The sequence below is a fragment of the Actinosynnema sp. NPDC037264 genome, from assembly GCF_055603705.1.
The window spans coordinates 56,551-114,221 of the sequence record NZ_JBVJVK010000016.1; the positions used below are offsets into that span (position 1 = coordinate 56,551).

The following is a 57,671-nucleotide window of genomic DNA, read 5'->3' on the forward strand; positions in this document are numbered from 1 at the left end:
GAGCAGCTGGCCGCGGGTGAACACCCGGTGCGGCTGGGCGGCCAGGGTCGACAGCAACCGGAACTCGGTCGGGGTCAGCACGACCGGCTCGCCGGCCAGCGTCACCTCGTGCCGGATCGGGTCGACCACGATGTCGCCGACCTTGAGCACGGCGGCGTTCGTGACGCGGGCGCGGCCGGCGCGGCGCAGGATCGTGCGGACCCGGGCGACGAGCTGGCGCGGCCGGAACGGCTTGGTCACGTAGTCGTCCGCGCCGAGGTCGAACCCCAGCAGCACCTCGTCCTCCGCCGACCGGGCGGTGAGCAGCACGATCGGCACGTCGGAGTCGGCGCGCAGCACGCGCACCACGTCCAGCCCGTCCACCGCCGGCATCATCACGTCGAGCACCAGCAGGTCCGGGTCGCGCCGGCGCGCCTCGTCGATCGCGGACCGCCCGTCGTGCACGACCACCACCGAGTGCCCGTCGTGCTCCAGGTAGCGGCGGACGAGCTCGGCCTGGTGGGGGTTGTCCTCGGCGACGAGGATGTGGGCGCACACGACCGCAGTATGCCGACCTTCACGGCCATCGAGCAGGACGACAACAGGTTCTTCACAGTTCGTCCCGATCTTGGGGAGCATGAACGTCCGCGTGGTCCTGTTCGCCTGTGGTGTCACCGCCCTGCTGTTGACGTTCGTCCAGTTCGTGGGCGAGCGCACCGCCGCCCGGTCCGCCGCGACGACCACTCAGCAGACCACGAGCGGTGTTGCGGTTCGGGCTGCTCCGAGTGTTCCGGCGGCGAGTACCACCACCGCCGAGCGGGTGTACGCGTCCAGCTCGGACCTGCCCGATGGCGGCCCGATCCCGGTCGAGGGCCACGGGACGTTCCACGCTGTGCCGGGGTCGTCGCCGGTCGTCGGTGCGGGGGTCGAGCGCACGTACGCGGTCGAGGTCGAGGACGGGGTCGTGTACGACGAGCAGGGGTTCGCCGCGTTCGTGCAGGAGACGCTGTCCGACCCCCGTGGCTGGACGGCGCGCGGTGACGTCGCGTTCCGGCGGGTGACCGGTCCCGCGGCCATCCGGATCCGGCTGACCTCGCAGAGCACCGCTCGCGCGGTGTGCGGGTACGAGATCCCGGTGGACGTGTCGTGCCGCAACGGCGGCTTGGTGCACCTGAGCGCGGCGCGGTGGGTGCGCGGGGCGGTCGCGTTCGACGGCGACCTGACCGGGTACCGGCGCTATGTGGTCAACCACGAGGTGGGGCACGCGTTGGGCGAAGGCCACCGGCCGTGCGCGGCGCACGGCGGGCTCGCGCCCGTGATGATGCAGCAGACGTTCAGCACGTCGAACGACGAGGTGGCCGCCATCATCGCGGGCGCGCCGCAGGGGGTGACGATTCCGACGGACGGCAAGGTCTGCCGCCCGAACGGCTGGCCGTTCCCCTGACGGCCGGTTGTCTTCGGTCGTACGCCGGGCGGGCGGTCCTCTTCCTGTGGCGCCGGTCTAGCGGCGGGTCGTTCCGGTGCCCTTGGGCGTGGCGCGCAGGCTGAAGTGCAGGTAAGGCGAGCCGTCCGGCAGCGTGTAGAACACCACCGGCACCCACGGCTCGTGCTCGTTGCGCCGTGCGGCGAACAACCCTTCCTCCACCGGCACGAGCACCGCGTTGGTCACCGCGTTGATGGCGGCGAGTTCGCCGATGCTCTCGCCGCGCAGGTGCAGCACGCCGTCCTGCTCGGTCACCTCGACGTCGTAGCCCTCGCGCACGTACGAACCGACGTACCGGGAGATGTCCACCTCGGGCGGCTCGGCGGGCGGCTCGAAGTCCGGCACCACGATGCCGGCGTGCTCGGCCAGCACCTCGGTGAACAACCGCTGGTAGACCTCGGCCGGCACGCCGCCGTTGGTGAGCAGCGCGATCGCCACGTTCGACTCGGGCACGACCCGCAGGAACGCCTTCTGCCCGACCGTCGCGCCGTCGTGCCCGATCACCGGACCGCCCGGCCAGTCGTAGACGATCCACCCGAGGCCCCAGCACATGCGCTGCGCCGGGCTGGCGGGCAGCTGCACGAACGGCCGGTGCATCGCGGCCACCTGCTCGGCGGGCAGGACCACCGTGCCGTCCGGCGCCCGGCCGCCGTCCAGGTGCAGCCGGGCGAAGCGGACGACGTCGGCGGCGGTGGCGTTGATCGTCCCGGCCGGGCCCGCGGACCTGGCCAGCCCCCACACGGGTGCGGGCACGGGCTCTTCGCCGGGTTCGCCGAGGTGGCCCAGGGCCGCGCGGAACCGCAGCACGTCCTCGGCCAGGGTCACCGTGCTGTGCGCGCCGATCGGGTCGAGCAGGCGTTCGCGCAGGACGTCGTCCCAGACCTGGCCGGTGAGCACCTCGATGATCCGGCCGAGCACGGTGAACCCGCTGTTGCAGTAGGACATCGTGGCGCCCGGCGGGTGGTTCTGGCCGAGATCCGCGCACGCCGCGACGTAGGCGGCCACGCAGTCGTCGCCGCGACCGGTGTCGTGGAAGAAGTCGCCGTCGATGCCGCTGGTGTGCGACAGCAGTTGGCGGGTCGTCACGGTCTTGGTCGCCACGGGGTCGGCCACGGCGAACTCCGGCAGCACGGTGACCACCGGCGCGTCCAGGTCGAGCGCGCCTTCGGCCACCAGCTGCATGATCAAGGTGGCGGTGTAGAGCTTGGTGATCGAGCCGATCTGGAACAGCGAGTCCGTGGTGGCCTCGACTCCGGTGCCGCGGTGCAGCACGCCGGTCGCGCACTCGTGGATCTCGCCGTCGACGAGGATCGCCAGTGAAGCGCCAGGCACCTTGTGCGCCTCGCACAGCTCCGCCAACCGTCGCCCCCAGTGGTTGATGTCCATCGCCCGCTCCCCCCGGATGGCGCGAAACTTTGCGAAAACCCTTCGTGTTGCCATACACCGTACCGATTTCCCCGTGCCGTGGGAGGGGTTTTACGGCTATGTCAGGGGGTTGTCGTCGGTCCAGGTGTAGTCCGGGGTCCGGTAGTCGCCACACCGGGTGAGGAGCTGGTCGAGATCGTGGTCCACCAGCAGCATGTCCCGGTAGGGCGGCTTGAGGAACCCCTCCTCCACCATGTGGTCGATCATCTTGATCAGGTGCGTGAAGTAGCCGTCGACGTCGAGCAGCGCGACCGGCTTGGTGTGGAGGCCGAGCTGGGCCCACGTCCACACCTCGAACAGCTCTTCCAACGTGCCCGCGCCGCCCGGCAGGGTCACGAAGGCGTCGGCCAGCTCGGCCATCAACGCCTTGCGCTCGTGCATGGAGTCGACCACGTGGAGTTCCGTGAGATTCTCGTGGGCCACTTCCCAGTCGACGAGGCTGCGCGGGATCACCCCGATGACCGAACCGCCGGCCGCCAGCGCGCCGTCGGCCAGGGCGCCCATCGTCCCGACCCGGCCGCCGCCGTAGACGACTTCGATGCCTCGTTCGGCCAAGGTGCGGCCGACCTCCCGTGCCACCTCGACGTGCCTCACCCGTCCGCTGGAGGAGCCGCAGAACACGCACATCCGCATGGGCACACCGTAGGTCAAGTTACGGGTGTGCTGCGTTGGGAGCGCGTGTGTTGAGTGTTCGGGTGGGTCGAGTTGAGCGTTTGGGTGCGGTGAGTTGGGTGTTCGGGTGCGGTGAGTTGGGCGGAGCGGTGGTGCTGTTCGGCTCGATTTGACATGGGGCCCTTACGGGCACCCCAGGCAGGCCAAAGCCGGGCAGGCCTGGCGGGAAAAGCGTCCGCCAAGCCTGCCCGGCTTCGACCAGCTTATGGCACCCGAACCCATGTCAAATCGGGCCTGGGTGCGGGTGCTGCGGTCCGTTGTGGGCGGGTGGGGTTTGGGGGTGGATCACTCGACTGGGCGGAGAATGCAACCTGGGACAACCCGAATCGCATGTCTTCCGTTAGCCGGATAAAACGGCCGGCCCGGCGGCGGGTACGGGTGGGTGGGGCGGTCGTTGAGCGGTTGTGCGGGCGGTTGTGCGGTTGTGCGGGCGGGCGGTTGGGGCGGGCGGTTCGGGCGGGCGGGGATTGTGGTGTGGTGGGGTTAGCGGCCGAGGCTGGCGCCGCCGTTGACGCCGATGACTTGACCGGTCAGGTGGCCTGCTTCCGGGGAGGTCAGGAAGGTCACCGCGGCGGCTACGTCGGTGGGTGTGCCGGTGCGGCCGTTGGCTGGGTTGCCGACCAGTTTCTTGCGCCGCTCCTCGGACAGCGTGCCGCCGAAGAACTCGGTCTCCTCGGTGACCCCGGGCGACACGACGTTGACCGTGATCCCTCGCCCGCCCAGCGCGAAAGCCAGGTCCGCGGTCCACGCCTCGATCGCCGCCTTCGCCGCGCCGTAGCTGCCCGAACCCCGCCGGGCGGCGATGGAGCCGATCGTGACCACCCTGGCGTCGTCGGCCAGGCGTGGTTCCAGGGCGGTGGTCACCAGGACGGCGCTGAGGACGTTCGACTCGAAGTTCGCCAACCACAGCTCGCGCACGTCCGCCAACCCCTCGGGCGCGGGACGGCGGCGGGCCATGTTGCCGCCCGCGTTGTTCACCAGGACGTCCACCCGGTCGGGCAGGTCGGCCAACGCCTCGCGCACCTGCTCGGGGTCGGCGGCGTCGAAGACGACCGCCCGTGCGCCGATCTCCGCGGCGGTGGCGGTCAGGACGTCCTGCCGCCTGCCGGTGATCACGACGTCCAACCCCCGCTTGACCAAGTCGGCCGCCACCGCCTTGCCGATACCCGTCCCGCCACCGGTCACGACCGCTGTTCTCGTCATGCCCTGGTTCCTATCAGCGGGATTCACCGGGGTCGATCCGCTTCTCGGCCCAATGATGGTTCACATTCATGACCGGTTTCACAGGTGTGATCAGTACACGGTCCGGTGAAGGGAAGTCACACGTTCGGTGCCCAATTTTCAGTCGAACGTGGAGTTGACCCACTGTGATCCAGGTTTCCGAATTATCTTCCGACGACGAAGACGGTTCAGCACCCTACCCGGAGGTGTCGTCGTGCAGGTCAACCGGTGGCTGGTCCTGGCACTCGTGGGCGGTCTCGTCGGCGCGGACCAGGTTCGCGCCGAGGAAACAGCAAAAGAGGCGACCGTGGAGGTGGTGGCGAAACGAGGGCTCATGTCGGCGCCCGCGGCGCCCACCGTCGGCCTCGGGTTCGTCAGCGGCGGCGAGCTGTTCGCGGCCGACGGCGCCACCAAAGTGGGCGACGGCAATTCGCACTGCGGCGTGCTGGCGGTTTCGGCGGCCGTGCCGCCGGAGGTCACCACCCACTGCACGTCCACCTTCCGGCTGCAGGACGGGCAGCTCCACCTCTCCAGCGTGCGGACGTACGAGACCATCGCGTCGGGCTTCAACGACACGACCATGTCGATCATCGGCGGCACGGGGGCGTTCGCCAACGCTCGCGGCGAGGGCAAGGTGGCGCGGACGGCCTCAGACCAGGGAGTCGCCTACAAGTTCGTCTTCACCGTGATCACGGACTAGTCGACCAGCAAGTCGCCCGACACCGGCACGAGCGGTGCCCGGCGGTTGTCCACCACCGCCGGCGTCGGTCGCGGGCCGCCGCGCCACTGCCCGCCCGCCAACGGGACCGCGGCCACGCCGGGAGCGGGGCCGGCGGTCCAGTCGAGCACGCCGGCGATCGTCGCCAACCGCGTCCGCGCCAGCACGTCGGCGACCGCCGCCGGTGAGTCCGCCTCGCTCACCGCGTGCACGGCCACCTCGAACAACGCGTGCGCGAGCCCGAGCGGTTGCAACCACGGTGATCCGGTGGCCTCCTCGTAGGCGCGCACCAAATCGCGCGGCGTCCGCCCGCCCCGCCCGACATGCTCGTGCTCCGGCGTCCACGACACGATCGTGGCGACCCGGTCCAGGCCGTACCGGGCCACGCCGAACGGATAGGTGAGCCACCGCGAGCACGTCACCAGCCGGGGCCGCCGCGCGCGCACCACGGCGGCCAGGTCGGCGGCGGTCGCGGCGCTGGTCACCACCTCCACGTCGCCGACGGCGGGCACGACACCGCTCGACTCGCGGTACGGCAGGTCGACCAGGTGGTGCCCGCGCGCGGCGGCGACCGGCGCGAACCACCTCCGCAGCGCCGCGCCCTGCGGGCCGTCGTTCCACACGCAGCCGACCGTCCGCGCCGGGCCGAGGCGCTCCCACAGGTCGGCGAACACGGCCGCGATGTCGTCCAGGCCCCAGCAGAAGTGGAACGCCGGGCCCGGCCGCCGACCGGCGTCGAACACCTGCCAGGGCAACGTCGTGGACACGCACGGCACGTCGTGCCCGGCGCAGGCGTCCACCACCGCGGGCAACGTCGTCGTGCCGCCCAACGTGACCACGACGCGAACACCCGACTCCGCCAGCGACCGGGTCGCCGCACGGGCCCCTTCGGGCGTCGAGCCGCTGTCGCGCAACACCACCTCGGCGGGCCACGGCAGGCCGGTGGCGACGTACTCCAGCGGCGCGCCGAGCGACGACAGGCGTCCGGTCGTGGCGAGGACGACGCCGATCTTGGGACGGGTCACGGCGGCAACCTAGCGACCGCGCCGGTTCCACCATCGGGTGATCCCCCACGTGATCAGGCCGGGTCGATGTCCCACAGTTGGTCGGGCGATGGGGCGACGGGGCGTTGCACGACCGGTGCGCCCGCGTTGCCCGTGACGGACAGCGCGAGCCCGGAGTGGGCGAACGCCAGCCGGTAGCCCGTGGTCGGGTTGCCGCGTACGCGCAGGGTCTGGTTGACGCCGCTCAGCCGTTGGAACTGGATCGCCTGGACACCGGGCTCCAGGCTCGACTCGGGCAGGTCGATCGCCTTGCCGCTGTGGCTCGCGACCAGTTCCCACCCCTGCGGGTTGGCTTCGAAGCGCCACCGCTGGTTCGGGGTGCCGGTGTGGGGCCAGCCGATGATCGGCGCCAGGTCCGCCGTCGACGCGTCCGCCACGGCCAGTTCCAGCCCGGTGGCACGGTTCCGCACGGTGTGGTGGGTGCCCATCACGAGCTGGTGCTCCGCGGCCGGCAGCGGCACGACGAGGTCGCCCGACCACGCCGGGTCGGCCACGTAACCGCGGCTCAGCAGGTCGTCGTAGAACCCGCCCGCGGGCGGGCAGTCCACTCCCCCGTTCGGGCAGATGTCGACGTCGTGCACGGCGTAGGTGCGGAACACGGCCCGCTTGAACGCCGCGTCCGCCGCGGTCAGGTTGGCGGGCTCGTCGCGGATCGTGTAGTCGCGGTAGTAGACGGCCTCGGGGTTCGACGGCACGTCCTGCAACGCGGTCCGCACGAGCCGCGCGGTGGCGACGTGGTCGCGGTGGAAGTAGAAGTCCTCCAGCGGTCGACCGGGCGTGTGCAGGCCGTGCAGGTCGGCGGTCGGGTCGGTGGTGCGGACGACGTCCGGCGCGAAGTCCGCGATCACCGCGCGCAGGTAGGCGATCAGCCGGGCACGTCCGGTGGTCTGGGCGGGCGCGTGGTCGAGCGGGCGGCCGGTCAGCGGCTGGTCGCGCGCGTAGAGCTGCCACAGCCGGTTCGGTGGCGCGGTGGCGTTGTCGGGCAACCGGTTCTCCAGGATCGAGACGCGCGTGCCCGCCGTCCAGAGCGTCGCCGAGAGGTTCGCGCACGAGTACGCGTACGACCTCCACGGCGTGCCGGTCAGACCCGCGGCGTGCGCGTACGCCTCCCGGACGCCGAGTTCCCGTTGCTGCATGTAAGTCGGGTACGTGTGGTAGTCCGACGCCACGAGGAATACCGTGCGCACCACCGCCCCGTCGCGGAGGTCGTTCAGCAGATCGGGGCTCAAGAACAGCAAGTCGTCGTCGTGGTGCGCCACCACGTTCAGCACCCTGACCATTGCCCACTCCCCTTCGCTCGTCCCACCGCAGGATGTCGTTCGAATGGCGGTCGGTGTTAGGAATCCCTTGCTCTACCTTGGTTCCAGGGGCGCATCGGCGGCAGCGGTCCGCCGACGCGGTTCGCATCGGCGCGAGGGGGCGTCATGCGGTGGAGGGAACGCCGGACCGGAGTTCACGTCACGGCAGCGCTGGTCCTGGTCATGGCGACCACCGCGAGCACCGCCGCGGAGCGGCAGCCCGCCTGGCGTGACGCGGCCGTTCCGCTGGAGCAGCGGGTGACGATCCTGCTCTCGCAACTGACGTTGGACGAGCAGGCGCGGCTGCTGCTCGGGGTGACGACGCCGGCCGGTGAGCACGCGGTCGGGTACGTGCCGGGCGTGGCGCGCCTCGGCATCCCGCCGCTGCGGCTCACCGACGGCCCGGCGGGCGTCCGCGACGGCCTGCCCGCCACCGCGATGCCCGCGCCCGTGTCGCTGGCCGCCACGTTCGACCGCGCGGTGGCCGCGGAGGCGGGCGGGTTGGTCGGCCGCGAGGTCAAGGCGCGCGGCTACCAGGTGCTGTACTCGCCGATGGTCAACATCGTCCGGGTGCCCCGGGGCGGGCGGAACTTCGAGACCTACGGCGAGGACCCGCACCTGGCGGGGCAGCTGGCCGCGAGCTACGTCGCGGGCGTGCAGGGGCAGCGGGTCGCCGCGCAGGTCAAGCACGTCGCGGCGAACAACCAGGAGGAGGGCAGGCTCTGGCTGTCGTCCGGTGTGGACGACCGGACGCTGCGGGAGGTCTACCTGCCGGCGTTCGAGACGGCCGTGCGGCAGGGCGGCGTGTGGTCGGCGATGTGCGCTTACAACCGGGTCGACGGCTCGTGGGCGTGCGAGAGCTTCCCGCTGCTCAACGACGTGATGCGGGACCGGTGGGGCTTCGACGGCGCGGTCGGTTCGGACTACCCGGCCACGCACTCCGGGGTGACGTCCGCGTTGGCGGGTCTGGACCAGGAGTTCGGCGGCTCGACGCACTACGCGGGCCTCGCGGACGCCGTGCGCTCCGGCGCCCTGGCGCGTCCGGCGTTCGAGGACAACGTGCGGCGGGTGCTGCGGCTGATGATGCGCACCGGTCTGCTCGACGGCGACCCGCGCCCGGCGGTGGACCCGGCCGCGCACGCGGCAGTCGCGCGTCGGCAGGCCGCGGCGGGCATGGTGCTGCTGCGCAACGACCGCTCACTGCTGCCGTTGACCGCCAGGAGCGTCGCCGTGTCCGGGTGGTACGCCGGCTTCGCGCACACCGGGGGCAAGGGCAGCTCGTACGTGACGCCGTACCCCGAGCACACCGTGACTCCGCTGGACGGTCTGCGCGCACGGGTCGGCGCGGGCCTGACGTACATACCGGGGGCGCGCCCGTCGCCGTTCGCCGTGCCGCCGGAGTCGTTGTCGGACCTGCGCGCCGACTACTACGCCAACCGCGACCTCGCCGGCCCGCCGGTGGCGTCCACCGCGCCCGCCTCGATCGACTTCGACTGGGCGGGCGGGTCGCCCGCGCCGAACGTGCCCGCGGACCACTGGTCGGCCCGCTTCACGGCGACCCTGTCGGTGCCCGCGACCGGCGCCTACGACCTCGCGGTCACCAGCGACGACGGCAGCAGGCTCTACCTCGACGGCACCCTCGTCGTGGACAACTGGGGCGATCACCCCACGCGGACCAGGTCGACGCGGATCCCGCTGCGGGCAGGCGACCGGCACCAGGTCCGGGTCGAGTACTACGAGGCGGCGGGTGACGCCGGGCTGCGCTTCGGCTGGTACCCGCCCGCCGAAGCCGATCCGGAGCTGCGCCGGGCGGTCGAGGCCGCACGGGCCGCCGACGTCGCCGTGGTGGTGGTCGGCGACGACAGCACCGAGGGCGCCGACCGGCCGTCGATCGACCTGCCCGGCAACCAGGACGCGCTGGTCTCGGCGATCACGGCGGCCAACCCGGACACCGTGGTGGTGCTGGAGACCGGCGGGCCGGTGACCATGCCGTGGCTGCCGGCCGCGCACACCGTGCTGCAGGCCTGGTACCCGGGCGAGCAGGGCGGGCACGCGGTGGCGGACGTGCTGTTCGGCGCGGCGGAGCCCGGCGGGCGGCTGCCGGTGACGTTCCCGACCGGTCTGGACGCGACGCCGATCGCCTCGCCCGCGCAGTACCCCGGTGAGGGCGGTGTCGTGCACTACGCGGAACGGCTCCGGGTCGGCTACCGGTGGTACGACGCCACCGGGACGACGCCGCTGTTCCCGTTCGGGCACGGCCTGTCCTACACGACGTTCCGCTACGCGAACCTGGCCGTGACGCCGACCGCCGGGCAGGCGGTCACGGTGTCGTTCGACGTGACCAACACGGGCGGACGGGCGGGCTCGGCCGTGCCGCAGGTGTACGTGGGCTACCCGGACGCGGCCGGTGAGCCGCCGCGGCAGTTGCGCGGGTTCACCAAGGTCGCCCTGGCCGCCGGCGCCACCACCAGGGTGTCGGTCGACCTCGACCGGCGGTCGTTCGCGGTCTGGGACGAGGCCGAGCGGTCGTTCCGGGTGCCGTCGGGGACGTTCGCGGTCACGGTGGGCGCGTCGTCCCGGGACGCCCGGCTCACCGGGACCGTGACCCGGCAGGCCGAGCGGATCCCCGAGGGCGCCACCGGCCAGGTGGTGCACGCGGGCTCGTGCCTGGACGTGGCCGATGCGAACGACGCCCCCGGCACGCCCGTCCAGCTGTGGGCGTGCAACGGCACGGCCGCGCAGCGGTGGACGGTGACGCCGGAGGGCGCGATGCGGGCGATGGGCCGGTGCCTGGCGCCCGCCGGTGACGCCGTCGTGCTGGCCGACTGCGCCGGTCAGCGCTGGGCGGTGGCGGACGGCGGGCCGCTCAGGTCCGGTGACCGGTGCCTCGACTCGTCCACCGGCGCGCTGCGGCTCGCGCCGTGCACGGGTGGCGTCGCGCAGACCTGGCAGCCGCCGCGACCGGCCGACCGGGTGACCGGGATCGCCGGCCAGTGCGTCGACGTGGACGGCGGCAGCACGGTGAGCGGGACGGCCGTCTGGCTGTTCCGGTGCAACGGCACGGGGGCGCAGGACTGGAAGCTCGACGCGGACGGGTCGGTGCGCGCGCTGGGCAAGTGCCTCGACGTGGCCGACGGGGTGCCCCACGCCGGCACGCCGGTGCAGCTGTGGGACTGCAACGGCACCGGCGCGCAGCACTGGCGCGCGGATCCGGGCGGCGCGCTGGTGAACGCGCTGTCCGGCCGTTGCCTGGACGCGCGCGACGGGATGTCGGCCGACTTCACCCGGTTGCAGATCTGGGACTGCAACGGCACCGCCGCGCAAACGTGGGTGCTGCCCCGTCGCTGAGGTCGTGCCGCGCGGGCCCGATGTCGAATTCATTCGACGGATTCGTCGAACGGCGGACGATGCCCGCGTCGAATGATTTCGACTTCCGGTGACGATTCCGAATTGGTCGGGGATGTCGCCTGAGTCGATTCCTGTCGAAACCCTTGCGTCACCCATCCGTTACCGCCAACATCATGGCGAGGCAGCGCCGGAACACGCCGCCGCGCCCGGTCACACGGTCGTGGCGGTGCGGGTGCGCCGGGCGGCGACCGGCGCACCCGCATTCCCCACCGCGGCCGGCTCCACCGCCCGCGCGCGTTTCGGTTCCCACCCCTCCCGCTGCCGCACGCGATTACGAGGAGCGTCATGGCCGATATGCGAGACAAGCTGAGAAAAATCCGTTGGCGGGTTGGCCTGCTGGCCACCGGAATGGCCTCGGTGCTCGCGAGCGTGGGTGTTGTCGCGGTGACCGACGCCCAGGCGGCGGCGGGCTGCCGGGTCGCGTACTCGGTGCCGAGCCAGTGGCAGGGCGGCTTCAACGGCAACGTCGACATCACCAACCTGGGCGACCCGATCACCGGCGGGTGGCGGCTCACGTGGGCGTTCCCGTCCGGCCAGACGGTCACCCAGGCGTGGAACGCCACCGTGACGGCGTCCGGCGGCCAGGTCACCGCGACCAACGTCGGCTACAACGCCAACATCGCGACCGGCGCCTCGGTGTCGTTCGGCTTCAACGGCACGTGGACGGGCAGCAACACGGCGCCGTCGTCGTTCGCGCTCAACGGCGTGACCTGCACCGGTAGCACGACCACCACCAGCACCACGACGAGCACGACCACCACCACGACCACGACGAACCCGCCGGCGGGCGACGCCATGGCGCGGGTCGCGGAGATGCAGCCCGGCTGGAACCTGGGCAACTCGCTCGACGCCACCGGCGCCGACGAGACGTCGTGGGGCAACCCGCGCATCACCGAGGCGCTGCTGGACAACGTCCGGGCGCAGGGCTTCAAGAGCATCCGCATCCCGGTCACCTGGAGCGCCCACCAGGGCGGCGCGCCGGGCTACACGATCGAGGCGGCCTACCTGGCGCGCGTGAAGGAGGTCGTGAACTGGGCGTTGGCGGACGGCTTCTACGTCATGATCAACATTCACCACGACTCGTGGCAGTGGATCAACGCCATGCCGACGGACCGCACGAACGTGCTGGCCCGCTACAACGCGGCGTGGACGCAGATCGCGGCCGCGTTCCGGGACGCCTCGCCGAAGCTGATGCTGGAGAGCGTCAACGAGCCGCAGTTCGCCAACAGCTCGGGTGACGCGCAGAACGCGCAGCTGCTCAACGAGCTGAACACGTCGTTCCACCGGATCGTGCGCGGCTCGGGCGGCAACAACGCCACCCGCCTGCTCGTCCTGCCTACCCTGCACACGTCGTCGGAGCAGGCGCGGGTGGACGAGCTGGTGGCCACGTTCAACTCGCTCGACGACCCGAACCTGATCGCGACGTTCCACTTCTACGGCTACTGGCCGTTCAGCGTGAACGTGGCGGGCGGCACGAAGTTCGACGCCACCGTGCAGAAGGACCTGACCGACTCGTTCGACCGCGTGGCCAACGCGTTCGTGGCGCGCGGCATCCCGGTCATCCTGGGCGAGTACGGCCTGCTGGGCTTCGACCGGCACACCGGCACCGTCCAGCAGGGCGAGAAGCTGAAGTTCTTCGAGTTCCTCGGCCACTACGCCCGCACGAAGAAGATCACCACCATGCTGTGGGACAACGGCCAGCACTTCGGCCGCACCTCGTTCGCGTGGAGCGACCCGGAGCTGATCGCGCAGATCAAGTCGAGCTGGACGACCCGGTCCGGCACGGCGTCGTCGGACCAGGTGTTCAGCGCCAAGGCCTCGGCGGTGAGCGACAAGACGCTGACGCTCAACCTGAACGGCACGTCGTTCGTCGGGCTGCGCCACGGCACCACCGACCTGGTGCGCGGCACCGACTACACGGTCAGCGGCGACCAGCTGACCATCAAGGCGGCGTTGATCACCCGGTTGAGCGGGTCGCGGGCGTACGGCACGAACGCGACGCTGTCGGCCCGGTTCTCGGCGGGCGTGCCGTGGCGGATCAACCTGGTCACCTACGACACGCCGGTGCTGTCGAACGCGACCGGGACGACGAGCGCGTTCTCGATCCCGTCCCAGTTCCGCGGCGACCAGTTGGCCACGATGGAGGCCAAGTACGCGGACGGCAGCAACGCCGGCCCGCACAACTGGACCTCGTACAAGGAGTTCGACGTCACGTTCGCGCCGAACTACACCGCGAACACCACGACGTTGAAGCCCGAGTTCTTCGCCGAGGTCACGGACGGCTCGCGGGTCACGCTGACGTTCCACTACTGGAGCGGCGCCAAGGTGGCGTACTACGTCACCAAGTCCGGCACGTCGGTCACGGGCACCACCGCCTGACCGCTCGCGCACGTCACCACGCCGGCGGCCCGGAGCACCCCTCGCTCCGGGCCGCCGGTTCGCGTAGTCGTACTCATGCGCGGCGCCCGGCGGTCGGCGAGACTGGCCGCGTGATCGACGTCGAGCAGCGCAGACGGCCCGGGGTGGCGTTCGCGGGTTTCCTGGTGCCGTTCGCGCTCCAGGTCGCGGTGGTGGCCGCGTACCGATCGTGGTACTTCGCGGACCTGGGTTGGCGCGGTGGCGAGTACGCGTACGCGTTCATCGGGGTGGCGATCGGCTCGATCGTGCTGGGCTGCGCGGCCAAGTTCTTCCGGCCGCCCTGGAACTCGGTGGGCACCGGCCTGGTGCTCGCGGGCGTGCTCGGCTTCGTGGTCGTCGCGGTGGTGTTCGCGGCGATCATCGTCGCCTGGGGTCTGGCCGCGTAGCGCTGGTGTCAGACCCGTGTCAGGCCCGTGTCAGCGCCGTGTCCGGCCCCTCGGTGATCGTGGTCGCCACAGCCACCACGAGAGGAAAACCGATGAGTCGAACGGTTCCCATCCCGCACGGCCTGCCGATGGAGCGCGATGCGGGCCCCTTCGACCCGCCCAGCCGGATCACCGAGCTGCGCGAGGCCCACCCGGTCAGCCCGCTGCTGTTCCCCGACGGTCACGAGGGCTGGCTCGTCACCGGCTACGACGAGGTCCGCCGGCTCATGGCCGACACCCGCTTCAGCTCGCGCCAGGACCTCGGCGTCATGCACGTGCCGTACGAGACCCCCGGCATCCCCGCGGCCACCGAGCCGTCGCCGCAGCTGCCGGGCCTGTTCATCAGCATGGACCCGCCGGATCACACCCGGCTGCGGCGGCTGCTCACCGGCGCCTTCACCGTCAAGCGGATGAAGCAGCTCGAAGAGCGCATCGCCGACATCGTCGAGCGGCAGCTGGACGAGCTGGCGAGCCTCGCGCCGCCGGTCGACCTGGTCGAGGCGTTCGCGCTGCCGGTGCCGTCGCTGGTGATCTGCGAGCTGCTCGGCGTGCCCTACGAGGACCGGGCCGCCTTCCAGGTCAACTCGGCCAAGTTCCTGGAGAAGGACGTGGTGCTCGAGGAGAAGATGGCCGCGTTCGGCGCGATGAACGCGTTCCTGACCGAGCTGGTCACGCGCAAGCGCGCCGAGCCGGACGAGGACCTGCTGTCCGACCTCGCCCGCAACGACGACCTCGCCATCGAGGAGCTGACCGGCATCGCGTTCCTGCTGCTGCTCGCGGGCCACGAGACCACCGCCAACATGCTGTCGCTCGGCACGTTCGCGCTGCTGGAGAACCCCGGGCAGCTGACGGCCCTGCGCGAGGACCCGGAGCTGCTGCCCGGCGCGGTCGAGGAGCTCATGCGCTACCTGTCCGTCGCCGACATCTTCTACCGCTACGCGACGGAGGACATCGAGCTCGGCGGTGAGACGATCACCAAGGGCTCGACCGTCGTCGTCTCGCTGCTGGCCGCCAACCACGACCCGCGGCGCTTCGACGACCCCGACGCGCTGGACGTCCGCCGGCAGGCGCGCGGCCACCTGTCGTTCGGGCACGGCATCCACCAGTGCCTCGGCCAGCAACTGGCCCGCATCGAGCTGCGCGCCGGTTTCGGCGCCCTGCTGCGCCGCTTCCCGACGCTGGCACTCGCCGTCCCGGCCGACGAGGTGAAGCTCAAGACCGACATGAACATCTACGGCGTGCACGAGCTGCCGGTCACGTGGACGGAGACGGCCCGGTAGGGCGGTCGCCCTCGACCACCGCGAGGACCTCCCGGCAGCGCGCTCGGTTCCGCCGCTTGGCCGAGCCCGGCCAGGCGGCGGTGCGGTGGAACGCGAACGGCTTGTCCACCCCCCCCGTTACCTTTTTCGTAGCTCCTGATCAAGGAGCCGTGGTCGCCAGGTCCGGCATGACTGACGCCCCCAGTCGAACCCATGATCCGGGGGGTGGTGTCACCGGGTCTGGTGGCATCGAGGGACCGCTGATAGGGACACGGCCGCCCACCGGGCAGGTCTCGTCGTAACGTGGGTGCCGGCCGTCGATGCCCGACCGGCGACCACCCTCGATGAACGAACGGCAGGACGGATGACCAGCGGTTACCAGGTGTTCCTCGGCCTGGATGTCGGCAAGGGCGAACACCACGCCGTCGGCCTGGACCCGGCGGGCAAGCGGCTTCATGACGCGCCGTTGCCCAACAGCGAACCGAGACTGCGGACGTTGTTCGACAAGCTCGCCGCGCACGGGCCGCTGCTGGTGGTGGTCGACCAACCGGCCACGATCGGCGCGCTGCCGGTCGCGGTGGCCCGCGCGTCCGGCCACCAGGTCGCCTACCTGCCCGGCCTGGCCATGCGCCGCATCGCCGACCTCTACCCCGGCCGCGCGAAAACCGACGCGCGGGACGCGTTCGTCATCGCCGACGCGGCCCGCAGCCTGCCGCACACCCTGCGGCCGGTCGACGTCGGCGACGACGCCCTGGCCGAGCTGGACGTGCTGGTCGGCTTCGACGACGACCTGGCCGGCGAGGCCACCCGGATCGGCAACCGCATCCGCGGCCTGCTCACCGGTGTCCACCCCGCTCTGGAACGCGCGATCGGGCCGAGGATCAGCCACCCGGCGGTGCTGGAGATCCTGTCCCGCTGCGGCGGCCCGACCGGCATCGCCAAGGCCGGCCGTCGCAAGCTCACCGCGATCGCCACCGCCCACGCACCTCGCATGGGCGACAAGCTGGTCACCGCGATCCTGGCCGCCCTGGACGAGCAGACCGTCGTCGTCCCGGGCACAACGGCGGCCGACACCGTCCTGCCCCGCCTGGCCGACAGCCTGAAAACCGTCCTCCAGCAACGCAAACAGGTCGCCGCCGAGGTTGAAGGGATACTCGATGCGCACCCTCTTGCCGGGGTCCTGACCTCCATGCCCGGTGTCGGGGTCAGGACCGCAGCCCGCATCCTGCTGGAGATCGGCGACGCGACCGGGTTCAAGTCCTCCGGCCACCTGGCCGCCTACGCCGGCATCGCCCCGGTCACCCGCAGCTCGGGCTCCTCGATCAAGGGCGAACACCCGGCCCGCACCGGCAACCGCAAGCTCAAGCGGGCGTTCTTCCTCGCCGCGTTCGCGGCCTTGTCCGACCCCACCAGCAGGGCCTATTACCAGCGGAAACGCGACGAAGGGAAGAAGCACAACGCCGCGCTGATCTGCCTGGCACGGCGCCGCTGCGACGTTCTGTTCGCCATGCTCCGCGACAAGACCTACTACCGGCACCCCGAACCCACTCCCGCCCCGGCTGCGGCTTGACAACCACATAGGGACACCCCCCGCGCGGGCCCCGCGGATCACCGAAGGCCGCACGAGGACCGCACCGGTGAAGAAGACTTCCGGGCGACCGGTCGGCATGCTCGGTGCCGGAGCACCGCGCCGTCCGACAGGAGCCGCCCGTGACGGAGGACCGGGCCGTGCGGTCGGGGCAGCGGTGGGTGCTGGCACTGGCCTCCGTCGGCTCCTTCATGGTGGTGCTCGACCTGCTGGTCGTCACCACCGCGCTCACCGCGATCCGGCGTGACCTGGGCGCGTCCATGGCGGACCTGGAGTGGACCGTCAACGCCTACACGCTGAGCTTCGCCGTCCTGCTGATGACCGGCGCGGCGCTCGGCGACCGGTTCGGCCGCCGGCGGCTGTTCGCGGGCGGGCTCGGGTTGTTCTCGCTGGCCTCGGTCGCCTGCGCGCTCGCGCCGTCCGCCGGGGCGCTGATCGCCGCGCGCACCGTCCAAGGCGTCGGCGCGGCCGTCGTCATGCCGCTCGCGCTCGGCCTGCTCAACGCGACCTTCCCGCCGCGGCGCCGCGGGTGGGCGCTCGGCGTCTACGGCGGCGTCACGGGCCTGGCCGCGCTGCTCGGCCCGCTCATCGGCGGCGTGCTCACCCGCGGCCTGGACTGGGAGTGGATCTTCTGGCTCAACGTGCCGCTCGGCCTCGTGGCCATCCCCCTGGTGCTGACCCGCGTGCCGGAGAGCTTCGGCGCGCGCGTCGCGCTCGACCTGCCCGGCCTGCTGCTGTTCAGCGTCGCCGCGGTGGGCCTGGTCTGGGGCCTGGTCCGGGCACAGGCCGCGGGCTGGGGCAGCGTCGAGGTGGTCGGCGCGATGGTGGTCGGCGTGGTCGTCGCCGGGCTCTTCGTGCGGGCGCAGACCCGTGCGGCCACACCGATGCTGCCCGTGCGCCTCTTCCGGTCGCGCGCGTTCGCCGCGGGCAACGTCGTCATCTTCCTCCTCAACGGCTCGCTGACCGGCGCGATCTTCCTGCTCGCCCAGCACCTCCAGGTCGGGCTCGGCCACGACCCGCTGGAGGCGGGGTTGCGCCTGCTCCCGTGGGGCCTCGGTCCGTTCCTGGTGGCGCCGCGCGCCGGCGCTCTCGCCGACCGGCTCGGCGAACGCCCGCTCGTCCTGGCCGGGCTGATCGCGCAGTCGCTCGGCTTGGCGTGGCTGGCCCTCGTGTCGACCGGCGGTTCGCCGTACCTGTCCCTGGTCGGCCCCATGACGCTGATCGGCACCGGCTACGCCCTGGCCGTCCCGGCGGTGACCAAGGCGGTCGTCGGCGCCGGCGCGTCCGGTGACGTCGGCAAGGCGTCCGGCGCGTTCAGCACCATGAGGCAACTGGGCGCGGCGTTCGGCGTCGCCATCCTGGCCGCCGTCTTCAGCGCCTCGGGCACCTACGCCTCGGCGGCGTCGTTCACCGACGGCTTCCGGGCGGCCATCGCCGTCGCCGCGGGCCTGACCCTGCTGGGCGTCGTCTTCGGCGTCATGCTCCCGAAGCCCGCCCGCAAGCACGCCGACGCGGCGACCACCGGCGGCTAGACCCGTTGGCGACGGTGGTCATGAATCGTTTCAGTCGCTGCCGACCACGCTAGCCAGGCCGTGAAAACGCGTCAAGACACGGCTGCCCGAGTCCGCCTCGCGACTACGACCCGGAAGAGCGCACGGACTGCTGATACGTTTCAGACCGTTGCGCGCACCCCGGTCGCGTGTGTACGGTCCCCATCCAGGCCGCTACGCAGAGTCGCGGCCGTACGTGAGATCGTCGCCGCCGCACGTGGTCGACCGGTTCGGTCGCCGCGTGTCCTTTCCACGCCATAACAACGGAGTTATCGCACATGTGGAGGTAGCGTGCGCGCAAAGACCATCGGTCGCGGACTGGCCGCGGTCGTGCTCGTGGCGACGTCGGTGTCGACGTCGGCCGCGGTGTCCGCCCCGGCCGCGACATCGGCGCCGGGCGCGGGGATCGGGCAGGGAGAACGGCTGAACCGGGGTGTCGTCAGCGTCCACACCGGAACCGGCAACTACGTCAACTGGCGGGTGTTGGCGAGCGACGCGCCGGGCACCGCCTTCAACCTCTACCGCGACGGGGTGAAGGTGAACGCGGCCCCGATCTCGGGGTCGTCCAACCACGTCGACCGGGGCGCCCCGGCGGACGCCGACTACGTCGTCCGACCGGTCGTCGACGGTGTCGAACAGGTCTCCGCGGCCGCCGCCGGGGAGTCGCTGCGGTTCACCGCGACGTCCGGCGACGTCGGCATCGCGGCGAGCACGCGTGACGTGCCGCTGCAGATCCCGGCGGGCGGCCGGACGCCGTCGGGCGAGAACTACACCTACACCGCGAACGACGCGAGCGTCGGCGACCTCGACGGCGACGGCCAGTACGAGATCGTGCTGAAGTGGGAGCCGACCAACGCCAAGGACAACTCGCAGTCCGGCTACACGGGCAACGTCCTCATCGACGCCTACCGGCTCGACGGCGCCCGGCTGTGGCGGATCGACCTGGGCCGCAACATCCGCGCCGGCGCGCACTACACGCAGTTCCAGGTGTTCGACTACGACGGGGACGGCCGGGCCGAGGTCGTCATGAAGACCGCCGACGGCACCCGTTCGGGCACCGGCCAGGTGATCGGCAACGCGAGCGCGGACCACCGCAACTCCTCCGGCTACATCCTGGCCGGGCCGGAGTTCCTGTCGGTGTTCCGCGGCAGCGACGGCGCGGTGCTCGCCAGCGCGGACTACGTGCCGCCGCGCGGGAACGTGGCCAGTTGGGGCGATTCCTACGGCAACCGGGTCGACCGGTTCCTCGCGGGCACGGCGTACGTGGACGGCTCGCGGCCGAGCATCATCATGGCCCGCGGCTACTACACCCGGTCCGTGATCTCCGCGTGGGACTGGCGCAACGGGCAGCTGACCCGGCGGTGGACGTTCGACAGCAACAGCTCCACCAACGGCTCGGCGTGGGCGGGTCAGGGCAACCACAACCTGTCGGTCGCCGACGTCGACGCGGACGGCCGTGACGAGATCATCTACGGCGCGATGACCGTGGACGACAACGGCGCGGGCCTCTACACCACGCGGCTCGGGCACGGCGACGCGCTGCACGTGAGCGACTTCGTGCCGAGCCGGGCGGGGCTGGAGGTGTTCGACATCCACGAGGGCGGCGGCACCGGGCTCGACCTGCACGACGCGCGCACCGGCGCGATCATCTTCTCGAAGCCGAACAACACCGGCGCCGAGGGTCCCGGTCGCGGTGTGGCCGCGGACATCTACGCGGGCAACGCCGGCGCGGAGTTCTGGGCGACCGGCGGCGGCGCGCCGTCGAACCTGCTCAACGCCTCGGGCAACAGCGTCGGCCGGATCCCGTCGTCGGCGAACTTCGTGATCTGGTGGGACGGCGACGCGCAGCGCGAACTGCTCGACGGCACCCACATCGACAAGTACGGCACGGGCGGCGACACGCGGCTGCTGACCGGGTCGGGCGTGTCGTCCAACAACGGCACCAAGTCCACGCCCGCGCTGTCGGCCGACATCCTCGGCGACTGGCGCGAGGAGGTCGTCTGGCGCACGTCGGACAACACGAAGCTGCGCATCTACTCGACCACGGACCCGACGAGCATCTCGCGGCCGTCGCTGATGCAGGACCGGCAGTACCGGGTCGCGGTCGCCTGGCAGAACACCGCCTACAACCAGCCGCCGCACCCGAGCTTCCGCATCGGCTGAGGCGTCACGGTTCCCCGGGCCCGGCGGACGTTCGGCCACCGCCGGGCCCGGGACTCGGCGTGCGGCCGGGACCACCGCACTGGTAGAACGTCGCCATGAGCCACCGGTTCGTCGCCCGCGCGGTCGGCGTGGAGATCGACCCCGACGGGTACTTCATCGAGGCCGGTGTCGCGGAGGGTCCGGACGGCAGCGGCTTCGTCCTCCTGTTCATGTGCGACGGTGGGGAGCCCGACGACCAGGACGTGTCGCTCGGGCTCGACACCCACTGCCTGGTCACGGCCGACCAGGGCACCGCGTACGGCTGCGTGCGGGAGGCGGTGCTGACCGACGACGTGCTCCGGGTGTCGCTCGACCCCTCGGCGCTCGACGCGCTGGGCCTGGAGGACGCCGAGATCGAGGCGGTCCTCGACGCGCCGGCCGAGGACATCGCCCGGTTCCGCGAGGTGCTCGCCCGGGTCCTGGCCTACGGCCGCGAGGACGCACGGCCGGCGCGCGTCGAGGTCTGACGACCGGGGCTCCCGCACCGGCTCGCGGCGGCACGACCACCGGGCACGGGACCGATATTCGATTGCGCCGCCCGCGCGGGTCCGGTGAGGATCGGTCGATGACCGAGGACGGCGAGGCACTGCCCGAGCGGGCGTTCGGCTGGTCGGACATGTGGGCCGAACCCGGGGCCGACCCGCGCGAGGCCGGTGGGCCGTACGCCGGCGAGCGCCAGACCCTCGTGCGGTACCTGCGCGACCGGCGGTTGACGTTGGAGCTCAAGTGCGCCGGGCTGGGCGCGGAGGGCTTGGCGCGGCGTTCGGTGCCGCCGTCGGACATGTCGTTGCTCGGGCTCGTGCGGCACCTGGCGGAGGTCGAGCAGTACTGGTTCCGGCGGGTGATGGCCGGTGAGGACGTCACGCCGCACTACACGTCCGCGACCGTCGCGTTCGGGGAGGCCACGGCCGATCCCGAGGTGGTCGCCGACGCGTGGGCCACCTGGCGGGCCGAGGTCGCCTTCGCCGAGCGGTTCGTGGCCGAAGCCCCGGACCTGGACGTCGTGGGCGACAACGACGGCACCCCGATCCCGTTGCGCGAGGTCCTGATCCACCTGATCGAGGAGTACGCCCGGCACAACGGCCACGCCGACCTCCTCCGCGAGCGGATCGACGGCCGGGTCGGTCAGTAGGGACTCAGCGGGCCGTGGCGACGTAGCGGTGTCCGGCGCGTGCGGTGAAGGTGATGGTGTCGCCGTCCGCGCGTGACGGCACCTCGCGGCCGGTGCCGGCGTCCACCAGCCGGTAGCCGTCGCCGAACAGGGCGCCGCGCGCCGTGACGGGCCCGTCCCGGCCGGTGGTCAGCGCGATCTCCCGGGCCAGGCCGTCGGACCAGCGCACGTCGACCGTGACGTCACCGCGGGCCCGCAGGCCCGTGCAGGAGCCGTCGCGCCACTCCCCCGGCAGGGCCGGCAGCACGTGCACCACGCCGTCCTGGCTCTGCAGCAGCATTTCCGCGATCCCGGCCGTGGCGCCGAAGTTGCCGTCGATCTGGAACGGCGGGTGGGTGTCCCAGAGGTTCGCCGTGGTGCTGCCGATCAGCTGCTCGGCCAGCATCGCGTGCGCGTGGTCGCCGTCGAGGAGCCGCGCCCAGAAGTTGATCTTCCAGGCCTTGCTCCACCCGGTGCCGCCGTCGCCGCGCGCGGTCAACGAGGTCCGTGCGGCGGCGGCGAGTTCCGGGGTCGTGAGAGGGCTGATCCCGTTGCCGGGGAACAGCGCGAACAGGTGCGACACGTGCCGGTGGGTGTCGGCGGGGTCGTCCCAGTCCTGCTTCCACTCCTGCAACTGGCCCCAGGAGCCGATCCGCGTGCCGGGGTCGAGCCGGTCGAGCGCCTTGCGCACCTCGGCCCCGAACGCGGTGTCGCCCACGTCGTCGGCGGTGGCGGCGACGTTGGCGAACAGCTGCCGGACGATCTGCTGGGACATCGCCGCGCCCGCGGAGAAGTCGCCGTGCTCGGGCGAGAAGCTGGGCGTGACGACGAGCGTGCCGTCGCGCGGGTCCACCTCCAGCCCGTCGAGCCAGAACTGGGCGAGCCCCTTCAGCACCGGGTACGCCCGTTCACGCAGGAACCGGCGGTCACCGGTGAACAGGTAGTGCTCGTAGTAGTGCTGCGCCAGCCACGCGCCCGCTTCGGGGAACCAGAACGCGGTCGCCCAGTCGTGCACGCCCGTGAAGCCGAATGGGTTGGTCTCGTTGTTGACGACCCAGCCGCGGTTGCCGTGCACCTGCCGGGCCGTGACGGCGCCCGGTTCGCGCAGCCCGTCCACGAAGTCGAACAGCGGCCCGGTGGTCTCGGCGAGGTTCGTGGTCTCGGCGGGCCAGTAGTTCATCTGCAGGTTGATGTTCACGTGGTAGTCGGCGCTCCACGGCGGCGTCACCGAGTTGTTCCACACGCCCTGCAGGTTCGCGGGCAGGGAGCCGGGCCGTGACGAGGAGATCAGCAGGTAGCGGCCGTACTGGAAGTAGAGGGCTTCCAGCGCGCGCCGGGCCGGGGCGGGCGCGGTGGGGTAACCGCGCAGGAGTTCGTCGGTCGGGACGTCGACCGGCTGCTGCCCGAGGTCGAGGCGCACGCGGTCGAACAGCGCGCGGTAGTCGCGCAGGTGGGCGTCGAGGAGCCGGCGCCAGCCCTTCGCCGAGGCGGCGTCGACGGTCCGCCGGACGCGGTCGTGCGGGTCCGGGCCCCGGTAGGTCGGGTAGTCCTCGGCGTAGTCGGTGCCCGCGGCGAACACCAGCACCGCGCTGTCGGCGCCGGCCACGGTGAGCGAGCCGTCGGCGTTGTCGGTGCGGGTTCCCCCACGGTGGAGCAGCTGGAGCTGCGACTCGAAGCGCAGGCCGTTGTCGTGCAGGGCGCCGGTGAAGGTGGCCCGGCCGCCGTTCGCCGTCATCCGCTTCGAGCGGTTGTCCGGCGCGGTGATCGAGGCGGTGAACCCGATCCGGCCGGGCCGGTCGGCCGAGAGCCGGGCGACGATCACGCAGTCGGCCGCGGAGGCGAAGTACTCCCGGGTGTACCGCACGCCGTCCGCCTCGTACGACACCGAGGCGACCGCGCGGGACAGGTCGAGGGCACGCCGGTAGTCGGCGACCTCGGCGGGCGGGTCGGTGAGCGCCAGGGCGAGCTCGCCGAACGGCTGGTACGCGCCGAAGCCGCGCCGCCTCAGGCCCAACGCCGCCGCGACGGTGTCCGGCGAGACCCGGTGGTCGCGCTCGATCAGCTCCCGGACGCCGCCGAGCGCGTCCGGTCGCGGGCCGGTCCAGTTGCCGAAGTCGTAGCCCTCCGCGGAGCCGGGGCCGCCGGTCCACAACGTCTTCTCGTTGAGCTGGACCCGCTCCGTCGCCACGGTGCCGAACACACCGCCGCCGAGCGCGCCGCTGCCGATGGGCAACGACTCGCGCTCCCAGTCGGCGGCGGGCTCGTCGTACCAGAGCGTGAGCGCCCGCTGGTCCACCCCGGCCACCGCCTCATCCGTATCGGGGGCGGCGACACCGAAGGCCAGACCCGCGACGACGACCGCTGCCACACTGCTGCGTGCCCGTTTCCTGCGTCCTCCGCGACCGCCGGCGGCACCCGCGGGCGGTGGTCGCGGTGTGGTGGTGACGATAACAAGACATCCGAGCTGTCGAAAACCCTCCAGCCAGACAAGTCTCGACATACCGTAGTGGATGCGGAAGATTACTACGCGCGGTGACGACCAGCCGAGTCGCCAACGGCGAGACATCGGAGGGCTCTCCGTCCGGCTATGACCAGCCATGCCGCAGACGGCCGCACCGAACGTGCCCCTAACCGGTGGATTGACCCGCTGAGCCGGGGGAAGCCCAGGGGGACGCCGAGTCGGAGGAGCCGGGCCGTGGACGGTGAGATCGGGCTGCGCGTGGACGGGCGGCGCAGGCGGTTGCGCGTGGACACCAGGACGACGTTGCTGGACGCGTTGCGCGACGGCCTCGGGGCGACCGCGCCCAAGAAGGGCTGCGACCACGGCCAGTGCGGCGCGTGCACCGTGCTGCTGGACGGCCGCCGCGTGATCACCTGCCTGACGCTCGCGGTCGCGCACGACGGGGCGGAGGTCACCACGGCCGAAGGGCTCGCGGACGGCGAGCGGCTGCACCCGGTGCAGGAGGCGTTCGTCGAGCGGGACGCGCTGCAGTGCGGCTTCTGCACCCCGGGGCAGGTGTGCTCGGCGATCGGGGTGCTGGACGAGGTGGCGGCCGGCCACCCGAGCGCGGTCACCGAGGACCTGACCGGGCCGGTGGAGCTGACCGACGACGAGATCCGCGAGCGGATGAGCGGGAACCTCTGCCGGTGCGGCGCGTACGTGAACATCGTGGACGCGGTGCGGGACGGTGCGCGGTGAGGCCGTTCGACTACCGACGCGCGCCCGACCCGGAGGGCGCCGTCGCCGCCGCGACCGGGTGGGCCGAGGTCGCGTTCCTCGCCGGCGGGACCAACCTCGTCGACCACCTGAAGCTCGGCCTCGCCGCGCCCGACGTCCTGGTCGACATCAGCGGGCTGCCGCTGGACGCGGTGGACGAGCTGCCCGACGGCGGCCTGCGGATCGGCGCGACCGTGCGCAACGCCGACCTGGCCGCGCACCCGGTGGTCCGGCGGGACTACCCGCTGCTGGCGCGGGCGCTGCTGTCGGGCGCGTCCGGGCAGATCCGGAACCTGGTTACGACCGGCGGGAACCTGCTCCAGCGGACCCGGTGCGTGTACTTCCGGGACCCGACCACGCCGTGCAACAAGCGCGAGCCGGGCACGGGGTGCTCGGCGATCGGCGGCTACACGCGGCACCACGCCATCCTGGGGGCGTCCGCGCACTGCGTGGCCACGCACCCGTCGGACCTGGCGGTGGCGATGGCGGCGCTCGACGCGCAGGTGACCGTGCTCGGCACGGCGGGACGGCGGGTGGTCCCGCTGGTCGAGCTGCACCGGCTGCCCGGCGACGAGCCGCACCGCGACACCGTGCTGGCGCCGTCGGACCTGATCACGTCGGTCGACCTGCCGCCGTTGCCGCCGGGCGCGCGGTCGTTGTACCGGAAGGTGCGCGACCGGGCGTCGTTCGCGTTCGCGCTGGTGTCCGTCGCGGCCGTGCTGCGGGTCGAGGACGGCGTGGTGCGCGACGTGCGGATCGGGCTCGGGGGTGTGGCGCACAAGCCGTGGCGGGCCCGGCGGGCGGAGGACGTGCTGCTCGGCTCGCCGGCCGACGAGGAGGTGTTCCGGCGGGCGGTCGACGCGGAGCTCGCGGGCGCGGCGCCGTTGCCGGGCAACGGTTTCAAGGTGCCGCTGACCCGCAACCTGGTGGTGTCCGCGCTGCGCGAGCTGAGCCGGGAGGAACGGTGACGGGCCTGCTGCGCACCCGCGCGCTCGGCCGGTCGCCGCGTCGGGTGGACGGGCAGGCCTTGGTGACCGGCACCGCGCGGTACGCGGGCGACCAGCACGTGGTGGACCCCGCGTACGCGCACCTGGTGCAGGCCGAGGTCGCCCGCGGTGTGCTGACCGGGGTGGACGTCGCCGCGGCACAGGCCGTGGACGGTGTGCTGGCCGTGCTGACGCCGGACGGCGCACCGAGCCTGGCGTCCACGGACGACGCCGAGCTGGCCGCGTTCCAGTCGCACGAGGTGGCGTTCCGCGGTCAGGTCGTCGCGGCGGTGATCGCGCGGACCCGGGAGATCGCGCGGGAGGCGGCGGCGCTCGTCCGCGTCCGGATCGACGAGCAGCGGCACGACGTGCGGCTGAGCGCCGACCGCGACGACCTGTACGCGCCGGAGCGGGTGAACACCGGCGCGGCGACCGACACCGCGTCGGGCGACGTCGCGACGGCCCTCGCCCACTCGCCGTTCACGCTCGACCAGAGCTACACCACGGCCTGGTACCACAACAACCCGATGGAGCCGCACACCACCACGGCCCTGTGGCTGGACGGCGACCTGGTCCTGTACGAGTCCACGCAGGGCGTGCACACCACGCGTGCGGCGATGGCGGAGGTCTTCGGGCTCGAACCCGGGCGGGTGCACGTGATCGCGCCGCACGTCGGCGGCGGCTTCGGGTCCAAGGGCACGCCGCACGTCCACACGGTCGTCGCCGCGATGGCCGCGCGGGAGCTGCCCGGCACGCCGGTCAAGCTCGCGCTCACCCGGCCGCAGCTGTTCTCCCTCGCCGGCTACCGGACGCCCACCCTCCAGCGGGTCCGGCTGGGTTGCGACGCGGACGGGCGGCTGGCCGCGATCGCGGTCGACGCCGTCTCCCAGACCTCCCGGATCAAGGAGTTCGTCGAGCAGACCGCCGTGCCCAGCCGGATGATGTACGCCGCGCCGAACCGCGCCACCACCCACCGGGTGGCCGCGTTGGACGTCCCGGTGCCGTCGTGGATGCGCGCGCCCGGCGAGTGCCCCGGCATGTTCGGGCCCGAGGTGGCGGTGGACGAGCTGGCGAACGCCTGCGGCGTCGACCCGGTGGAGTTCCGCGTCCGCAACGAGCCGGCGGTGGAACCGGAGTCGGGCAAGCCGTTCTCCAGCCGCAACCTGGTCGCCTGCCTGCGCGAGGGCGCCCGCCGGTTCGGCTGGGAGCACCGCGACCCGACGCCGCGCGCCCGTGCGGAGTCGGGGTGGTTGATCGGCACGGGGGTCGCGGCCTCGACCTACCCGGTGAACCGGACGCCGGGCTCGGCCGCCACGGTCCGCTGCACGGGCCCGCGGCGCTACCTGGTCCGGATCGGCGCGGCCGACCTCGGCACCGGCACGTGGACGTCCCTGGCGCAGATCGCGGCCGACGCGCTGGGCGTCGACTTCGCCGACGTGGACCTGCGGATCGGCGAGACGGCGTCGCCCAAGGCGTCGGTGGCCGGCGGCTCCTCCGGCATCACGTCCTGGGGCTCGACCGTGGTCGCGGCGGCCGAGGCGTTCCGCGCGGAGTTCGGCGACGACCCGGCCGAAGGCGCCGAGGCGGGCGCGGAGATGCCCGAGGACGACGCGGGCGACACGTACGCGATGCACGCGTTCGGCGCGCAGTTCGCCGAGGTGCGGGTGCACGTCGACACCGGCGAGGTCCGGGTGCCCAGGCTGCTCGGCGTGTTCGCGGTGGGCCGGGTGGTCAACCCGCGGCTGGCCCGGTCGCAGCTCGTCGGCGGCATGACCATGGGCCTGTCCATGGCGCTGCACGAGCGCGGCGTGCCGGACCCGCGGTTCGGGCACGTGGTCAACCACGACCTCGCCGAGTACCACATCGCCACCAACGCCGACGTGCCGCACGTGGAGGCCCACTGGGTCGAGGAGCACGACCCGCGCACCAACCCCATGGGCGCCAAGGGCGTCGGCGAGATCGGCATCGTCGGCACCGCCGCCGCCATCGCGAACGCGGCGCACCACGCGACCGGCGTCCGCGTCCGCGACCTGCCGTTGACGCTCGACCACTTCCTCTGACGTCCGAACGGTGACGAGTTGGTCCGTTCGGGTCTCGCCCGCCACGCCGCGTAGTGCCTACGGTGCGAATTTCCCTTCGCTCGGAAGGCTCATCGGATGGCAGCCAAGCACGTCGTCGGCACGATCATGAAGTACCGGCACCGGAAGTCCGTCATCCTCGAGAACGGCCTGACCCTGGACGGTGCCGACGCGGTGAGGATCGCCCGCATCGACCGGACCAGGCCCAAGCCGGCGGACCGCGCCCGCGCCGTCGAGGTGGAGACCTCGATCGGCGTCTACTGGGTCCGGCTCGACCAGGTGAGCGTCGTCAAGGCCGCGGACGTGGTCCACACCTGGACCTTCACCGGGAAGCTCACCCGCGCGCAGCTGGACCTCGTGCGCAAGGAACTGGACAAGGTCTCCCGGTAAGGGCTCACGGCAGCAGCACGTCCAGGAACGGGTTGCTGAACACCCGGTGCGGGTCGTGCGCGTCGAGGGTGGCCAGGGCCGCGTCCCAGCTCGGGTCGGGGCCCTGCCGGTAGCTGTCCGGCACGGTGGAGGTGAGCACCGTGCGGTCGGCCCACGCCGCCTCGTCCGTGTAGGCCCAGCCCTTGGACCACTCGGCGCGGGTCGTCGCGTACGCGCCCGTGTAGTTGGTGAAGAAGAACTGCTCCAGCTCGCGGTAGAACGCCGCCGCGCCGGGCGCGGTCGGGAACGTCAGCACGTCGAACCACACCGCGACGTCCCACTCGGGGTGGTCCGCTCGCGGCCGCACGGCGGACAGCGCGGGCTTGCGCGCCCCGGGCACGCCCACGTGCGCCGGGTCGTCCAGGCCGCCGACGCGGATCTCCACCTGACCGGTGACCGGGAACAGCCCCCGTGCCTTGTAGGACAGCAGGAGGGCTTCGTAGAACGCGGCGAAGTCGCTGACCACGCGCTGGACCTCGGCCCGGCTGGTCAGCACCGCGTAGCCGTTCGCGGTCTCGCGCAGGGTGGTCGGCTTGACGTAGAGCAGCAGGTTCTTCGACGCGCCCCACAGGTCCGAGGTGAGCGTGGCGGTCAGCCCGGTGGCCGCGGTCGTGTACTGCAACCGGCCGAACGTCGGGGTGAGCGCCCACGCGCCGGTGATGAGCAGGTCGGCGAGGTCGGAGACCGGCTTGGGCACGTTGTCGGAGAACACGTAGTTGTACGGCGCGACGACGTGGCGTGAGGTCGGCGGCTTGGTCGGCGCGACGCTCCACGTCTTGAGCCACGGGTGGTCGGTGAAGACGAACCAGATCGCCTCGACCCGGCCCGCCTGGTCGAGGAAGCTCGCGAACGTGCGGGTCGCGCCGCTGCCCGGCGGCGCGAACAGCTCGCCGGTGGGGATGTCGACCCGGCTGACGCAGCGCAGGTTCTGGTTCGCGCCCACGCGGAGGGTGACCTCGGTCAGGAACGCGCGGCCCACGTGGGTCAGCAGCGCGGCGCACTCGGGCTCGTCGCGCTGGAACGTGCGCAACCGGTACTCGCCGCCGTCCCACACGACCGCCGTCAACGACATGATCAGGTTGCTCAGCGAGCCGTAGGTGTGGCCGGGCGGCCGGGTCTCGCCGACGGCCGGGACGGACGTGCCGTGGCCGTTGATCGCGAGCACGCCGCCGACGGTCAGGTCGCCCGGCGCGGGCGTGTTGGTCATGCCGAGGCCCGCGTCCTCCAGGAACGCCAGCAGGTCGTCCATCGACGCGCCGGTCTGCACGCACACCGCGTCCGGCAGCACGGTCATGGCCTTGAGGTGCCGGGTGGTGTCGACCAGCACGACGCGGTCCGCGCCGGTGGTGTCCGCGGTGACGGTGAGCGGCGCCCAGCCGTGCCGGAAACCCCGTGGCCGCAAGGTGAAACCCTGGCCGTGCGCCCAGTTCGCGAGCAGCGCCACCTCGGCCGGGGTGCGCGGCGCGCACGTCCACAGGTCGTCGGTGCGGATCTCGCCGGCCCAGTTCTGGTACGCCTGCCGGTACAGGTCGATCCCCGCCGGGAAGGCGGGCGGCGGGTCGCCCGCGACCTCGCCCGGTGACAGGGCGGCGACCGGCAACCACGCGACGGCCGAGGCCCCGAGGAAGCGGCGGCGGGAGAAGGCATCGCCGAAGTGGCTCATGGACCGACCATAAGTGCGCTGGTGACGGCCTGCGCGTCGCGGAAGGGAGGTTGGGCCGAACAGCGCAGCGTGATCGTCTCGGTCGGGGTGGACCACCGCTCGGTAGAGCAACAAAGCGGTCGCCGGGCGCGGGCGGGTGGCGTTACGTTCCGGCGGTGGCGGAGATCCAGGGCACGTGCGACGACCGGTTCGGCGGGGTGCGCGACGCCTTCGCGGCGTCACTGGACGAGGTCGACGTCGGCGCGTCGGTCGCGGTGTACGTGGACGGCGAGCCGGTGGTCGACCTCTGGGGCGGTCACGTCGACGTGGCGCGCACCAAGCCGTGGGAGCGCGACACGATCGTCAACGTCTGGTCCACCACCAAGACGATGGTGGCGCTGTGCGCGTTGATGCTCGCCGACCGGGGCGTGATCGACCTGGACGCGCCGGTCGCCGAGTACTGGCCGGAGTTCGCCGCGGCGGGCAAGGGCGGCGTGCGGGTGCGGCACGTGCTCGGCTACACCGCCGGTCTGCCGACGTGGACCGAGCCGATCACCGTGCCCGACCTGTTCGACTGGGAGGACGCGACGGCACGGCTGGCCGCGCAGCCCGCCCGGTGGGAACCGGGCGCGGTCGGCTGCTACCACCCGTTGACGCAGGGGTTCCTGATCGGCGAGGTGGTCCGCCGCGTCACCGGCCGCACCCTCGGCGCGTTCTTCGCCGAGGAGGTGGCCGGGCCGCTCGGCGCCGACTTCCACATCGGCCTGCCCGCCGAGCACGACCACCGCGTCGCCCCCGTGATCCCGCCGCCGGGCAAGTCCGACATCGCGGCGCCGGGCCTGGACGGCGAGGAGCCCAACCCGGCCATCGTGGCGCAGGACGCCAACACCGCCGCGTGGCGCCGGGCCGAGGTCCCGTCCGCGGGCGGGCACGGCAACGCGAGGTCGGTCGGCCTGGTGCAGTCGGTGCTGGCGTGCGGCGGCTCGGTCGGCGGCGTGCGGCTGCTGTCGGAGGCCGGGTGCCGCCGGGTGCTGGAGGAGCAGTTCCGGGGCGTGGACCACTACCTGGACGTGCCGATCCGGTACGGCCTCGGCTACCGGGTCGAGGGTCGGACGTGCTCCTGGGGCGGGTGGGGCGGTTCGGTCGTGGTGGTCGACCTGGACACCCGGCTGACCGTGGCGTACGCGATGAACCAGATGCTGGAGGAGGGCACGCTGGGCGACAACCGCGGCCTCGGCCTCGTGCTGGCCGCCTACAACGGGCTCGCTACCTCAGCCTGACCGGCAGCGCGAGGTGCCCGTTGGAGATGAACGAGTGGACGGGTTCCAGCTCGTCGGCGGGCACGGCGAGCGCGAGGTCCGGGAAGCGGTCGAACAACGCCGGCAACGACACCTCGGCCTCGATGCGGGCCAGCGGCGCGCCCAGGCAGTGGTGGACGCCGTGGCCGAACGACAGGTGCGTCTTGTCCGCACGCGTGAGGTCGAACCGCCCGGCGCTGTCGCCGTGGACCGCCGGGTCGCGCCCGGCGGCGGCGTAGGCCGCGAGGATCGCCTCGCCCCGCCGGATCGTCACGCCGGCCAGCTCGATGTCCTCGACGGCGTAGCGCAGCGGCAGGTTCGCCACCGGCGCCTGCCACCGCAGCGTCTCCTCGATCACGTCGCCCCAGGAGCGTTCGCCGGAGCGGACGAGGTGGAGCTGGTCGGGGTGCGTGAGCAGCGCGGTGATGGCCTGGTCCAGGAGGTTGACGGTGGTCTCGTGACCGGCGGCGATCATCAGGATGAGGGTGTCGACCAGTTCGGCCTCGGTCAGCCCGGCGTCGCCCTCGTCCCGGGCGGCGATCAGGCCGCTGGTCAGGTCGTCGCCCGGCGCCGCCCGCTTGGCCGCGACCACGTCGTCGAGGATCTCGTAGAGCCGGACCTGGTTGGCCATCGCCTCCTCGGGCGTCGTCGTGGTGGCGAACAGGCTGTCCACGATCCGGCGCAGCTCCGGGCGGGCGTCGTCGGGCACGCCCATCAGCCGGCAGATGACCTCGATCGGCAGCGGGTAGGCGAACTCGGCGCGCGCGTCGACCACGTCCGGTCCGGCGGCGAGCCGCTCGATCAGGTCGGCCGAGATCTCCTCGACCCGCGGGCGCAGCGCCTCGGTCCGCCGGGCGGTGAACCCCTTGGAGATCAACAGGCGCAGCCTGCGGTGCTCGGCGCCGTAGGCGGTGAACATGTTGTGCGACGTGACCCAGAGGTACAACGGCCAGTCCGGCGATATGCCCGCCAGGGCGGGCCAGTGCCGGCGGGCGTCCTTGGAAACGCGCGGATCGGCGAGCAGGCCGCGCAGCAGGCCGAGGTCGCCGACCGACCACGCCTCCACCCCACCGGGCAGCGCGACCCGGGTCGCCGGTCCGCGGGCGCGCAACTCCGCCGCCTCGCGCTGGATGTCGCGGCCGGCCGGGTCGAGCACGTAGGTTTCCATGCACTCATCGCTACCGCATGATCACTATCCGTACAAGGCGCTGTGCGGGTTGTGCAGCGGACATGTCCCGCCGGGCAACGGGGTTCACGCGTTCGGCCCCCGTGCCCCTAGGTTCGGCGCATGGCACTGGTGTGGCTCCCCCTGGACGACCGGACGGTCGACGGGGTCCTGGCGTTGGCGGGCTCGTCGTGGGCGCGGGCGGGGTTGGACGACGCGTGGGTGGCGGCGGGGTGGCCGCTACCCGAGGGGCGGTCGTTGGCGGAGGAGGTCTACGGCGCGGCCGAGTACCGCTTCGACGTCGACGACCACCGCTGGGTCAGCGTGGCGATGCGGTTCGACCCGGACGAGGTGATCGGTTTCTTCCACGCGTTCGCCACCTACCTCGACGAGCACGACCCCGAAGACCAGGACGTGCGCGACCTCGTGTCCGCCGGCGTCGCGCCGTGGTCGGCCGACGCGCTCGCGACGCGGGCCGAGTTCGACGCGCGGCACGCCGAGGCCGTGGCGCGGTTGACCGACCGCCTCGGCGAGCCGCAGGTCGTCGGCACGCACGACGACGAGTGGCACCACGCGGTCTGGCGGGTGGGCGACTGCCTGGTGGTGCTCGCGCAGGGCGAGAACTTCGACCTGTACGGCATGGCCGACGACGCGTGCCTGTGGCTGGTGCGGCACGAGCCGGACCAGCCGGTGCCGACGGGCGACGCCCTGTACGCGTTCCTGTGCGGCGACACCGCGCCCGCCTGACGTCCGCGGCTCGTCAGCCGCGGAACGGTTGCCACGTCAGGCGACCTTCCTCGACGTGCGCGAGCTGGGCGGAAGCGCGGAGGTGCCGGGCCCGGGCCCGCTCCGCGTAGGCCTCACGCGCTCTGGTGCCGCGGGTCACCGCGTTCGCGACGTCGGAGAGCAGGTCGGCGACACTGGTCCACCACGGGCCGGTCTGGCAGCCGTCGTCGGCGCTCCAGTGCTGCACGCAACCGTGCCACCGGCCGGGGCGCAGGTCGACGACCAGGTGGTCGCCCGTGCCGTCGGCCGCGATCGGGACGAACACATCGAGGAACACCGCGGCGCGGTCTCCCGCCTCATCGGACCCCGAGGCCCGGTGCGAGGTGGCGGTGCCCGGCGTCACGAGGAGTCGGCGGGCTTCGAGCGCGCCCCGCGCGGAGTGCGGTTCGTAGAACGGCGGGAACAACGCGCCGTCGCCGTCGGGCAGTCCCGTGCCGCCGCAGAGCCGCCACCACGTGGCGAGGTCGGCCGGCAGCGGGACGGGGACGTCCTCGACCAGCTCGGCGAGGTCCGCCTCGGAGGCCGCGGCCAAGGCTGCCGCGGTGACCGGTGCGCGGGTGCGCAACCAGGTGGTGATGCGCTGCCACGACTCCCCGACCGCTTCCGGCATGGTCGACATCCTGCCGCACCCGGCGGTGCGGCGGGTGCGCGTGGCACCCGCCGCGCCGGCGCACGGGGTTCGGGCTCGATGTGGTGCTACTCGACGACGTTCACGAAGAAGGCGTCGTTGTCGAGGATCCGGTCGTAGGAGTACCAAGCGGAGAGCCACGTCCCGGCTGCCTGGTTGTCCTCGGACGGTATGGCCTTGACCGAGAAGTTGCGCTGCGGGTTGTAGTAGGGCGAAGCGCCCTCGTAGGTGCTCGCGAACGGGTACTCGTCGCAGTCGACACCGGGTTGCGGGTACTGGCCGACGAGGTCCGAGCGGCACGTGCGCACGGCTTCCCGGTTGTTCTCCTCACGCCGGTCGGTGTCGAAGTACAGCCGGTGCAGCGGTGAGCCGCCCAAGGCGCCCGGGATCGTCTTGCCCGCCACGACCGGGACCGTGCTCGCCGGCTGCTGCATCGCCTGCTTGTAGTGCAGGCCGGATTGCCTCATGGCGGCGAACTCGACCGTGTTGATCGGGATGTTCAGCACGGGGTCCACGTCCGGGAAGATCGCGCCCGACTTGCCGTTGTGCGTGAGGTACTGCGCCGAGTCGAACCGGATGCGGTTGGCGGGTGACTCGATCGTGCGGGTGCTGCCGCCGGGCAGCTGCGCGACGATCTCGATCCAGGCCGAGCCGTAGCCGAGCAGGTCGGGGTTCACCAGCGGGTCCGGCTCGGGCTCCGGTCCGAGCACGGTGACCTTCGCCTCGCGTGCCGACTTCCACCCGGAGATGGTCCGCCGCACCTCGGACGCGTTCTCGTCGGGAGCGCAGTCGGTCTCGGCGACCAGCGGCGCGCAGTGGATGCGCGCCGTCAGGGAGATGGCGTCGTCGTACTCCGAGAGGCTCTCGAACTCGGTCAGGTAGACGGTGTAACGGCCTTGGCGGTAGTAGTCGGAACCCAACCCGATCACCGTCGCGGTGTACACGAAGTGCCTGCCCACGCAGAGCAGACCACCGAACATGCACGGCCCCTTGAACCGGACGACGCTCGTGCCCGCCCAGCAGTAGGAGTAGCGGTTCTTCACCGTTCCCCGCTCCTGCCTGGTGACCGCCGTCTTCGCGCACTCGTCATAGGTGAAGTGCCCGTACTGGAAAGCCGGCGGGGTCCACCCCGTCGCCGAGGGCCCCCGGACCGGCGTCACCTCCTGCGCGTGCTCGCCGTCGCCGCCGTCATCGGCTCGCACCGCGGCGAGGTCGCGCCGTTGCGGGGGCTGCGCCCGCACGGTGGTGTCGCCGTCGCCGAGACCCGAGCCGATGTCCGCGAACGCGTCGCCGTAGTCGTTGTAGACCGCGATCCACGACCCGTTCGCGAACCCGGCGCCGGAGAAGTCCCGCCGGCCCGCGACCGGCGCGCCACGCGTGGTGAGGTCCTGCCACTCCTCCGCCGCGGCCCTCGTGCCGGACGTGGGGTCGACGCCGAAGCGCCCGTGGAACACCCGCCCGTCGCCGTCGGCCGACAGCACGGTCAAGGCGCCGTCCGGGCCGAGGATCACCGCCGGTCGACTCGGACCGGTGTGACCCGCGAGCACGGTCCACGGGCCCCAGTCGCCGCCGGGCGCGTTCTGGCGCCGGGTGGACACGGCGCCACCGGCCGTCCGCACCACCACTTCCAGGCTGCGGTCGGCACGCGTGATCACTTGCGCGTCCACCGTGGTGGAGCCGTACCCGGCCTCGCTGAACTGCTGGAACGCGCCGAACCCGGCCGACGACTGGGCGCTCTTCCACAGCGTGCCCTGCCCGTCGGCGCCGACGAGCTCCAGTCGGTCACCCGGTCCACGCCCGACGCTCAGACCGTAGAGGCGAGGGCCGCTGATCGTGGTCCACGGTCCCCACGGTCCGTTCGGGCCCTGTTGGGCGCGGGTGCGGACGCCGCTGTCCGAGGTGGGGGCGAACAACCACAGCGCGTCACCGGCGCCGCGGATCACGGCAGGGGCGCCGTTGCCCAGGGCGGTGCCGCCGAGTGACGACCAGGCGGACCAGTTGCCACCCTTGCCGTTCTGCTTGGTCGTCCACACGGAGCCTTCGGCGTGGGTGAACACCTGCAGCGACCCGTCGTGGGTCTCGACCATGGTGGTGCTGCGCTTCACCATGGCGGACAGGTACGGCAGCAGTCGGAACCGCTCCCCGCCACCGGACGGCGACGCGGAGATGTGCTGCACGTTGGTGCTGGTGAACGTGAGGTACTCGATCGTCTGGTCCGATGTGGACAAAACGATCGGCGATGCGGGACGGACGGTCGACGCTCCGACGCCGTCCTGCGCGGTCGCCGGCGCGGCACCGCTCAGCACCGGCAGCGCGATGCCGCTCAGGACGATCCCCGCCGCCAACCAGGCCGTGCCGAAACGTCTGCTCGCGCGGTTCTTCACTTGTGGAAACACCAAACCCCCTCGGGTTTGTCAGCCGAACCCCGGCCGGATGTTGTCCACAGATGATCGAGGCGGCCTACCACCGATCGAGTGACGGCAGCTCGACCGCAGGTAGAACGCCTGCCCCGCAACGGTTTCGCGAGCGATCGCGAGCGGACCCGTCCCGCCGGCGGGATCGGTCACCGCACGAGGTGGTCGCCGCGCTCGCTCGACCGACGACGCGGCGGCGTGGTCAGCGCTCCTCGCGCAGGCGCCACGCGGCCTGGGCGCCGAGGCTCGTGTCGACGTGCTCGCGCATCACGGCCGACGCGCCCTCGGCGTCACCGGCCACCACCAGGTCGGCCAGGGCGCGGTGCTCGTGGTCCGTCTTCGCCCGCGCCGCGTCACCGCGGTCGACCTCCAGCGCCATCCGCCGGTAGCGGTCGGACTTGTCCCACAGGCCGTCCAGCGTCTCGACCAGCAGCACGTTGTGCGACGCCCGGTACAGGGCCGAGTGGAAACGCCGGTGGGCCGCCAGGTCCTCTTGATCGGGGTTGTCCGGCAGCGCGTGCAGCCCGTCCGCCGCCTCGCGGATCGCCGCGATGTCGGCGTCGGTCCGCCGTTCGGCCGCCAACGCGACGGCGAGCGGGTCGAGCGCGCGCCGCAGCTCCAGCAGGTCCCGGGCCTCCTCCGCCCGCAACGGCGTGACCCGGGCGTCGCGGTGCGCGTCCAGCTCGACCAGGCCTTCGCCCTTCAGGCGCTTGAGCGCCTCACGCAGCGGCGTCGTGCTGATCCCGATGGCCTTGGCCAACGTGAACTGGTTGATGCCCGATCCGGGCGCGAGCTCGCCGCTGAGGATCCACCGTCGCAGCCGGCCGTACGCGTACTCGCTCTTCGTCTCGTACGGCCCGGTCGGCTCCGCCATCGTCCACCACTTCCCGTCCTCGGGCCCGGTTATAGAGTATAACGTCCACGGCCCGCAGACCCCGGTCGAGCGGTCCGGTCACGGTGTGCGGGAGACCGGGTGGCGTTGTTCCGGCTTGGCCCCCAGCGCAAGGGCCAAGAGGGCGCCGGCGACCATGCACGCGCCCACCATCCACATGCCCGCACGTTGGCTGCCGGTGAAGTCACGCAGCCAGCCGGTGACGTAGGGCGCGGCGAACCCGCTGATGTTGCCGAGCGAGTTGATCAGCGCGATCCCACCCGCCGCGGCCGTGCCGGACAGGAAGCTCGACGGCAGCGCCCAGAACGTCGGCAGCGCGCAGCACACGCCGACCGCGCACACGGTGACCGCGACCATCGCGGCGTACGGGTTGCCGAGGTAGAGCGCGATGGGGATGGCGCACCCGCCGACCAGCATCGGCAGCACCACGTGCCACTTCCGCTCGTCCACGCGGTCGCCGTGACGCGCCCAGAACACCATCACGATCGCCGCGACCGCGTACGGGACGGCGGTCACCATTCCGGCTTGCAGCACGGTCAGCGTCGTGCCGAACTGCCGGCCGAACCCGGCGACGATGGTCGGCAGGAAGAACCCCAGCGCGTACAGGCCGTAGGCGATGGCGAAGTAGACGAACGCCAGCCCGAGGATCCGCGGGTGCAGCAACGCCTTGCGCAACGGCCAGTGGTGCTCGGCCTCCTTCGCGCGGCGCTCGGCGTCCAACTCCTCGGCGAGCCAGCGGCGCTCGTCCTCGGTGAGCCACGTGGCCCGCTCCGGCCGGTCGGTCAGGTAGAACCAGGTGACGAACGCGAGCAGGATCGCCGGCACGCCCTCGACCAGGAACATGAACCGCCAGCCGGACAGCCCGAACACGCCGTCGCCGTGCGTGATGAGCAGACCGGACACAGTGGACCCGATCGCCGAGGAGACGGGCACCGCCGCCATGAACAGCGCGACCGCCTTCGCGCGCTGCGCGGCCGGGAACCAGTACGTCAGGTAGAGGATGATCCCCGGGAAGAACCCGGCCTCCGCGACGCCGAGCAGGAACCGCAGCACCACCAGGGTGGCCGCGTTGGGCACGAAGGCCATCGCGGTGGCCACCACGCCCCAGCTGACCATGATCCGGGCCAGCCAGCGGCGCGCGCCGAACCGGTGCAGCGCGAGGTTGCTCGGCACCTCCAGCAGCAGGTAGCCGAGGAAGAAGATGCCGGAGGCGAACCCGAACGCGGTCGCGGTGAGCCCGAGCTCGTCGTTGAGCCCGTTCGGCGCGGCGAACCCGATGTTGACGCGGTCGAGGTAGTTGACGAAGTAGAGCAGTGCCAGGAACGGGAGGATCCGGACGGCGACCTTGGCCGGCACCCGGTCGCCCACAGCGGTCGGCCGCTTCGACATGATCGGATCCAAGGCCGGCGCGGGGCCGTTCGTCAATCCGCCGACCGACGAGAGGCCAGCGGAGGTCAGCTCGTGGCGGCGCCGGGCAGCGTCACGACCTCGTCCGCCCAGTGGCGCAGCAGCACGGCGTCGTGGGAGATGGCCAGGACGCCCGCGCCGGTCCGCCGCTGGTAGTCGCGGATGACGGTGACGAGGGCGGCGGTGGTGGAGGCGTCCAGCATGGTGGTCATCTCGTCGCAGATCAGGTACGCGGGGCCCAGCGCCAGCGCGCGGGCCAGGCAGGCTCGTTGGAGCTGGCCGTCGCTGACCTCGTGCGGCCGGCGGGTCAGCAGTTCCGGGGTGAGCATCACCCGGTCGGCCAGCTCGTCCACGGCGTCGGCCGGGCGGCCGTTGGCGCGCAAGGGCTCGGCGATCGCCGTGCGCAGGGTCATCCGCGGGTCGACGGACAGGCGTGGTTGTTGGAAGAGGACGCCGATGCGGGTGCGCTGCCGCCGCGGCGCGCGGTGGCGGTAGGCGGTCACGGGAGCGCCGTCGAGGTGGACGGCGCCGGTGAAGGGCGCGTGCAGCAGGGCCAGGACGCGGGCGAGGGTGGACTTGCCGCTGCCGCTCGGGCCGGCCAGGCCGACGGTCCGTCCCGGTGGGACGGTCAGCGTGAAGTCGGTGAGGACGGGGTGCGCGGGGTCGTAGCCGGCGGTGATCGCGTCGGCCGTCAGCCCGGTCAGCACGGCAGGTGGCACGCGACGGCGTGCCGGTCGTCGGCGAGGGCGGGGCGCGCGGCGCACACCGGGGCCGCGCGGTCGCAGCGGGGAGCGAAGGCGCAGCCGGGCGGCAGGTCGGTGAGCAGCGGCGGCAGGCCCGGGATCGGGGTGAACGCCCGGTCGGGCAGGGCGTTGACCAGACCGGCGCTGTACGGGTGGCGCGGGGCGTCCAGCACCCGGTCCGCGGGACCGGCTTCGACGACCCGCCCCGCGTACATGACCGCGATGCGGTCGGCGACGCGCTGGGCGGCGGCCAGGTCGTGGGTGATGAGCAGGACGGCGCGGCCGTCGGCGACCATGCGGCGGAACTCCCCGATCAAGCCGTCGACCAGGTGCCGGTCCAGGCCGGTGGTCGGTTCGTCGGCGATGAGCAACCACGGGTCGCCGACCAGGGCCAGCGCGTTGGCGACGCGCTGCGCCATGCCGCCGGACAGCTCGTGCGGGTAGCGGTCGAGGTCGTCGGGCACGAGGCCGGCCCGGGCGGCGAGGCGGTGGGCGTGGTCACGGGTCGCCGTCCCTTCGGGGTGGTGCACGCGCACCGACTCCTCCAGCTGGGCGCGGGCCGTGCGCACCGGGGTGAGGTGGGACGCCGGGCTCTGCGGGATGAGGCCGATGCGACGGCCGCGGACGGTCGCGGCCAGCACCGCGTCGGGCGCGGTGAGCAGGTCCAGCGGTGGTCCGTCGCCCGTCAGCGCCGCCGTGCCGGAGGTCTGCGCGTTGCCGGGCAGGAACCCGAGCAGTGCGTTGGCCAGCACGGTCTTGCCGCAGCCGCTCTCGCCGACGAGCGCGACGCACTCGCCCGGCCGGACCCGCAGCGACACGTCGTTGACCGCGGCCACTGTGGCGCCGGGCAGGCTGAACCGCACGGACAGGTGGTCGAGCACGAGTTCGGTCACCACGTCAGCTCCGATCGGCGCCGGGGGTTGAGCCGGTCCCGCCAGACACCGCTGAGGCCGGCGACGGACAGGGTGGCGGCGATCAGCACGACGCCGGGCGCAAGCGACATCCACCAGCCGCCGGAGAGCAGCGACCGCTGCGCGTCGTTGATCATGTTGCCGATGCTGGCGGCGTGCGGCGGCAGGCCCAGCCCGAGGAAGGACAGCGCGGTCTCGTGCCAAACCGCGTGCGGGATCATCAGCGTGGTGGCCAGCAGCACCTGCGGTGCGATGTTGGGCAGCAGGTGCCGGACGAGCACGCGCGCGCGGGACGACCCGCCGACGACCGCGGCGTCGACGAAGGGCCGCCCGCGCAGGGAGAGCACCTCGGAGCGCACGATCCGCGCCGAGGTCAGCCAGTGCGTCAGCCCGATGGAGATCACCACGGCGGTCAGGCTCGGCCGCAGCACGGCGACGATCACGATGCCGAGCAGCAGGTGCGGCACCGACGCGACGGTGTCGACCAGCCGCATCAGCACCCGGTCCGGCCACCCGCCGACGGCGCCCGCGAGCGCGCCGACCGCCGTGCCGACCACGGAGGAGATGAGGGCGGCGAACAGGCCCACGCCCAGCGACACCCGCAGCGCGTAGACGCAGCGCAGCAGGACGTCGCGGCCGAGTTCGTCCGTGCCGAACGGGTGCGCCGCCGAGGGCGGCCGGTTGGCCGAGGCCAGGTCGACGTACTGCTGGTTGAGGTCGACCACGAGGGGCACCACCAGTGCGGCGGTCACCAGCACGCCGAGGACCACCGCGGCGGGAATCAGCCGCCGGCGCGGTGATCGGGCCGTGCTCGCGGCGGCGACGCGTGATCGCGGCACGGGCCGCCAGACCGGGCTGTCAACCATCGAGACCCACCCTCGGATCGGCCAGCGCGTAGAGCACGTCGGCGAGCAGGTTGCCCAGGAGCACCACCGCGGTGGCGAGCACGGTGAGCGCGCCCAGCAGCGCGAAGTCCACGTCGAGGGCGGCGTCGACGGTGGCCCGCGCGATACCCGGCCAGGAGAACACGGTCTCCACCAGCAGCGCCCCGGTGATCAGCTCGGGCAGCCGGGAGCCGACCAGGGTCAGGAACGGCAGCAGCGACGTGCGCAGCGCGTGCCCGGACACCACCAGGTGATCGGGCAGACCGCGTGACCGCGCGCCGATCACGTGCTCCGAGGTGAACGACTCCAGCAGGCTCTGCCGGACGAACAACACGTACCAGGGCGCGTGGGACAGCGCGAGCACGGACACCGGCAGGACCAGGTGCCGGGCGACCTGGCCGACCCCCGGCTCCGCGCCGGGGTCGGTGAGCCCGCCGCCGGGCAGCCACCGCAGTTCGAGCGCGAACACCGACAGCGCGGCCAACCCGAGCCAGAACACCGGCGCCGCTTCCAGCGTGTAGGCGGTGGCGGTGACCGCCCGGTCCAGCCACCCGCCCTGGCGCCAGGCCGCGGCGGTGCCCAGCACCAGCCCGAGCAGCAGCGCCAGGACGAAGGCGACGGCGACGAGCAGCACCGACCAGCCGAGCCGCTCGCCGATCACCTGCGACACCGGTTGCCGCATCGACAAGGAGTCGCCGAAGTCGCCGGCGACCGCGTGCCGCAGCCACGCCAGGTACTGCACGACCACCGGCTGGTCGACGCCCCAGTTCGCCCGCACCTGCGCCACCCGTTCCGGGGAGGCGCCGATGACGCGCACCCCGAAGTAGCGCTCGACCGGGTCGAACGGTGACGCCTTGGCGAGCACGAACACGGCGAAGCCGACCAGCAGCACCACCGGGACCGCGAAGGTGAGCCTGCGCAGCACGAGCAGGGCGAGGGCGCGGCGGCGCGCGCGGTTCCGCGCGGTCGCCACCGGGGTGGCCGTCACGGCTTCGGCGTCCAGCGTTCGAGGTTCCACCACACGGCGTGCACGAGCCCGTGGTCGTGCGGCTCGACCTGCTCGACCTGGCCGTCCCACCGGTCGCGCAGCACGTAGGTGTGGTCGAGGAACACCAGGAACGCCCAGCCGGGATCCGCGGTGTAGGCCCGCTGGAAGTCGGTGTAGGCCTGCTCGCGCGTGGCGGGGTCGAGGCTGCGGCGCCCGGTGTCCAGCGCCGCGTCCACCGCGGGGTTGCGGTAGTGCGTCATGTTCAGGTAGCCGGGCTGACCGGCGTACCGGGAGTGCAGCAGCGTGTAGGCCGCGGTGTCCGGGTCGTACGGGTCGCCGCCGCCCCAGACGTTCGCGGCCTCCTTCTGCCGCTGGAGCATCAGCTCGAACGTGGTGGACTCGACCGGCGCGTCGACGCCCAGCTTGGCGATGTCGCTCGCCGCGGCCAGCGCCAGTTCCTTGCGCAGCACGTCCGCCGCCGGGTACAGGATCGGCAACCGGGCGGGCTGCCCGTCCCGGGACCGGGCGCCGTCGGCTCCCCGGCGCCAGCCCGCCTCGTCCAGCAGCCGTTCGGCCTCGGCGGTGTCGTGCGCGAACGTGGCGCCCGGGTCGTGCCAGTCCCGCAGGTGCGGCGAGATCGGGGTGGCCGCCGGCGTCCCGGCGCCCGCGAGGACGGTGTCGATCATCGCCTGCCGGTCCAGGGCGAGGTTGATCGCCCGCCGCACCCGCGCGTCGGAGGTGAACGGCAGCTCGGACGGGAGGCCGAGGCCGCGGTAGTCGGCCGACGGGTTGCGCACGACCCGGTAGCCAGACCGGTCCGCGTAGGACTTCACCAGCTTCGGCGGCAGGACCGTGCCGTCGAACTCCCCGGCCGCCATCCGCGTGGCGCGGGCGTTGTCGTCGGGCACGAACACCACGGTCACGGTCTTGATCGCGGGCGCGCCGCCCCAGTAGTCCTCGTTGGCCTTCAGGACCAACCGGTCGCCCTTGCGCCACTCGGCCACCGCGTACGGTCCGGTGCCCACGGGCGCGGTGTTGAACGGCGCGCTGTTGACGTCGACGCCGTCAAAAGCCTTGCGGGGGACGATGCCCAGCGTCAGCTGCTCGGCGAACGGCGCGTAGGGGTGGGTCAGCCGGAACACCACGGTCCGGTCGTCCGGCGCGGTCACGTCGGCCACCGCGTCGAAGCGCGACGCGATGGTGGAGTCGGTCTTCGCGTCGAGCACCGCCTCGTAGGTGAACACGACGTCCTGCGCGGACAGCGGGGTGCCGTCGGTGAACTCCACGCCCTCGCGCAGGGTCGCCGTCCAGGTCAGGCCGTCCGCCGAAGCGGTCGGCAGCTCCCGGGCCAGGGCGGGCACGAGGTCCAGCCGCGCGTCCCGGGACACCAGCCCGTCGAAGACCTTCGAGGCGCCGTCCGGCGCGTAGCCGAGGACCGGGTTCAGGTTCTCCGGCTCGCCGCCCGCCCCGATCACGATCGACCGCCCCGCGTCGCCCGCGACGTCACCGTCCGGCGAGGTGCAGGCCGAAGCCGGCGCAACCGCCACCAGGACGCCGATCAGCAGCCGCCGCACGCACATCACCTCAGCAGGGAAGGTCAACTATTGCCAACAGCAGCTAACAGCAAGTGACTTGCAACAGCAAGCGAGACGTGCGTCATGACGGATCCGCGCGCCGATCATGACCGGCGTCACTGTTGATAACGGTTATCAGGTGCGGTTACGCTCCCGCGGTCCCCCGCCGCACAGTGATCGGTTCGCTCATGGTTGTTCGTCCGCGCTCGGCCGCGTCGTCGGTCGAGCGTGACCGCAAGGTGTTCCTCCGCCGGTCACGGTTGACGCAGAGGGTGACGGTCGCGGTGCTCGGGCTCGCGATCCCGGTGCTGCTGGTCGTCTCCGGCTCGATCGGCACGGTCGAGGTCGGCCTGGCGGACGCGGGGCGGATCGTGGTCGGGCACCTGGCGCCGGGCATGCCGTGGATGTCGGACGGCAGCCTGACCGTGCTGCAGGACCAGGCGGTGTGGCAGTTCCGGCTGCCCCGCGCGCTGCTGGCCGGGTTGGCGGGCGCGGGGCTGGCGTTGGCCGGCGCGATCATGCAGGTGATCGTGCGCAACCCGTTGGCCGAGCCCTACCTGCTCGGGGTGTCGTCGGGGGCGGGGGTCGGCGCGGTCCTGGTGATCACGCTCGGCTCGGCCGCCGTCGGCGGTCTGCCGCTGGGCGCGGCGGCGTTCGCCGGGTCGTTGGTGGCCTGCGCGTGCGTCGCGCTGACCGCCCGGCACCGCGGCGTGCTGTCGCCGACCAGGATGATCCTCTCCGGGGTGGCCCTCGGTTCGCTGTTCAGCGCGGTCACGAGCTACCTGACGTTGACGACCGAGGCGCAGAACGTGTTCAGCGTCCTGTTCTTCCTGCTGGGCAGCGTGTCCGCGGCGTCGATGGGCTCGCTCGTGGTGCCCGCGGCGGCGTTCGTGGTGGCCTGGGCGGTCGTCGGGTTCCGGACACGGGCGATGAACGCGCTGCTGACCGGTGACGAGTCGGCGACCGCATTGGGCGTGGACGTGAACCGGCTGCGCGCCGTCCTCCTGGTGACCGCGGCCCTGCTGACCGGGTCGATCGTGTCGGTGAGCGGGGGCATCGGCTTCGTCGGCCTGGTGGTGCCGCACGTGGCGCGCATCCTGGTCGGCGCGGACCACCGGCGGATGCTGCCGGTGGCGGTGCTCGGCGGCGCGGCGTTCCTGATGGTCGCCGACCTGTTGTCGCGCACGGTCGCCGCACCCGCCGAGGTGCCGATCGGCATCCTCACCGCGGTCGTCGGCGCGCCGTTCTTCCTGTGGCTGATGCGCCGGGACACGGCGGCCCAGGCGGGACTCGACCGATGAGGGTGCGCTTCGACCGCGTCAGCGTCGCCCTCGGCGGCCGGGACGTGCTGCGGGACGTGGACGTCGAGATCCGCCCCGGCCGGTTCCTCGGGCTGGTGGGCCCCAACGGCAGCGGCAAGTCCACGCTGCTCCGCACCCTCTACCGGGCCGTCGCGCCGTCGTCGGGCCGGGTGCTGCTGGACGGGCGGGACGTGTGGCGCACCGACCGCCGGGAGGTCGCGCGGTCGGTGGCGGTGATGACCCAGGAGACCTCGACCGAGTTCGACCTGACCGTGCTGGACGCCGTGCTGCTGGCCAGGGTGCCGTTCCAGCGCGGGTTCGGCCGCGACACCGACGCCGACCTCGACCTGGCGTGGACGGCGCTGACCCGGGTCGGCGCCGCCGACGTCGCCGACCGGCCCATCGGCCGGCTGTCCGGCGGGCAGCGGCAGCGGGTGATGCTGGCCCGCGCGCTCGCCGCGGACGCACCCGTCCTCGTGCTGGACGAGCCGACCAACCACCTCGACATCGCCTTCCAGCTCGAGCTGATGCGGATCGCGACCGACCTCGACCGCACGATCATCGCGGCGCTGCACGACCTCAACCTCGCCGCGACCCACTGCGACGACATCGCCGTGCTCGACGGGGGCCGCCTCGTCGCCGCCGGCCCACCGGCCGAGGCGCTCGCGCCGCGCGTGGTCGAAGACGTGTTCCGGGTCGCCGTCGACCAGCTCACGCACCCGCGCACCGGCCGTCCCCTCCTGGTCTTCGACCACCCCAGCGGTCACCCCGAGCACGGAGATGAGATCCATGCGTAGAACACCGTCCCTGATCGCGCTCGGCGTCGGCGCCGCGCTGGTCGCCGGCTGCGGCTCCGCGGTCACCCCCACCACGGCCACGAGCGCCGCCGGCCAGGCGGTCACGATCACCAACTGCGGCCGGGAGGTCACCGTCCCGGGCGTGCCGAAGGCGGCGGTCGGGCTGAGCCCGTCGCAGACGGAGCTGCTGGTGCGGTTGGGCTTGGCGGACTCGCTGGTCGGGCAGGCGCAGACGGCCACCGCGCCGCTGCCCGACGACGTGGCGGGCCTGGCCGCCGACGTGCCGGTGCTGAGCGAGTCCGGGCCGCCGAGCCGCGAGCGGTTGCTGGACGCGCGGCCGGACTTCGTGTTCTCGCCGACCATGTACGAGTTCACCGCCGAGCAGGGCTTCGCGAGCCTGGAGCAGCTGGGCCAGGCCGGTGTCGCGGCGTACGTCGCCACGGGCGGGTGCGCCGAGCGGCGGATGAGCGGCACGGTCGAGGACGTCTTCACCGACCTGGAGAACCTCGGCGAGGTGTTCGCCGCGTCCGACCGGGCCCGGCCCCTGGTGGAGAAGGGCAAGGCCGACCTGGCCGCGGTGGACACCGCCCTCGCGGGCCGCGCCAAGCCGACCGTCGCCCAGGTGTACCTGGAGGGCGCGACCGTGACGGCGATCGGCGCGGGCATCGAGTACGACATCATCCGCCGGGCGGGCGGGGACAACGTGTTCTCGCCGCAGGACCCGCAGTTCGCCAAGTTCTTCGCCGCGCAGATCACGCCCGAGGCGCTCGCCGCGGCGAACCCGGACGCGCTCGTGTTCGCGGTCAACGGACCCGAGCACGAGCGGACGACCGTGGAGTACCTGAACCGCACGTTCCCGGACATGACGGCCGTGCGCGAGCGGCGGCTGATCGCGATCGACGCCGCCGACACCTACCCGGGCACGCTCGGGAACGTCGCCGTGGTGCGGGAGATCGCGGAGCGGCTGCACCCGGACGCCTTCACCCCGTGATCCACCGCAGGCTCCTGCACCTGGCCGGCGTCGTCGCCGGGCCGATCGCGCTGCTCGCCGCGCTGTCGGCGCTGGTGTCGGCGTGCCACGTCGCCGGAGCCGTCCTGACGGCGGCCGTCCTCGCCGACCTCGTCGGCGGGGACGGTGCCGCCGCCGCGCCCCTGATCGCGGCGCTGGTCGGCGTCGTCGCGGTGCGGGCGGCCCTGCTGTGGCTGCGGGAGGTCGCCGCCGCCAGGTTCGGCATCGCCATCCGCACCCGGTTGCGCGGCGAGCTGCTGCGCCGCATCACCTCGCTCGGGCCGGCGTGGGCGCAGGGCGAGCGGTCCGGCGCGATCACGCACACCGTCGTGGACGGTGTCGAAGCCCTCGACGCCTACTACAGCCGCTACCTGCCGCAGCTGCTGGTGACCTGCGTCGTGCCCGCCGCCGTCGCCGGGTGGCTGTTCACCGTCTCCGTGCCGGCCGCCTCGGTCCTCGCCGGGTCGGTGCTGTGCGCGGTGGTGGTGCCCCGCTTCTGGGACGCCCGGCTGCTCCGGACGGGACGGACCCGTTGGCGCGCCTACGAGAAGCTCGCCGCGGACTACCTGGAGGCGACGCAGGCGATCGGCGTGCTGCGCGTGTTCGGTTCGGGCCGGCGGACCGGGGACGCGCTCGCCCGGCGCGGCGAGGAGCTGCACGGCTCCACGATGACGCAGTTGCGGGTCTCGCTCGTGGAGTCCGCCGTCAGCGCGCTCGCGTTGCACCTGGGCACGGTCGCCACCATCGTCGTCGCCTGCGCGGGTGTCCTCGGCGGTGGCGGGCCCGCCGGGTCCGTGCTGCTGTTCCTGCTGTGCGCCAGGGAGTGCTTCCGGCCGGTGCTGGACCTGTCCGCCCACTGGCACCTCGGTTACCAGGGGCTCGGCGCGGTCGAGGGCATCGACGAGATCCTCACCGCGCGCCCGGCCGTCGCGGACACCGGCACGCGCACCGAGCCCGCCCGACCGGGCGCCGGGCTCGTGCTGCGGCAGGTCGGCTACCGGTACCCGAACGGGGCCGGTGTCGCCGACGTCGACTTCGAGTGCCGGCCGGGGAGCGTCACCGGGATCGTCGGCCCGTCGGGCGCGGGCAAGAGCACGCTCGCCCGGCTCGTCGTGCGGCACGTCGACCCGCGGCACGGGACGATCGAGCTCGACGGGACCCCGATCACCGACTACACGCTCGCCGCGCTGCGCGCGAGCATCGGGGTCGTCGGCCAGCACACCTACCTGTTCCACGGCACCGTGGCGGAGAACCTGCGCCTCGCCCGGCCCGACGCCACGCCGGCGGAGGTGCGTGCCGCCGCCCACGTCGCGGACGCCCTCGACTTCATCGAGGCGCTCCCCCACGGCTTCGACACCGAGCTCACCGAGAACGGCGCCCGGCTCTCCGGCGGCCAGCGGCAGCGGCTGGCCATCGCCAGGGCGGTGCTCGCCGCGACACCGGTGCTGCTGCTGGACGAGGCGACCTCCGCGCTGGACGTCGACACCGAGGAGCGCGTCCTGACCCGGCTCGCCGAGCACTGCGCCGGCACGACCCGGATCGTCATCGCGCACCGCGAGAGCGCCCTGCGCGACGCCGACGCGATCGTCACCGTCGAGTCCGGCCGCGTCACCACCATCACGTCGCCGACGGCCCCGCGATGAGCGGCCCGCTCCGGCGCCTCCTGCCGGTCGTCGCCGAGCGACGGGCCACGTTCGGCTGGACCATCGCGGCGAACGCCGTCGCCCAGCTCGGCGCGCTGGGCACGGCGGTGGGCGGCACGTGGCTCGCCGGCCGGACCGCCGCGACCGGCGACGCGCCGCTGCTGCCCGCGGCCGTCGTCCTGGCCGGTGTCGCGGTGCTGACCGCGGTGATGACGTGGCGCGAGTCGTGGGTCTCGCACGACCTGGCCTACCGGTTGATCGGCGCGCTGCGCGCCCGCGTGTTCGACCGCCTCCGGGTGAGCCTGCCCGATCGCCGCACGCCCCGGCGCGGCGGCGACCTGGCCTCCGTCGCCTTCGCCGACGTCGACCGCCTCGAATGGCTCTACGCGCACACCGCGGCCCAGGCGCTCACCTCCGCCCTGCTCGTCGTGGCCACCACCGCGCTGTCGCTGCTCGTGACGCCGTGGCTGCTGCTGGTGTGGGTGCCGTTCGTGGTCGTGACGGCGGCGTTGCCCTGGCTGTTCGGGCGGGTGGGCGCCCGGCAGGGCGTCGAGCTGACCGAGGCCGCCGCCGCGCTCAACGCCGAGCTGGTCGACACCGTGCGCGGGTTGGACGAGCTCAGCGCCGCCGGGGCGCTGGACCGCCGAACCGCCGCGCTCGACCGGCACACCGGCGTGCTGACCGCCGTGCAGGCTCGGATCGGCTCCCGGACGGGGGTGGAACGCGCGGTCACGGACGCCGCGCTGTCCCTCAGCGCGATCGGGGCGCTCGCGGTCTGCGCGGTGAACCTCGACGCCGTGGGCCGGGTGCTCGCCCCGGTCGCCATGGTGCTGGCCACCGCCGCGCTCGGTCCCGTCGCGCAGATATCCGACCTGCTGCGCAACCTCGGCACGCTGCGCGCGGCGGGCAGGCGCATCGTCGACGTCCTGGACCGGCGACCGGCCGTCCGCGAAGCCGTCGCGCCACGGCGACTGCCGCCACGTGCCGCCTCGACCGGTCTCGTGTTCGACCGCGTGACGTTCCGGTACGGCGACGGGTCGCCGGCGTTGCGGGAGGTGTCGTTCACCGTCCGCCCCGGCGAGCGGGTCGCGCTCACCGGGCCGTCCGGCGCGGGGAAGACCACCTGCGCGCTGCTGGCCGTGCGGATGTGGGACCCCGACGCCGGGCGCGTCACGCTCGACGGCGTCGACCTCGCCGACCTGGCCGACGACGAGCTGCGGGGTGCGATCAGCGCCGTGCCGCAGGACCCGGGGCTGCTCGCCGGGACGATCGCGACCAACATCCGGCTCGGCCGCCCCGACGCCGGCGACCTCGACGTCGAGCGGGCGGCGCGACGGGCGGGCATCCTCGACCCCGGCGCCGGTTTCCCCGCCGGGCTCGACACGACCGTCGGCGAGTCCGGGGCCGGGCTGTCGGGCGGTCAGCGGGCACGGGTCGCCATCGCCCGGGCCCTGCTGACCGAACCGCGCGTGCTCGTCCTGGACGAGGCGACCGCCAACCTCGACGCGGACGCCGACGCGGCCATCACCACCGCCCTCACCTCGACCGGCGACGACGTGGGCATCCTCGTCATCGCCCACCGCCCCACCACCCTCGCCCGCTGCGACCGCACGGTGCGCCTGGAAGAAGGCCGGCTCATCGACTGAGCCGACCGCTCCCGATCCCGGGTCGCAGGCCTCGGATCGCTCGCGCGGCTCCCGATGGCAGGGTGGCGTTGCCGGGCGCGGGTTGCGGCTCGCCGGGGCGGGGGCGTCGCTCGGCGCGGGGCTGCGGCTCGCGATGGCAGGGTTGCGTTGCCGGGCGCGGGTTGCGGGTCGCCGCGGCAGGGGCGTCCGGAGGCTCAGCTCGGGCGGTTGCCCGTCCCGACCAGCGCACGGGCGCGCAGTGTGGTCGTCGTGGCCATCAGTTCGCGGTAGCGGGTGTGGACGGCGGACACGACCGGGGCGTCCAGACCGTCGAGAGCGGCCCGGACGCCTGAGCCCATCACGAAGCTCCACGCCGAGTCCGGGGTGAGGGGGATGTCCCGCTCCACCGACCGCACGTCGACCTCGCCCAACCCGAGGCCGCTCAACCACCCGGCCAGCTTCTCCTCGGTGTCCACGCGCGCGGCACGCTCCGCCGACGCCGGGCGGTCGAGCGTCCGCCCCGTCCGCTCGGTGAGCGCCTGGACCAGCGGGCCCACCACGTCGTCCACGCTGCCCTGCCGCCACGTCGTCACGCCGAACGCGCCGCCGGGCCGGAGCAGGCCGACCAGGTGCGCGGCGGCCGCGTCCATGTCCGGCAGGAAGAAGATGCCGAAGACGCACTGCACCCGGTCGTAGGGCAGACCGTCCACAGAGGTCCACCGGGACGCGTCGGCGTGGTGGAACCGCAGCTGCGGCAGCCCTTCGGCGCGTCGGATGCCCTGGTCGAGCAGCTCGCGCGCGAGGTCGACGGCGTCGACGAGCCCTTCGACGCCGACCGCCCGCGCCGCCGGGATGGCCGACGAACCCGACCCGCAGCACACGTCGAGCACTCGTCCACCCGGTCGTGGCGGCGCGGCCTCGACGGTCGCGGCGCCGATCGGGTCCCACAGCAGCGGCGTCCACTCGGCGAACTCGGCACTGCCGTGGTCGAACGCCTCGACCACGGCCGGGATCGACTCAGCCATCCAGTCCTCGCCGTCGGGATCGGGTGAGCAGCAGCAGTGCCGCGCCACCGGTGAGCAGTAGTGCGCCGACCGTCGACACAGTACCCAGCGATCCGGCGCCGGTGTTGGCGAGCCGCGAGCCGCCCGCCGCCGCCGGGGTGGTCGTGGTCGGCGGCACGGTGCCGGCCGGACTGGTCGTGGTCGGTGACGTGGTGCCGGTGGGAGCCGCGCAGTCACGGCCGAGCGCGGTGGCCGGGTCGACGTCGCCGACCGCGATGGTGAACTCGTCGGTGTCCACCACGCGCTGCCCGCCGGCGGGCGTGACGGCGACCTCGACCGTGATCCGGTAGACGCCCTCCCGGCCGAACGCCCAGTTGGCGTGCGCGTGGGTGCCCGGCGCGACGGTCACCGCGTCGGGCAGGCCGTCACCGGAGTTCGCCAGCACGGTCGGCGCCAGGCCGGTCAGGAACAACGCGAACCGGCCGGGTCCGTCCACCGCGGACAACGTGATGGTGACGTCGCCGTGCTCGGGCCGCAGCGCCTCGGTGTTCCAGCCGGCCCAGACGATGCCGGGGATCTGCGTCTGCGGGATGAGCCACACCGGCTGCCCGGCGTCGCCGAGGAACGCGTAGGCGGGATCGGCGGGGATGGTGTTGCGGGCTCGGGGGACGAGGTGGACGACCACGTCCGCGGGATCGCGCCAGACCGCCTTGTCCGGACCCGCGGTGCCGTCCTTGACCCGGGTGCGCAGGACGCCGTCCACGAGACCCGGCGCGATGAGGTCGACGTGCCCGTCATCGAGGACCACGCACGGCGTCGGCGCACCAGTGGTGGTGGTCGTCGTCGTGGCACCGGCAGTCGTCGTGGTTGTTGTGGTGGTGGTCGTTGTCGTCGTCGTAGTAGTAGTGGGCTCCCCCGCGCCCGGAACCACGGTGGTCGGGTCGATCTCGCCGACCGCGATGGCGTAGGTCGCGGTGTCGCGCAACGGTTCGCCGGTCGGGGTGGTGGCTTCGAGGGCGAAGGTGAGCCGGTAGACGCCCTCCCCGGCGAACGTCCAGTTGGCGTGCGCGTGCGTGCCGAGCTCCACCGGGTGCTGCTGGGGCAGGGGGTTGGCGGTGTCGAAGACGCGCGGCAGCGGCTCGCCGAACGACCCGCTCTGGAACACGGTCACCGCACCCGGCGGCGCGCTGCCCGGCAGGTCGCCGCCGATCGCGTCGAGGGTCCAGCGCACCGAGCCGGGCACGACCTGGTCCGCGGTCAGGGACTCGGTGTTCCAGCCGAGCCAGACCAGGTTGGGGTCCTGCACCTCGGGGCTGACCCAGATGTCGCTGCCCGCCGGACCGAGGAACGCGTACTCGGGCCGGTCCGGCACCTGGATGCGGGCCTCGGGCTTCACGTGCGTCACGACCGTCGCCGGGTCGCGCAGCACGGGCGGGTCGACGGTGCCGTCCTTGACCCGGATGGCCAGTTCCCCGTCCACGACGGAGCCGGCCACGAGGTCGACGTGGCCCTGGTCGACCACGGTCGTGGCGTCCTGGGCCGAGGCCGGGAGGATGGACGCGCCGGCGAGCAGCGTGAGGGACGCGGCGACGAGCGCGAGGCCACGGCGGTGGTGCGTGGTCACGAGGACTCCTTGGCTGGACGGCGGCGGGTGACGACCAGCACGAGCACACCCGTGGTGAGCAGGGCCAGGGCCAGCGCGGTGGCGGCGGGCGCCTCGGCGGGACCGGTCGAGGCGAGCTGCGTCGGCCGCCTGCCGTCGGGAGTGGTGTTGCCGGTGTCCGCGGTGCCGGTGGACTGGGCGTCGCCGACGACGAAGGTGTAGCTCGCGGTGTCGGTCAGCGGGCTGCCGTCGGGCCGGGCCGCCGACACGCTGAAGTCCAGCCGGTAGCGGCCGGGCTTGCCGAACGCCCAGTTCGCGTGCGCGTGCGTGCCGAGCGCGACGGTGTGGGTGTCGGGCAGGCCGTCGGTGCTGTTGAAGATCAGCGTCGGAGCGCCGAACGAGCCCGTGGTGAACAGCCCGAACGGGCCGGGACCGTCCACCCCCGTGAGCGTCCACGTGACCGGTCCGCCGACGTCCGCCGGTCGCAGTTCCTCGGTGGACCAGCCGATCCAGAGGATGCCCGGCTGCTCCTGCTGCGGCAGCAGGTGGATCTGCCCGCCCGCCGCGCCGAGGAACGACAGCGCGGGGATCGCGGGCAACGCGGTGCGCGCGGCGTCGGTGATCCGGAACTCGACGTCGGCCGGTTCGCGCCACGTGACCGCGCCGATCGTGCTGCCGTCCTTCACGTGCACGCTCAACCCGTCGCCGACGAGCCTGGGCGCCAGGGCGTCGACGTGCCCGCGGTCGAGCGTGACCTTGCCGGTCGCGGTGGGCGGCTGCCCCGCGGCGGCGACCTCCGGCGCGACCTGGGGCACGACCTGTGGCACGACCTCCGGCAGGGCTTCCGGCACTGCGCGTCCGACCCGGGGCACGACGGCGGGCTCCGCCGCCGCGCGGTTGTCGGCCGGGAGCGCGGGCGCGCCCACCTCCACCGCGTAGACGCGCTCGGCGTGGAGGGGACTGCCGTCGAGCAGGTGCGCGTCCGCGTCGAGCCGGACCGTGTGCCGACCCGGCGCGGTGAACTCCCAGTCCGCGATCCCGGTGGTGGCCACCGGCACGGTCACCGGCTCCGACCCGGTCCGCCCCGGGCCGTCGAGCACGATCGCACGCAGCCGCACCACGTCGCCGAACGCGACGCCGGGCGCGATCGCCGTGGTGTCCCACCGCAGGCCGACCCGCCCGTCCACCGCCGCGACGGTGTCGACGCCCGCCGCGAGGTCCAAGGCACCTTCGCGGACGCTCAGCACCGCCGACGCCTGACCGGGCACGGCGAACGCCGGCGCGGCGAGCACGAGCAGCGCACCGGCCACCCCGCCCACCGCCAGGGCACGGACCGCGATCACGACGACACCTCCGCGGGAACCGGGGTGGCCGCCGTCGAACGGCGGCCACGGGGACGGGTGAGCAGGCCGTGCCGCGGCGCGAACAGCCAGCACAGCACGAAGACGCCGGTGAGGGTGAGCACGATGAGCCCGCCCGCGGCGAGGTCGAAGGCGTAGGAGAGGTAGAGGCCGAGCACGCTGCCGCCGGCGCCGATGGCCGGTGCGAGCAGCATCATCACGCCCAACCGGTCGGTGAGCAGGCGGGCCGCGGCGGCGGGCGTCACGAGCAGCGCCAGCACGAGCACGTTGCCGACGGCCTGCAAGGAGATCACGATCGCCAGCGTCACCATCACGTACAGCGCGATGTCGAGCCAGAACACCGGCAGGCCGACCGCGCGGGCCTGCTCGCGGTCCAGGCTCGCGGCGACCAGCCTGCCGTTGAGCAGCGCGGTGGCCAGCAGCAGGACCGCGCCGATCACGGCGACCGACACCACGTCGCCGTCGCTGATGCCGAGGATCGACCCGAACAGGAACGACTCCAGCGACCCGCCGTAGCCCGGCGCCGCGCTGAGGATCACGATGCCCAGGCCGAAGGCCGCGGCGAAGAAGATCCCGATGACCGAGTCCTCCTTGAGCCTGCGGTTCTGCGCGACCACCGCGATGAGCAGCGCGGTGATCACACCCGCGACCGCGCCGCCGACCACCAGGTTCGCGCCGAGCACGAAGGCCACCGCGATGCCGGGGAACACGGCGTGCGCGACCGCGTCGCCGATGAACGCCATGCCGCGCAGCACGACGTGTCCGCCGACGACGCCGCACACCAGGCCGGACAGCAGCGCCACCAGCAGGGCACGCCGCCAGAAGTCGTACTCCCACGGCGCGGCCAGCGCGTCGAGGACGGCGCTCATCGGGTCACTCCCAGGGATCGGAGCAGCTGATCGGCCCGGTCCAGGCCGAAGGTGCGCAGCCAGATGTCGGTGTCGGCGAGCGCGGCCGGCTCGCCGTCGGCCACGACCGTGCGGTTGAGCAGGCACAACCGCGTGCACAACGTGGTCGCGGCGGCGAGGTCGTGGGTGGTCATGAGCACGGCGACCCCTTCGTCGCGCAGGTCGGTGAGCAGCCGGCCGAGCAGTTCCTGGGTCGGCGCGTCGATGCCGGTGAACGGCTCGTCCAGCAGCAGCACGCGGGGACGCAGGGCCAACGCCCGCGCGACCAGCACGCGCTGCCGCTGGCCGCCGGACAGTTCGCCGACGGGACGCGACCGGAGGTCGTCCATGCCCACGCGCGTGATGGCGTCGTCCACCGCCGCCCGGTCCGCCGCGGTCCGCCGGCCGAACAGGCCGGTCAGGTGGGTGCGACCGGTGGCGACCGCCTTCGCGACCGAGATCGGGAAGTCCCAGGCGAACTCGTGGCGCTGCGGCACGTAGCCGACCGCGCCCCGGGCCTGCCGGGCGGTGCGGCCGTGCACCGCGACCGTGCCCCGGTGTGGTGGCAGCAGGCCCAACGCGGTGCGCAGGAGCGTCGTCTTGCCCGCGCCGTTGGGGCCGATCAGCCCGGCCAGCTCGCCGGCGCGGAGGTCGAAGTCCACTGAGGACAGCACTTCCCGCCCGCCCAGCTGCACGGCCAGGTCGCGGATGCGCAGGATCGGTTCGGTCATCGCTCTCCCCTCCGACGACGCAGGACCACGGCCACGAGGACGGCCACCACGAGCAGCGCGCCGCCGCCCAGGCCGACCCACGTCCACGACCGGTCGCTCGCCGGTTCGGGTTCCGCACGCGGCTCCGGCTTCGCTTCCGCTTCCGCCACGTCGAAAGCGGATCGCGGGTCGGTGGCGTCGCCGACGTGCACGCGCAGGACCCTCCGGTCGGCCACCTGCGCGCGTTCCTTCGTGGTCGCGGCCATCTCCACGTCGAGCAGGTAGGTGCCCGGCGCGCCGAACACCCAGTTGCCGTGCACGTGGGTGCCCGCCTCGATGCCCGTCTCCTGCGGCGCCGGCTCGGCGCTGCTGAAGATCGTGGTCGGCGCGCCGAAGTTGCCGCTGAGGAACAGCACGAACCGGCCGGGACCGCGCACGCCGTGCAGGCGCCAGGTGACCTCGCGCTCGACCGCCGCGGTGACCTCCGGGTCCTGGGTGTTCCAGCCGGGCCACACCACGCCGTCCTGCTCGACCTGCGGCAGCACCCAGATCGGGCCGCCCCGGTCGCCGAGGAAGTCGTACGCCGGGTCGTCCGGGACGGTGGTGCGGGCCGTGTCGGCCACGTGCAGCACGACGTCCGACAGCGCGCGCCACTGCGGCGCGTCACCGGTGTCGTCACGCAGCTGCACGGTCCACCGGCCGTCCACGAACCGCGGCCCGAGGTCCACGTGGCCGTCCGAGACGACCACCTGCTCGGCGGCGTGCGCGACGGCGACCGGCTGGACGGTCATGAGCACGGCGAGCAGCGCGAACAACCGCGTCAGGCGAGGCATCGGACCGCCTCGTCCGCGTTGTGCCGCATCATGTCCACGTAGTTGCCGACCTTGTCGTCGAACGCGTCCCCGTAGAGCAGGCACACGTCGATCGACTGGTCCCGGGCCACCTGGCTCAGCACCGAAGCGCGCTGCGCGAGGTTGGGCTCCATGAACACCGCCGGCACCTTCAGGTTCCGCACCGTCTCCGACAACTTGCGCACGTCCTCCACGCTCGGTTCCTGCGCCGGGTTGGGCACCACGAAGCCCGCGACGGTCAACCCGTAGGCGGCGGCGAAGTAGCCGAAGCCGTCGTGGGTGGTGACCAGGTGCCGGTGCTCGGGCGACACGCGGGCGACGGTCTCGCGCACGTAGCCGTCCAGCTCGTCGAGCCGGTCGAGGTACGCGCGGGCGTTGCGGTCGTAGACCTCGGCCCCGTCCGGGTCCGCGGTGCGCAACGTGTCCCGCACGACCTCGACGTAGGCGCGCGCGTTGCGCACGTCCTGCCACAGGTGCGGGTCGATCTCGCCGTGCACGTGCTTGCCCAGCACGGCCTGCGGCAGCTGGTGCACCGAGCCGCCGGGCGCGCCGAGGAAGGCGAACCGCGGGTCGTCCGGGATGGTGGCGATGGCCTTGTTGGGCACCTCGATCACCGCGTCGGCCGCCGGGACGACCTGCCGCTGGTTCGCGCCGCCCGTCGCGTCGTTGAGCGTGTAGAGCTCGCCGGTGTCGAGGTCGACGGTGAGGTCGGTGTGCCCCTCGTTCAGCACGGTGCCCGCCACGCCGGTCGGGTCGACGCCCACGGCGAAGGTGAACGTGCCCTCCCCCAACGGGATCGGCGCGCTCGCGCCGCCGTTGAGCAGGGTCGCGGCGAGCGTAAGCCGGTAGACGCCGGGCCGGGTGAACGCCCAGTTGAGGTGCGTGTGCGCGGCCGGCGGCAGGGTCGTGGCGTCCACTTCGGACAACTCGTCCGCGGAGTTGAAGTACACCACCGGTTTGCCCAACGCCTCGGTCAGG

Annotated in this window: 47 protein-coding genes (2 of these 47 only partly in view); 22 read left to right on the forward strand and 25 right to left on the reverse strand. The window is 73.0% G+C overall.

Annotated features, from left to right (window positions below; genetic code table 11):
• On the reverse strand, nucleotides 1-537 hold the 5' portion of the coding sequence (locus ACZ7GX_RS19715) for a response regulator (RefSeq protein ID WP_498778486.1). 129 nt of this gene lie to the left of the window's left edge; 537 of the gene's 666 nt are visible here — the first part of the coding sequence; it begins with the start codon at nucleotides 535-537; its stop codon lies beyond the left edge, outside the window.
• Nucleotides 538-616: 79 nt separating this feature from the next.
• Between ACZ7GX_RS19715 and ACZ7GX_RS19720 the strand changes: the two genes are divergently transcribed.
• The gene (locus ACZ7GX_RS19720) at nucleotides 617-1,423 is read left to right on the forward strand and encodes a DUF3152 domain-containing protein (protein ID WP_498778487.1); all 807 of its coding nucleotides are present in this window, start codon (nucleotides 617-619) and stop codon (nucleotides 1,421-1,423) included.
• Between the two features lie 57 nt (nucleotides 1,424-1,480).
• On the opposite strand, the gene ACZ7GX_RS19725 is transcribed toward ACZ7GX_RS19720, so the two are convergent.
• From ACZ7GX_RS19725 to ACZ7GX_RS19735, 3 genes are all read right to left on the reverse strand, one after another.
• Nucleotides 1,481-2,848: a serine hydrolase domain-containing protein gene (locus ACZ7GX_RS19725; protein ID WP_498778488.1), complete on the reverse strand. Its 1,368-nt coding sequence runs from the start codon at nucleotides 2,846-2,848 to the stop codon at nucleotides 1,481-1,483.
• A 96-nt stretch (nucleotides 2,849-2,944) separates the two neighbouring features.
• Nucleotides 2,945-3,520 carry an LOG family protein gene (locus tag ACZ7GX_RS19730; RefSeq protein WP_498778489.1) on the reverse strand — a complete coding sequence of 192 codons (576 nt, stop codon included), beginning with the start codon at nucleotides 3,518-3,520 and terminating at the stop codon, nucleotides 2,945-2,947.
• Nucleotides 3,521-4,042: 522 nt separating this feature from the next.
• Entirely contained in the window at nucleotides 4,043-4,762 is a 720-nt protein-coding gene (locus tag ACZ7GX_RS19735) for an SDR family NAD(P)-dependent oxidoreductase (RefSeq protein ID WP_498778490.1), read from the reverse strand.
• Between the two features lie 232 nt (nucleotides 4,763-4,994).
• Here ACZ7GX_RS19735 and ACZ7GX_RS19740 point away from each other — a divergent pair, with 232 nt between their 5' ends.
• A complete protein-coding gene (locus tag ACZ7GX_RS19740) occupies nucleotides 4,995-5,480 on the forward strand; it encodes an allene oxide cyclase barrel-like domain-containing protein (protein ID WP_498778491.1) in 486 nt (161 codons plus the stop codon).
• Here the strand turns inward: ACZ7GX_RS19740 and ACZ7GX_RS19745 are convergent.
• Both ACZ7GX_RS19745 and ACZ7GX_RS19750 read right to left on the reverse strand, forming a co-directional pair.
• Complete coding sequence (locus tag ACZ7GX_RS19745; RefSeq protein WP_498778492.1) at nucleotides 5,477-6,523, reverse strand: ABC transporter substrate-binding protein; 1,047 nt, start codon at nucleotides 6,521-6,523, stop codon at nucleotides 5,477-5,479. The genes ACZ7GX_RS19740 and ACZ7GX_RS19745 overlap by 4 nt on opposite strands.
• A gap of 53 nt (nucleotides 6,524-6,576) precedes the next feature.
• A complete protein-coding gene (locus ACZ7GX_RS19750) occupies nucleotides 6,577-7,842 on the reverse strand; it encodes an RICIN domain-containing protein (RefSeq protein ID WP_498778493.1) in 1,266 nt (421 codons plus the stop codon).
• Between the two features lie 144 nt (nucleotides 7,843-7,986).
• Between ACZ7GX_RS19750 and ACZ7GX_RS19755 the strand changes: the two genes are divergently transcribed.
• The 9 genes from ACZ7GX_RS19755 (at nucleotide 7,987) to ACZ7GX_RS19795 (ending at nucleotide 21,842) form a co-directional block, all read left to right on the forward strand.
• Complete coding sequence (locus tag ACZ7GX_RS19755; protein ID WP_498778494.1) at nucleotides 7,987-11,208, forward strand: glycoside hydrolase family 3 C-terminal domain-containing protein; 3,222 nt, start codon at nucleotides 7,987-7,989, stop codon at nucleotides 11,206-11,208.
• Between the two features lie 345 nt (nucleotides 11,209-11,553).
• Complete coding sequence (locus ACZ7GX_RS19760) at nucleotides 11,554-13,647, forward strand: cellulase family glycosylhydrolase (RefSeq protein ID WP_498778495.1); 2,094 nt, start codon at nucleotides 11,554-11,556, stop codon at nucleotides 13,645-13,647.
• A gap of 110 nt (nucleotides 13,648-13,757) precedes the next feature.
• Nucleotides 13,758-14,072 (forward strand): hypothetical protein, encoded by a 315-nt coding sequence (locus ACZ7GX_RS19765; RefSeq protein ID WP_498778496.1) that lies wholly within the window; start codon nucleotides 13,758-13,760, stop codon nucleotides 14,070-14,072.
• A gap of 92 nt (nucleotides 14,073-14,164) precedes the next feature.
• Entirely contained in the window at nucleotides 14,165-15,391 is a 1,227-nt protein-coding gene (locus ACZ7GX_RS19770) for a cytochrome P450 (protein WP_498778497.1), read from the forward strand.
• A gap of 343 nt (nucleotides 15,392-15,734) precedes the next feature.
• Nucleotides 15,735-16,940 (forward strand): IS110 family RNA-guided transposase, encoded by a 1,206-nt coding sequence (locus tag ACZ7GX_RS19775; protein ID WP_498778498.1) that lies wholly within the window; start codon nucleotides 15,735-15,737, stop codon nucleotides 16,938-16,940.
• Between the two features lie 140 nt (nucleotides 16,941-17,080).
• Nucleotides 17,081-18,490, forward strand: coding sequence for an MFS transporter (locus tag ACZ7GX_RS19780; RefSeq protein ID WP_498778499.1), 1,410 nt, complete (start codon nucleotides 17,081-17,083; stop codon nucleotides 18,488-18,490).
• Nucleotides 18,491-18,799: 309 nt separating this feature from the next.
• Nucleotides 18,800-20,671 (forward strand): rhamnogalacturonan lyase, encoded by a 1,872-nt coding sequence (locus tag ACZ7GX_RS19785; RefSeq protein WP_498778500.1) that lies wholly within the window; start codon nucleotides 18,800-18,802, stop codon nucleotides 20,669-20,671.
• Nucleotides 20,672-20,766: 95 nt separating this feature from the next.
• Entirely contained in the window at nucleotides 20,767-21,177 is a 411-nt protein-coding gene (locus ACZ7GX_RS19790) for an Imm10 family immunity protein (protein ID WP_498778501.1), read from the forward strand.
• A 98-nt stretch (nucleotides 21,178-21,275) separates the two neighbouring features.
• Nucleotides 21,276-21,842, forward strand: coding sequence for a DinB family protein (locus ACZ7GX_RS19795; protein ID WP_498778502.1), 567 nt, complete (start codon nucleotides 21,276-21,278; stop codon nucleotides 21,840-21,842).
• Nucleotides 21,843-21,846: 4 nt separating this feature from the next.
• Here ACZ7GX_RS19795 and ACZ7GX_RS19800 read toward each other — a convergent pair whose 3' ends face one another.
• A complete protein-coding gene (locus tag ACZ7GX_RS19800; RefSeq protein WP_498778503.1) occupies nucleotides 21,847-24,165 on the reverse strand; it encodes a glycoside hydrolase family 95 protein in 2,319 nt (772 codons plus the stop codon).
• Nucleotides 24,166-24,555: 390 nt separating this feature from the next.
• On the opposite strand from ACZ7GX_RS19800, the gene ACZ7GX_RS19805 reads away from it, so the two are divergent.
• The 4 genes from ACZ7GX_RS19805 to ACZ7GX_RS19820 all read left to right on the forward strand — a co-directional run bounded on the left by ACZ7GX_RS19805 (nucleotide 24,556) and on the right by ACZ7GX_RS19820 (nucleotide 28,531).
• Nucleotides 24,556-25,059, forward strand: coding sequence for a 2Fe-2S iron-sulfur cluster-binding protein (locus tag ACZ7GX_RS19805; protein ID WP_498778504.1), 504 nt, complete (start codon nucleotides 24,556-24,558; stop codon nucleotides 25,057-25,059).
• Entirely contained in the window at nucleotides 25,056-26,045 is a 990-nt protein-coding gene (locus ACZ7GX_RS19810; RefSeq protein ID WP_498778505.1) for an FAD binding domain-containing protein, read from the forward strand. The genes ACZ7GX_RS19805 and ACZ7GX_RS19810 overlap by 4 nt, the downstream gene beginning before the upstream one ends.
• Nucleotides 26,042-28,123 carry a xanthine dehydrogenase family protein molybdopterin-binding subunit gene (locus tag ACZ7GX_RS19815; protein ID WP_498778506.1) on the forward strand — a complete coding sequence of 694 codons (2,082 nt, stop codon included), beginning with the start codon at nucleotides 26,042-26,044 and terminating at the stop codon, nucleotides 28,121-28,123. Before ACZ7GX_RS19810 ends, ACZ7GX_RS19815 begins: the two co-directional genes overlap by 4 nt.
• Nucleotides 28,124-28,219: 96 nt before the next feature.
• Complete coding sequence (locus ACZ7GX_RS19820) at nucleotides 28,220-28,531, forward strand: hypothetical protein (RefSeq protein WP_498778507.1); 312 nt, start codon at nucleotides 28,220-28,222, stop codon at nucleotides 28,529-28,531.
• 4 nt (nucleotides 28,532-28,535) lie between these two features.
• On the opposite strand, the gene ACZ7GX_RS19825 is transcribed toward ACZ7GX_RS19820, so the two are convergent.
• A complete protein-coding gene (locus tag ACZ7GX_RS19825) occupies nucleotides 28,536-30,233 on the reverse strand; it encodes a cholesterol oxidase substrate-binding domain-containing protein (RefSeq protein WP_498778508.1) in 1,698 nt (565 codons plus the stop codon).
• Between the two features lie 155 nt (nucleotides 30,234-30,388).
• Between ACZ7GX_RS19825 and ACZ7GX_RS19830 the strand changes: the two genes are divergently transcribed.
• Nucleotides 30,389-31,492, forward strand: coding sequence for a serine hydrolase domain-containing protein (locus ACZ7GX_RS19830; RefSeq protein WP_498778509.1), 1,104 nt, complete (start codon nucleotides 30,389-30,391; stop codon nucleotides 31,490-31,492).
• Here the strand turns inward: ACZ7GX_RS19830 and ACZ7GX_RS19835 are convergent.
• Nucleotides 31,479-32,678, reverse strand: coding sequence for a cytochrome P450 family protein (locus ACZ7GX_RS19835; RefSeq protein ID WP_498778510.1), 1,200 nt, complete (start codon nucleotides 32,676-32,678; stop codon nucleotides 31,479-31,481). The two genes, ACZ7GX_RS19830 and ACZ7GX_RS19835, sit on opposite strands and share 14 nt — an antisense overlap.
• A gap of 120 nt (nucleotides 32,679-32,798) precedes the next feature.
• Here ACZ7GX_RS19835 and ACZ7GX_RS19840 point away from each other — a divergent pair, with 120 nt between their 5' ends.
• Complete coding sequence (locus ACZ7GX_RS19840; protein WP_498778511.1) at nucleotides 32,799-33,422, forward strand: hypothetical protein; 624 nt, start codon at nucleotides 32,799-32,801, stop codon at nucleotides 33,420-33,422.
• Between the two features lie 13 nt (nucleotides 33,423-33,435).
• On the opposite strand, the gene ACZ7GX_RS19845 is transcribed toward ACZ7GX_RS19840, so the two are convergent.
• From ACZ7GX_RS19845 to ACZ7GX_RS19885, 9 genes are all read right to left on the reverse strand, one after another.
• Nucleotides 33,436-34,071 carry an SMI1/KNR4 family protein gene (locus ACZ7GX_RS19845; RefSeq protein WP_498778512.1) on the reverse strand — a complete coding sequence of 212 codons (636 nt, stop codon included), beginning with the start codon at nucleotides 34,069-34,071 and terminating at the stop codon, nucleotides 33,436-33,438.
• A gap of 86 nt (nucleotides 34,072-34,157) precedes the next feature.
• On the reverse strand, nucleotides 34,158-36,473 hold the full coding sequence (locus ACZ7GX_RS19850) for a DUF8189 domain-containing protein (protein WP_498778513.1): 2,316 nt from the start codon (nucleotides 36,471-36,473) through the stop codon (nucleotides 34,158-34,160).
• A gap of 232 nt (nucleotides 36,474-36,705) precedes the next feature.
• Nucleotides 36,706-37,377 (reverse strand): GntR family transcriptional regulator, encoded by a 672-nt coding sequence (locus ACZ7GX_RS19855; protein ID WP_498778514.1) that lies wholly within the window; start codon nucleotides 37,375-37,377, stop codon nucleotides 36,706-36,708.
• A gap of 78 nt (nucleotides 37,378-37,455) precedes the next feature.
• Entirely contained in the window at nucleotides 37,456-38,784 is a 1,329-nt protein-coding gene (locus tag ACZ7GX_RS19860; RefSeq protein WP_498778515.1) for an MFS transporter, read from the reverse strand.
• A 65-nt stretch (nucleotides 38,785-38,849) separates the two neighbouring features.
• Nucleotides 38,850-39,521 (reverse strand): ABC transporter ATP-binding protein, encoded by a 672-nt coding sequence (locus ACZ7GX_RS19865; protein ID WP_498778516.1) that lies wholly within the window; start codon nucleotides 39,519-39,521, stop codon nucleotides 38,850-38,852.
• Entirely contained in the window at nucleotides 39,503-40,438 is a 936-nt protein-coding gene (locus tag ACZ7GX_RS19870; protein ID WP_498778517.1) for an ABC transporter ATP-binding protein, read from the reverse strand. Before ACZ7GX_RS19870 ends, ACZ7GX_RS19865 begins: the two co-directional genes overlap by 19 nt.
• A complete protein-coding gene (locus tag ACZ7GX_RS19875) occupies nucleotides 40,435-41,322 on the reverse strand; it encodes an ABC transporter permease (RefSeq protein WP_498778518.1) in 888 nt (295 codons plus the stop codon). Before ACZ7GX_RS19875 ends, ACZ7GX_RS19870 begins: the two co-directional genes overlap by 4 nt.
• On the reverse strand, nucleotides 41,315-42,358 hold the full coding sequence (locus ACZ7GX_RS19880; protein ID WP_498778519.1) for an ABC transporter permease: 1,044 nt from the start codon (nucleotides 42,356-42,358) through the stop codon (nucleotides 41,315-41,317). The genes ACZ7GX_RS19875 and ACZ7GX_RS19880 overlap by 8 nt, the downstream gene beginning before the upstream one ends.
• A complete protein-coding gene (locus tag ACZ7GX_RS19885; RefSeq protein ID WP_498778520.1) occupies nucleotides 42,325-43,902 on the reverse strand; it encodes an ABC transporter substrate-binding protein in 1,578 nt (525 codons plus the stop codon). Before ACZ7GX_RS19885 ends, ACZ7GX_RS19880 begins: the two co-directional genes overlap by 34 nt.
• A gap of 188 nt (nucleotides 43,903-44,090) precedes the next feature.
• Between ACZ7GX_RS19885 and ACZ7GX_RS19890 the strand changes: the two genes are divergently transcribed.
• The 5 genes from ACZ7GX_RS19890 to ACZ7GX_RS19910 are packed head-to-tail and all read left to right on the forward strand — an operon-like array spanning nucleotide 44,091 to nucleotide 50,298.
• Nucleotides 44,091-45,203 carry a FecCD family ABC transporter permease gene (locus ACZ7GX_RS19890; protein WP_498778521.1) on the forward strand — a complete coding sequence of 371 codons (1,113 nt, stop codon included), beginning with the start codon at nucleotides 44,091-44,093 and terminating at the stop codon, nucleotides 45,201-45,203.
• Complete coding sequence (locus tag ACZ7GX_RS19895; RefSeq protein WP_498778522.1) at nucleotides 45,200-46,000, forward strand: ABC transporter ATP-binding protein; 801 nt, start codon at nucleotides 45,200-45,202, stop codon at nucleotides 45,998-46,000. The genes ACZ7GX_RS19890 and ACZ7GX_RS19895 overlap by 4 nt, the downstream gene beginning before the upstream one ends.
• Nucleotides 45,993-46,991, forward strand: a complete 999-nt coding sequence (locus tag ACZ7GX_RS19900) for an ABC transporter substrate-binding protein (RefSeq protein ID WP_498778523.1) — start codon at nucleotides 45,993-45,995, stop codon at nucleotides 46,989-46,991. The genes ACZ7GX_RS19895 and ACZ7GX_RS19900 overlap by 8 nt, the downstream gene beginning before the upstream one ends.
• Nucleotides 46,988-48,652, forward strand: a complete 1,665-nt coding sequence (locus ACZ7GX_RS19905; protein ID WP_498778524.1) for an ABC transporter ATP-binding protein/permease — start codon at nucleotides 46,988-46,990, stop codon at nucleotides 48,650-48,652. The genes ACZ7GX_RS19900 and ACZ7GX_RS19905 overlap by 4 nt, the downstream gene beginning before the upstream one ends.
• Nucleotides 48,649-50,298 (forward strand): ABC transporter ATP-binding protein, encoded by a 1,650-nt coding sequence (locus tag ACZ7GX_RS19910; RefSeq protein ID WP_498778525.1) that lies wholly within the window; start codon nucleotides 48,649-48,651, stop codon nucleotides 50,296-50,298. The genes ACZ7GX_RS19905 and ACZ7GX_RS19910 overlap by 4 nt, the downstream gene beginning before the upstream one ends.
• Nucleotides 50,299-50,492: 194 nt before the next feature.
• Here ACZ7GX_RS19910 and ACZ7GX_RS19915 read toward each other — a convergent pair whose 3' ends face one another.
• The 7 genes in view from ACZ7GX_RS19915 to ACZ7GX_RS19945 are tightly spaced (each overlapping or abutting the next) and all read right to left on the reverse strand, a layout consistent with a single transcriptional unit that may run on beyond the window.
• Complete coding sequence (locus ACZ7GX_RS19915; RefSeq protein ID WP_498778526.1) at nucleotides 50,493-51,302, reverse strand: class I SAM-dependent methyltransferase; 810 nt, start codon at nucleotides 51,300-51,302, stop codon at nucleotides 50,493-50,495.
• A complete protein-coding gene (locus ACZ7GX_RS19920; RefSeq protein ID WP_498778527.1) occupies nucleotides 51,295-52,905 on the reverse strand; it encodes a choice-of-anchor M domain-containing protein in 1,611 nt (536 codons plus the stop codon). Before ACZ7GX_RS19920 ends, ACZ7GX_RS19915 begins: the two co-directional genes overlap by 8 nt.
• A complete protein-coding gene (locus tag ACZ7GX_RS19925; RefSeq protein WP_498778528.1) occupies nucleotides 52,902-54,227 on the reverse strand; it encodes a choice-of-anchor M domain-containing protein in 1,326 nt (441 codons plus the stop codon). Before ACZ7GX_RS19925 ends, ACZ7GX_RS19920 begins: the two co-directional genes overlap by 4 nt.
• Nucleotides 54,224-55,114, reverse strand: coding sequence for an anchored repeat-type ABC transporter permease subunit (locus ACZ7GX_RS19930; RefSeq protein WP_498778529.1), 891 nt, complete (start codon nucleotides 55,112-55,114; stop codon nucleotides 54,224-54,226). The genes ACZ7GX_RS19925 and ACZ7GX_RS19930 overlap by 4 nt, the downstream gene beginning before the upstream one ends.
• Nucleotides 55,111-55,863 (reverse strand): anchored repeat-type ABC transporter ATP-binding subunit, encoded by a 753-nt coding sequence (locus ACZ7GX_RS19935; RefSeq protein WP_498778530.1) that lies wholly within the window; start codon nucleotides 55,861-55,863, stop codon nucleotides 55,111-55,113. The genes ACZ7GX_RS19930 and ACZ7GX_RS19935 overlap by 4 nt, the downstream gene beginning before the upstream one ends.
• Nucleotides 55,860-56,675: a TIGR03773 family transporter-associated surface protein gene (locus tag ACZ7GX_RS19940; protein WP_498778531.1), complete on the reverse strand. Its 816-nt coding sequence runs from the start codon at nucleotides 56,673-56,675 to the stop codon at nucleotides 55,860-55,862. Before ACZ7GX_RS19940 ends, ACZ7GX_RS19935 begins: the two co-directional genes overlap by 4 nt.
• Nucleotides 56,663-57,671, reverse strand: the 3' portion of a protein-coding gene (locus ACZ7GX_RS19945) for an anchored repeat ABC transporter, substrate-binding protein (protein WP_498778532.1). It continues 518 nt past the right edge of the window; the window shows 1,009 of its 1,527 coding nt (coding positions 519-1,527); the start codon falls outside the window, past its right edge; its stop codon occupies nucleotides 56,663-56,665. The genes ACZ7GX_RS19940 and ACZ7GX_RS19945 overlap by 13 nt, the downstream gene beginning before the upstream one ends.

Coding starts and splice junctions, on each gene's coding strand:
- ACZ7GX_RS19775 (WP_498778498.1), top strand. CDS start 15,735: ATGACCAGCGGTTACCAGGTGTTCCTCGGCCTGGATGTCGGCAAGGGC.
- ACZ7GX_RS19720 (WP_498778487.1), top strand. CDS start 617: ATGAACGTCCGCGTGGTCCTGTTCGCCTGTGGTGTCACCGCCCTGCTG.
- ACZ7GX_RS19820 (WP_498778507.1), top strand. CDS start 28,220: ATGGCAGCCAAGCACGTCGTCGGCACGATCATGAAGTACCGGCACCGG.
- ACZ7GX_RS19725 (WP_498778488.1), bottom strand. CDS start 2,848: ATGGACATCAACCACTGGGGGCGACGGTTGGCGGAGCTGTGCGAGGCG.
- ACZ7GX_RS19840 (WP_498778511.1), top strand. CDS start 32,799: ATGGCACTGGTGTGGCTCCCCCTGGACGACCGGACGGTCGACGGGGTC.
- ACZ7GX_RS19930 (WP_498778529.1), bottom strand. CDS start 55,114: ATGAGCGCCGTCCTCGACGCGCTGGCCGCGCCGTGGGAGTACGACTTC.
- ACZ7GX_RS19795 (WP_498778502.1), top strand. CDS start 21,276: ATGACCGAGGACGGCGAGGCACTGCCCGAGCGGGCGTTCGGCTGGTCG.
- ACZ7GX_RS19755 (WP_498778494.1), top strand. CDS start 7,987: ATGCGGTGGAGGGAACGCCGGACCGGAGTTCACGTCACGGCAGCGCTG.
- ACZ7GX_RS19890 (WP_498778521.1), top strand. CDS start 44,091: ATGGTTGTTCGTCCGCGCTCGGCCGCGTCGTCGGTCGAGCGTGACCGC.
- ACZ7GX_RS19855 (WP_498778514.1), bottom strand. CDS start 37,377: ATGGCGGAGCCGACCGGGCCGTACGAGACGAAGAGCGAGTACGCGTAC.
- ACZ7GX_RS19825 (WP_498778508.1), bottom strand. CDS start 30,233: ATGAGCCACTTCGGCGATGCCTTCTCCCGCCGCCGCTTCCTCGGGGCC.
- ACZ7GX_RS19730 (WP_498778489.1), bottom strand. CDS start 3,520: ATGCGGATGTGCGTGTTCTGCGGCTCCTCCAGCGGACGGGTGAGGCAC.
- ACZ7GX_RS19895 (WP_498778522.1), top strand. CDS start 45,200: ATGAGGGTGCGCTTCGACCGCGTCAGCGTCGCCCTCGGCGGCCGGGAC.
- ACZ7GX_RS19750 (WP_498778493.1), bottom strand. CDS start 7,842: ATGGTCAGGGTGCTGAACGTGGTGGCGCACCACGACGACGACTTGCTG.
- ACZ7GX_RS19835 (WP_498778510.1), bottom strand. CDS start 32,678: ATGGAAACCTACGTGCTCGACCCGGCCGGCCGCGACATCCAGCGCGAG.
- ACZ7GX_RS19940 (WP_498778531.1), bottom strand. CDS start 56,675: ATGCCTCGCCTGACGCGGTTGTTCGCGCTGCTCGCCGTGCTCATGACC.
- ACZ7GX_RS19910 (WP_498778525.1), top strand. CDS start 48,649: ATGAGCGGCCCGCTCCGGCGCCTCCTGCCGGTCGTCGCCGAGCGACGG.
- ACZ7GX_RS19790 (WP_498778501.1), top strand. CDS start 20,767: ATGAGCCACCGGTTCGTCGCCCGCGCGGTCGGCGTGGAGATCGACCCC.
- ACZ7GX_RS19935 (WP_498778530.1), bottom strand. CDS start 55,863: ATGACCGAACCGATCCTGCGCATCCGCGACCTGGCCGTGCAGCTGGGC.
- ACZ7GX_RS19900 (WP_498778523.1), top strand. CDS start 45,993: ATGCGTAGAACACCGTCCCTGATCGCGCTCGGCGTCGGCGCCGCGCTG.
- ACZ7GX_RS19915 (WP_498778526.1), bottom strand. CDS start 51,302: ATGGCTGAGTCGATCCCGGCCGTGGTCGAGGCGTTCGACCACGGCAGT.
- ACZ7GX_RS19860 (WP_498778515.1), bottom strand. CDS start 38,784: ATGTCGAAGCGGCCGACCGCTGTGGGCGACCGGGTGCCGGCCAAGGTC.
- ACZ7GX_RS19760 (WP_498778495.1), top strand. CDS start 11,554: ATGGCCGATATGCGAGACAAGCTGAGAAAAATCCGTTGGCGGGTTGGC.
- ACZ7GX_RS19845 (WP_498778512.1), bottom strand. CDS start 34,071: ATGCCGGAAGCGGTCGGGGAGTCGTGGCAGCGCATCACCACCTGGTTG.
- ACZ7GX_RS19770 (WP_498778497.1), top strand. CDS start 14,165: ATGAGTCGAACGGTTCCCATCCCGCACGGCCTGCCGATGGAGCGCGAT.
- ACZ7GX_RS19875 (WP_498778518.1), bottom strand. CDS start 41,322: ATGGTTGACAGCCCGGTCTGGCGGCCCGTGCCGCGATCACGCGTCGCC.
- ACZ7GX_RS19735 (WP_498778490.1), bottom strand. CDS start 4,762: ATGACGAGAACAGCGGTCGTGACCGGTGGCGGGACGGGTATCGGCAAG.